Source organism: Bifidobacterium sp. UTBIF-68, assembly GCF_006408855.1.
Taxonomy (GTDB): Bacteria; Actinomycetota; Actinomycetes; order Actinomycetales; family Bifidobacteriaceae; genus Bifidobacterium; species Bifidobacterium reuteri.
In genome coordinates this window covers 115,344-173,014 of sequence record NZ_JFAN01000003.1, presented here as the reverse complement: position 1 = coordinate 173,014, position 57,671 = coordinate 115,344, and the positions used below count along the sequence as shown (strand labels likewise).

Genomic DNA, 57,671 nt, shown 5'->3' with positions numbered 1-57,671 from the left:
TGCATCTAATCTGCATTGAAGCATGTTATTACGTCCCATATACAACAGTTCCGCATACAACAATTGCCTGTCGTCCATTGGGGGCCACCATGTCAGTGGGCCTTGTAGGAAGCTTTGCACAGACCAATAGCTCGTTGCCGGCCGATACGTCGAAGGGGTGTTCGCAGAACGGCGGATGGGCTTCGCGCAATGGCGCGAAACCCAATGGCTGTCTGTGACAACCGTGGTTCTGCGAACTCCCCTTTGGTATGTCGCGACGTCAGGCCGACGGACCGTCTGACCGGACTGCTGCTACTTGGTCAGCGCCGCGTATTCGTCGAGCATGAAGGCGGTGAGGTCCTTGCCGGACTCGCCCAGCAGCGTGGGCAGCGAGTTGATCGGCATGGAATTGAGGAACAGGCGCATCATGTCGTTGTCCGGCAGCTTGGGCATATCGCCGCGTTCGCCGGCGGCACCCACCGCCTCGACCACCTTGGCGCCGACCGGGTCGGCGGACCATTCGCCGAACGTCGACCATTCGTTCAGCGGCATGGACTTGCCGTCACCGTCGAGCGTCACCGCGATGCTGGCGGCGATGTCGCGGCTGGAGACGCCGACCTCCACCGTGTATTCGCCAGCTTCGACATGCCAGTCGTTGTACTTCTCGGACCAGTAGGCGAAGGCGCGCTCATTGAGCTCGATGGTCACGGTCTTGGATTCGCCGGCTCCGAGGAACACCTTCTCGAAGCCCTTGAGCTCGTGAACCGGACGGGCAACGTCGGCCTTGCCGGGCGCCACGTAGACCTGAACGGTTTCGGCGGCGGGCGTGTCGGACGTGTTGGTCACGGTCGCGGTCACAGATGCGGTGTTGGCACCGGTCTTGGCCACGGCCACGTCGCCGATCTCGAACGTCGCGTAGCTCAAGCCGTAGCCGAACGGGTAATCGACGGCCTTGTTATAGGTGTCGTAATAGCGGTAGCCGACGAACACGCCTTCGCCGTAGTCGACGTGGCCTTCCTCGCCGGGCCAGTTGAGCATGCTCGGGTCGTCGTTGATGTCCATCGGGATGGACTGGGCGAGTTTGCCGGACGGACTCGCCTCGCCGAAGACCACATCGGCGAGCGCGCGGCCGCCGGCCTGTCCGAGCAGCCAGGATTCGAGGATCGACTTGGAGGCATCGGCCCACGGGTGCACGGTTACCACAGAACCGTTGGACAGCACTACGACGACGTTCGGGTTCTCCGCAGCCACTTGACGCAGCAGTTCGATCTGCTTGGCGGGAATGTCGAGCGTCGTGCGGTCGAAGCCCTCGGACTCGGCCTCCTCGGGAAGCCCGAGGAACATGAGGACCACGTCGGCGTCGCGCGCGGTTTCGACGGCTTCGAGCGTCAGCGCGGAGTCGGCCGGGGCAAGGTCGAGCGTGAAGCCGGGGGCGAAGTCAGCCTTGATGCCGCGCTCGTCCAGAGCGTCGAGGAACGATGTCATCTTGGTGGGGGTGATGTGCGAGGAGCCGCCGCCCTGATAACGCGGGGTGCGCGCGAATTCTCCGATGACGGCGAGCTTCTTGCCTCCGGCAGGGTCAATCGGCAGGATCGCGTCCTCGTTCTTGAGCATGACGATGGATTCCACGGCGGCCTGGCGAGCCACCTCGTCATGTGCGTCCACATCGAAACGGTAGCCGTCGATGCTCATCGCGGCGCGGGCCTTGTTGGTCAGGTCGATCATGCCCTGGGCCATGCGGTCGAGCTGAGCTGGGTCGATGCGGCCGTCGCGTGCGGCGTACACAATCTGGTCATCCGTGTAGCTCGGCGGCATTTCGAGGTTCAGGCCGGCGTTCAGGGACGCCACGCGGTCGTGGTCGGCGCCCCAGTCGGACATGACGATGCCCTTGAAGCCCCATTCGTCGCGCAGCACGTCGGTCAGCAGCCAGTGGTTCTGGGCGGAGTGCACACCGTTGATTCTGTTGTAGGAGCACATGATGGTCCACGGCTGGGCGGTCTTGACGATGTGCTCGAAGGCCGGCAGGTAGATCTCGCGTAGGGCCCGCTGGCTGATGCGGGCGTCCACGCGCAGGCGGTCGGTCTCCTGGTTGTTGGCGGCGAAGTGCTTCAGCGAGGTGCCCACGCCCTTGGATTGCACGCCCTCGACGATGCCGACCGCCTCATGGCCGGCCAGATACGGGTCCTCGGACCAGTACTCGAAGCAGCGGCCACCGAGCGGGTTGCGCTTGATGTTGACGCCGGGGCCGAGGATCACAGCGACCTTCTCCTGCACGCACTCCTCGCCCATCACCTCGCCGACTTTGCGGATGAGCGCTGGGTTCCACGAGCTGGAGAGGCCTGCGGCCGGCGGGAAGCAGGTGGCCGGCACGGAGTCGTTGAGGTCGGTTTCGCTGGTGTTGGAGGCCAGGGATTTCCTCAGGCCGTGGGGGCCGTCGGTGATCATGTAGCCGGGGATGCCCTTGTGCTCGACGCTCTGCAGGTGCCAGGCGTCTCCGCCGGAGGTCAGGGACGCCTTCTCCTCGAGGGTCAGATCCTTGACGGAGGGGTAGGTCGGGGTTGCGTTGGTTTCGCTCATGATGCCTCTTTCCTTGAGTCGTGTGCGATGTCAGTCGTTTTGCGCGGTTCGGTCCGGACGTCGGCAAGGGAACGAATCTCGGGGATTCGATATCCCGCTGCCCAGTGAGGTTCATCCGCGAATTCCATCAGGCAATACCGCCTAGACCAACCGGTTGGTAGGTAGAGTATCAGAATTGACGACGCAACACACCGAAATCATTTGGAATCCTTACCAACCGACCGTAAGGTAGGAGATAATCTTGCTTGATACGATGCAGCAATACACTGTGCGGAAGTCGTTGTGCAAGCCCCATCGCCCCGCCTGCACCAGCAACCGCACCAGTTACCAGCTCCCGGGCTCGGGAGCGGAGAAGAGAAACGCATGAACGATCCCACCCCCTCCCCCGCCGCGTCGGCGGACGACCGCCGCAGCGCCATCATCGAGGCGACCGTCGAATCCTTCGGCAGACTCGGCTACTACGGCACCTCGCTGCAACGCATCGCCACCGAGGTCGGACTCACCAAGGCCGGCGTACTGCATTACGTGGGCAGCAAGGAGGGATTGCTGGACCTCGCGCTCACCGAAACCTACGACCAGCAGACCGTGGACATCATGGCCACGATGGTCACCGAGGCGCGTCCGCTCATCGCCGAAATGTGGCGCAAGGTGGTGGCGGTGAATGCCACACGCCCGGCGCTGGTGCACATGTTCTCCACCCTGAGCGCCGAGGCGCTCGACCCCGCGCATCCGGCGCACGACTATTTCGCCCGCCGCGAGCACGACACCGTGGCCAACGCGCTCAACATCAACTGGCGCGTGCCGGATGGCGTGAACGTGGAGCATCTTCTGCAGGCCGGCTTCTCGATGATGGATGGCCTCCAGCTGCGCTGGCTGCGCTCCCCCGGCCAGGACCTTGCCGCCATGTGGGCGGATTGCGAAGACGTTCTCATGCCCCTGCCTTTGTGGGAGGGGTATCGGTAGGGCACAGGCCGGTTCTGCTTCCGCCGGCGCCCGCACCAGTAGCGGCCCTGGTTCTGGGCATATGCGGTACATATACGAATCCCTACAACGCATTCTGGGCATATGCGGTACATGAGGAAACGATTTTCCCCTCCTCATGTACCGCATATGCCCAGAACCGGCTTCATGGTATGGATATGCCCAGAATAACTGGTCGTCATATGCCCAGAAAAGCTACTCCTGCACGCCAAATCATCGCCATATGCCCAGAACACTCATCAGGGTAGATGGGATACGCAAAAGGCGGCCCCGCCTTGCCGGAACAAGCAAGAGCGGGGACGCCTCAGGGACATCACGGGAACGCGAAGCGGCGGCGTCACGCCACGGTGAACGTGGTGCGCTTGAGCTCATCGCGGCGGGACGAGTGGCCGATGAGCAGTTCGAATTCGCCGGGCTCGACGATGCGGTTGGCGTCCGGGTCCACGATGGTGCAGTCGGCTACCGGGATGTCGAAGGCCACGGTCTTGGTCTCGCCCGGCTCGAGGTCCACGCGCTGGAAGGCCTTGAGCTCGCGGTCGGTCCAGCTGTAGGAGGTGACGATGTCGCCGATGTATGCCTGTACCACCTCGGTGCCCGCACGGTCGCCCGTGTTGGTCAGGTCAATCTCGGCGTGCACGGTGTCGCCCTCCACGAACGTGCCGTCCTCGCCGGTAGCATCACCGACGATCCGGGGTTCGCCGTACTCGAACGTCGTATAGCCCAGACCCTCGCCGAATGCAAATGCCGGGTCCTGGGTGAGATCGGCGTAGCGATCGCCGTGCTGTCCGCGGACCTGATTGTAGTAGACCGGCAACTGACCGGCGTGACGCGGGAAGGTGACCGGAATGCGGCCGGACGGGTTGGTGATGCCGAGGATGATTTCGGCGATGGCCTGGCCGCCCTTCATGCCAGGGTTCGCGGCCCACAGGATGGAACCGGTTCCGGTGGACGGGTCGCTCACGCGCTTGGCGAACACGCCGTTCTCGCCCACGATGGAGGCGGGCAGCACCTGCGGCTTGGAGCTGATGAGCACGGTGACCATCGGCTTGCCGGTCTCGCGCGAAACCGCCGCGAGCGCGTCAAGCAGCGCGTTCTGGCCGCCGAGCAGTTCGAGCGTGGCGGTGGAGCAGGTCTCGCCGACCAGCTGGACGACGTCGCCGACCACGGCCACGATGAGGTCGGCCTCGCGGGCGTTGGCCACGGCCTCGTCGATCAGCGTCTGATCGACGGCGGCGCTCACGCCGATCTTCGGGCGGGGCTGGCCGTCCGGGTAGAGTTCGCCGGCCGGGTCGGTCACGAGGTCCACGACGTTCGCGCCGCGGGCGTAGGTGACTTCGCAGTCGTCGCCGGCGAGTGCACGCAGGCCGTCAAGCACGGTAGTGATCATCTCGCGCGGCTGGCCGTCTGGCATCCAGGAGACCTGACCGGAGTTGCCGGTCCAGTCGCCGAGCTGGTTCTGGGCATCGTCGGCGAGCGGGCCGGCGACGGCGATGCGCTTGGTGCCCCCACCTTGGGCACCGGCAGTGAACGGCAGACCACCGTCGTTGCGCAAGAGGGCCACGGCTTCGCGCGCGAGCTCCAGATTGATGCGCTGATGCTCCTCGGAGCCGATGACCGCCTTGATGCGGGCCTCGTCGGGCAGTCGCGGGTCCTCGAACAGTCCGAGGCGGAACTTAAGTGCAAGAATACGGCTTACGGCTGCGTCAATCAGCGATTCGTCCAGCAGACCTGTCTTCACGGCCTCGATTGCGCCCTCATAGAACTGCGGGGTGGTCATGACCAGGTCGTTGCCGGCCTTGACCGCGTCCGCGGCGGCGTGCACGTAGTCGGGCTTGACCTTCTGCTCCCAGACGGAGCGGCCGACGTTGTCCCAATCGGTGATGAGGGTGCCGTTGTACTTCCACGCACCACGCAGCTTGTCCGTGAGCAGCCACTTATTGAACGTGACCGGCACGCCGTCGATGGATTCGTAGCCGAGCATGAACGTGCCGCAGCCCTCCTTGGCCACGCGCTCGAACGGCGGCAGGAACCAGGATTCCAGCTTGCGGTGGGAGAGGTCCGCTTCTGAAGCGTCGCGACCGCCCTGAGTCTCGGAGTAACCGGCGAAGTGCTTGGCGCAGGCCAGAATCGCGTCCTTGGGCAGAGGCTCGCCGACCTTGGCGCCGCCCTGATAGCCGCGCACGATAGCGGAGGCGAGCTCACCGATTAGCATCGGATCCTCACCGAAGGTCTCGTCCACGCGGCCCCAGCGGGTGTCACGCGCGATGCACAGCACCGGGGAGAAGGTCCAGTGCACGCCGGTGCAGGAGACCTCCTCGGCGGTGGCGCGACCGGCGGCCTCGATCTTGGCCGGGTCCCAGCTCACGGCCATGCCCAGCTGGGAGGGGAAGATGGTGGCGCCTGGCCAGAACGAGTAACCGTGGATGCAGTCGTCGCCGATGACCAGCGGGATGCCCAGACGGGTCTGCTCGTTGACCATCCTGACGGCGCGCGGCAGATCGGCGGGGCTGGTGTGCAGGATGGAGCCGACGTGCTTGTTGACGATGAGGTCCTCCAGATCACCGCCTCGCGCGTCAAGCTGCATCATCTGGCCGACCTTCTCCTCGAGGGTCATACGGGAGAGCAGGTCGGCGATGCGCTCGGTGTCAGGCAGGTCCGGGTTCTTGTAGGGCAGGTTTTCGATGGTTGCGGTCATGGCGGTATCGCTTTCCTCGATGAAATCGAACAACTTTAATTACCGATTGGTAGTTTAATGCGGCATGAGCCTAGACACGCTGGAGAGTGGCGAAAACCAGCAACGCACAGCTCGAAATCCGATGGATTACCAGTTTGCTTGCGCAGCTACACGCCGTTCACAGGCATACCAGCGACCCGACGGCTGGCGTCAATGCCATCGTCATATTCGCGGCATCATCGTTGGCACTCAGATGCAATGGCGACGAATCCGATAAGGCTCAAATAAGCGCTGGCGATATGCTTCAGCGATACCCATTCCACAGCGGTGAGGGGAACAGAAGCGGCTCGAATTCCGCCCATTCTTCGTTGAGGTCGATGGCAGGCTCACGAAGCCAGCGCAGCTGTATGCCGTCCATGGCCTCCAACGCCTTGCGCACGATCGGGCGCACCTCATCGAACGAGGAGAACGCCGGCGGGATGCGCCAATCGAAGCTGGAATAGTAGCGCCATATCGAATTCTGGCGATCGGCGAACTCCTCATGCAGTGGATGGTCCGGGTTGAAGGTCTCCACCTGGAGCATGGTGAACAGCTGCACCAGCATGCGACGCCGCGAATTGTAGTCCACCAGATAGCGCAGGTAGGCAGGCAGGCGCAGATCATCGGCAGTGGACCCCGGAAGCCCGGAAACCTTGAAATCCTCGACATTGCCGTCCACGTTGTAGTTCTCGCGGTACACCATCGCCAGTAGGTTGTCCTTGCTGCCGATGTACCGCAGCACACCCTGCTTGGTGACACCCACCATATCCGCCACATCCTGCACGGAGATGCCGTTGTATCCGCGCTCGGAAATCAAACGGACCGCGGCGTCGAGGATCTCCCGCCGACGCTCCTCGGGGGACTTGCGGACGCGCTTGGGGTGGGATGCGGTTGGTGTGGACATAGTTGACCAGTGTAAACCAACCGCATTCCGATGACGTGCACGGCCACCGCTTGCGCTCGAACCGCCCCGCAAGCTCCATGATTCGGCTTCGGCGCAGCGATGGCAGCGGCCTCACTTGTGTCCTGCTTTAGAAATTCGTTGGCGAATTGACTACCCCTCAGCCCCGCCGGGACAGCCCCCCGACAAGGGGAGCCAACAATATAATCAACGAACTTCTTGCGGAAGATACTAGTTTCCGAGTGTGAAACGCACGCCCGGCACAGGCGACGGACCATCGTCATGACAACGATGACAACAACAGTTGACACCCACCCGCTACAACACTCCACACCGAATCCTAGTCCCATCGATGAGTTACGATGAATTCATCGATGATAATTGAGGGTTAACAGGGGTACCGCCATGAGCCGACTGCATGAAAGCGCCACGGTCGAATTCAAACGACAGCTCAACGATGCGGCGAAACGAGAAATCGTCGCTTTCGCGAACTCCGAAGGCGGTGACCTGTACATCGGCATCGACGATGACGGCATCCCCGTCGGCGTGGATGGTCCCGATGCCGTGATGGGCGGCGTCGGCGACATGATCCGCAATGCCATCAGACCGGATCTGACCGCGTACACCTCCATCGAATGCGAATCGATGGAGGATGGCGCCGGCGTTATGCGCAACATCGTCCACGTCACCGTACTGCGTGGAGTCAAACGCCCTTACTATCTCGCCGGCAAGGGCATGCGCCCAACCGGAGTGTTCATCCGCCACGGGGTTTCCGCCGTACCCGCCAGCGAAGAACGCATTCGACAGATGATTCGAGATGACGACGTCACGGCGTTCGATGCATCCGTAAGCATCGATCAGGACCTGACATTCAACGAGGCAAATGCGATATTCGCCCGTCAACAAGTACCTTGGGGCAAGCCCCAACAACGGTCATTGGGGCTCATCAATTCAGATGGGCTGTACACCAACGCCGCAGCCCTGATTTCGGACCAATGCCGACATACCATCAAGTGCGCCGTATATCAAGGCAATTCGAAAGCGAGGTTCCTTGCACGTCAGGAGTTTCAGGGATCGTTGCTCCAGCAGCTGGACGATGTATGTCGTTATCTGGAACTCAACAATCCGATACGTTCCGATATCGTGGGCCTGTACCGCAATGACACCTATGCCTATCCGCCAGCGGCCCTGCGAGAGGCTCTGCTCAATGCCGTGGTACATCGCGATTACGATTATTCGGGACCCACCTTGGTCAGCATCTATGCCGACCGCATCGATTTCGTATCGCTTGGCGGACTGGTGAAGGGCATCACGCTCACAGATCTCACCAACGGCATCTCCCAACCCCGTAACACAGTGCTGGCAAACACGTTCTACCGTCTGGATCTTATGGAAAGCTACGGCAGCGGCATTCCCAAAATCATGGAGGAGTATGCCGGCAACAGCGAATCGCCCATTATCCGCATCACGCCAAGCGCATTCACCCTGAGTCTTCCTCGATTGGACGGCACCGGAGACGGGGGCAATCCGATTCACGCCAATCCAACCGATGGGCCCGACATCAGTGATTGGTTCACCGCCAGCAACCCCTTCCCTTCCGGTCCCGCCATTCAGGAGAAGGGCAACGTCCAAATCGCCGTCCTCAACGGATACCCGACTGGAAAGGGAGTGGGTACTCTCGCCTTGGAACCGACCGCCCACGCCACATCTCACATCGACGGCGGCACCGGCACCGGGGCACCGGCCGACAACATACCGGCGCAAGTGACACACAACGGCTGCACGTCCATCCCATCGCTGCCCCCATCGGCACCCCAAAATGCAATGCCTTCAACGCCGCAAACGAATGCATTCAATCCATCCAGCACATTGGAGGAGCTCACCTTGGCGTTGATCCGAAGCACCCCCGAAGGCATCTCCCGGCTGGAAATCCAGCAACGACTTGGAGTCAACAAGAATCGAGCGGCATACGCACTGCGCAAGCTCGAACACGCTGGTCGCATCGCCCCCACAGGTAATGCCCGAAGCACCCGGTACGTCGCGGCGTGACGGATGCCAGAAACGGATGCCATGAATACGACACTAAACAAGCAGAGCTGAAGCGCTGTGAGCAACGGGAAACCGCCGTCACAGCGCTTCGTACTTCGGGCCGGCACGTCGTCCGGCACGTCGGCCCGACGCTTCAGACAACGCGTCAGTCCAGCACGAAGGTGTTGAACGAACGCGGGGCGAGCGTGGCCTTGATGCCGCGGGAAGCGTCGGACGGGTCGGCGAACTCGAACGGCATCTCTGTTTCGAGGGCGTTCTGCGCCACCACGACCACCGTGCCGTCCGGGTTGCGGAAGGCGATGGCCATCGAGTTGAAGTGGCCGGTGGTGCCCAGCAGCACGGCGCCCGGACGCACGTACTTGGAGAAGTGGCGCATCACGTAGTATTCGGGATTGCGACGCACCTCGTGCGTATCGGCGGTGATGGTGAACAACGAGTTCTGCCACCATCCCCAAGTAGAATCCTGATCGTCGAGGATCATGTTCCAGTAGGTGTAGGCGGTGGCGCCGTTGCGGATGTAGTGGTTGATGAGGTGGAAGACGTATTCGGCGTATTCCCATGTGTTCTGGCCGTCGCCGCACTCGGACTCGGACTGGATGAGCTCAATCTCCGGCCACGATTCGTGCGTGCGGGAGATGCAGTTCTGTCCGGCCCACTGGTAGGCGATGCCCTTGATGTAGTGGCGGGCGCGGTCATCGAAGAGGATGTTGTCCACGAAACGGTTGTAGTTGTTGAGCGCCATGCCGTAGCCGCCGCCAGTCCACTTCATGTCCTCCGGACCGTTGAGCGTGCCCAGCCAGATGTCGGTGTCGAGTCCAGCCTCATCGAAGGCCGGTCCGAGATAGTCGCGGATGAACTCCTTCAGGGCATCGGAATCCCACAGGGCGCTCGGGAACTTCTGATCGGCGAAGACCTCGTTCTGCACATGCAGCTGGTTCACGGTGATGCCATGCTCGGCGTAGGCCTGAACATACTTGACCAGATACTTCGCGTACGCCTTGAGGTTCTCCGGCGTGCGGATCAGACGGCCGTAGTTGTAGGCCTTCGGGCGCTTCATCCAGGTCGGCGGGGACCAGGGGCTCGAGAACAGGCGCATATCCGGCTGCCATTCCTGCGCGCGGTGGATGTATGGGATCAGGGTCTCCTCGTCGCGTTCGACGGAGAAGTGCTCCATGTCGTAGTCACCCTCGACCTCGTCGTAGCTGTACCAGTGGTCGGCGAAATCGTTGGCGCCCACGGGCGCGCGGTTGAACGTGAAGTTCATCTCGTCGGGGCTGAACAGCTCTTTGATGATCTGGTCACGCTCGGCTTCGGTTACGGTCTGCAACGGCAGCCAGCCGAGCTCGTTGAAGCAGCCGCCGAAGCCGCGCAGTTTCTGGTACTCATTGCCATCCAGCTGCAGGTCCGGCGCTGCGGTCGCGCCGGTGGCGACCAGTTCGGCCGTGCGGTCGATGAGCTTGGCGTCCTGGGTGGTGGCGATCCATGTGGTCATGGTGTGGACTCCTTCGTTGGTTTTCGCGGAGATGATGGTGCGGGCTCACGGCCCTGTGCGCGCCAAAACACCCGCGCACTAAAACCGCATTCCCACGACTCTTCGTTGAGTTATATCTGTGATGACTGTTCGTTATCGGATATTTATCTAATAACTACTAGATAGAGTATAACGCAGAAAGTTTGCTCACTTAACCAGCGTGTCTTGAGCGAAACGCACTCACGGCATAGATTTATCTACCACTCAGTAATCAGAGGAATACCCAATCGCCCATCAGCGCGTCCGGAGCATACGACATGCGACAGAACCGCATGGCGAGGCAATGCGGCTCCAACACCTGCATCCGGGGCCACGAGGTGCGATTCTTCGCATATTGACGCCTCTCAGTACCGGGCTGACGAGGACGAACACCCCACCATGTAGGGAACGGCCCACGGTGTAGAGAGCGGTTTTTGCGTTTTGGCGGAATTCCGCCATTTTACATCCCTACACCGTGGGTCATTTACTACACCATGGGGATTTCCCTACACGGTGGGACAATCCCTACACCGTGGGGCCATGCTACGGGAGCCACGCCGCATGGCCACGTACGACGCGCGCTCAGCCGACGATGACGATGAGATTCCAGCGCGGAATGGTCAGCTCGTCTCCCGTCGCGACGGGCAGACCGGGGCGGACGGCCAGCGAAGTGGAGGCGGCCTCGTCGATCAGTCCGTCATGGCCGATGACCTGCGGCGCGACGACCACCGAGCCGGCGACCGGGCTGGCGAAGGTGACCGACTCGGCGGAGTAGTTCAGCAGGTAGGTGACCGTCTCCCCCGCCGAGTTCACGCCCTGACGGACCACAACCTTGCCGGCGAGCGCCGATCCGGCGCCCTCGACCCCGGCATGCTCGACGGCCTCGCGCATCACGGCGCGCATCGTATCGACGTCGAGCAGCGTGCCGATCCATTCGGCACTGCCCTTGCCGAATACATGGCGGGTCACGGCCGCGTAGGATTCCCATGCGTAATGGCCGTACCGGGCCATCACTTCGGTAGGCGAGTCGTCCTCGACATCGGCTTTGAGCAGCTCGATCAACGCCTCGGCCTGCGCGTCCGGCGTGCCGGCGAGCGCGGCATTGTCCGCAAACACTACACCCACGCGACCCTTCGGGCGGGTGAACTGGTTGTAGGTCATGCCGAACACGTCGGCCAGGCCGTGCGGCGCGCGGTCATGCCAGACGGTCACCTCGTCGTCGGTGACGAACGAGCGAATCGTGGAGACCAGATGGCCGCCGCCTGCCACGAAGCCGCGCAGGCGTGCGATGGTCTCCTCCGGTGCGCAGTACAGCGCCGGCGTCACGATCATCGCGTACTGCGCAAGCCGTTCGCCGGGCGCGTCCACGGGCAGGAAGTCGCATTCCACGTTGAGCTCGAACAGCGCGTCGTACACGCGTCGCACGATGTCGTTGTAGTTCACGCCGACGCCGTCCGGGAAACCGGTCTCCACACGCGACCAATCAAGCGCTGACAGCGCCTCGTTGGACACCATGATGGCCACCTTGTTGCACTTCCTGAGGTGCACGAGACGCTCGCCGACCTCCGGCCGAGCCACCTCGCGGCCGAACACCCCGGCCTCCTCGTAGGTGGGGTTCGGCTCCATGTCGTGCGAGAGCAGGCCCTTCCAGTAGGTCTCGAACGAGTTGTGAATGGAGTGCCAGTGCCAGTATTCGACCATATCTGCACCGGAGGCCAAGTGCGAGTAGGCCTGCAGGCGCAGCTGGCCGGGGAACGGCACCCAGCCGTGCTGGCCCTGCGCCTCGGTCTCGAGCACCAGATAGTTGGCGCCGTTCTTGGCGGAGCGGGTCATGTCGCCGCCGAATGCGATCTCCTTGCCGGTCAGATCGTCCTCGGTGGGATGATAGATGTCCACGCCGGTGATGTCCACGGCGGCCGACGCCTTGAAGTGGTCGACGGCCGGCTGGATGCCGTACGAATACCCGCGCCATTCGAAATCGAAGTTCTGGGTGACGAACTGGTCCTCACGGGCGCATTCGCGCACGATACCCGTCTGCCAGGCCAGAAATTCGGCGACCTGCGCACGGCGGAACCGGTCGAACTCGCCACGCAGCGACTGGTTGATGGAGTTGGTGACGTCCGGGAAGTCCTCCCATGCGTCCACGCGGTTGGACCAGTAGTCGAGACCGAAGTGGACGTTGAGCAGGTCCAGATCGTCATGGAACTTCTCACGCAGGTATTTGACGAACAGCGCCTGCATGTCCGGGCTCACGGAATCGTAGTACTTGGTCTCGTTGTCCACCTGATAGCCGATGACGGCCGGGTGGCTGGTCACATGCTCGATGAGCCGGCGAATCACGCGCTCGCCGTAGAAACGGTAGGCGGGGTTGACGATGTCCATGATCTGGCGCGGACCGTACTTGCCCGGGCCGTTCGGCGTCACAGCGAGCACGTCCGGATGCAGGCGCACGAGCCAGGCGGGCACAGCGTAGGTGGGCGTACCCACGATCACGGCGATGCCATGACGGGCGGCGGCATCCAGCGCGCGGTCCACATGGGTGAAGTCGAACACGCCGGGCTGCGGCTCGCATGTGCTCCAAGTCGATTCGGCGATGCGAATCACGTTGATGCCGGCCGCCTCCATCATCCGCATGTCGGTTTCGATGCGGTCGGCGCCTGCGGGCATGTATTCGTCGTAGTAGGCCGCGCCGAACAGGATGCGGTCCACGCTGGTCTTGGTCATCAAAGGTTCCTTTGCGCTATGGGCTGGTTGGGGCTGGTTTGATATGCCTATCGTAGGTCGAAGGTCGGGGGGTGTCAGGCCGTCGATAAGTCATGCGACGGCCTGAAGCGAATGCTCCGGAAACGATGATGCCGGACTGTCCTGAATCGGACCGGCCCGGCACATCGTAACTGATAGGGGGAGGAGGAAGGTGCCGCACGGGCCGCAAGGAGGAGGAAGACGGCCCGCACGCCTGTGACGTCGAACTGTACGGCTATGGCTGGCGTACAGCTGCTGGCGGCCGGCCGGCGGCGCGTAATCGGCGTGCGTAGGAATCGCTTACTTGACGCCCTTGATCATCATGATGAATACGCAGCCGAGCAGCGCGAACACGATGGAGATCGGGAAGGCGGCGGCGTAGCCGAGGGTCACGGTGATTACGGACATGAGCACCGGGCCGAGCATCTGGCCGAGCGTGGTGGCGAGGTTGAGCACGCCGAGGTCCTTGCCTGCCTCCTCCTTGTTCGGCAGCACGTCCACGTTGAGGGCCTGGTCCACGGAGGAGTAGACGCCGTAGCCAAGGCCGGCGATGCCGGCGTACAGGAACATGCCCATGGTGGTCGGCATGATCCACGGCATGGCCATGCCGATAGCGAACAGCACGGAGGCAGCGATGACGGGCAGCTTGCGGCGGCCGATGACGTCGGAGATCGGGCCGGCGACCACGGAACCGCCCAGCGAGACGACCATGGTGATCACGGACATGGTGGCCATGGCGGCACCGGCGGCCGTGTCGTCGAGACCGATGTACTTCTGGAAGATGAGCAGCTGGTAGACAGTGATCATTTGGTAGCTCAGCAGCATGCACAGACGGCCGGCGAACGCTTTGTAGAAGTCGTGGGCGGTGGAGAACTTCGGCGGGATGAAGCTGCGGAGCACATCGGTGACCTTGCCTTCGTCCTTGGGCAGGAAGTCGGCGGAGGATTCCTTCGGCACGATGAGCACGGCGACGATGCCGCCGAGGAACATGAGCACGCCGGCGAGGATGAAGCCCGGGAACGGATTCAGGATGAAGGCGGAGCCGATGAGGGTGCCAATCGGGGCGCCGCAGGTCTGGCCGGCGCCGAAGAAGGCGGACATAGTACCGCGCACGTTCATCGGGATGCGGTCGGAGATCATGGCCACCAGCGGCGCGATCATGGCGTTGAGGCCGAACATGCACAGGCAGTAGATGATGGTGATGGCCACGGCGTTCGACACCATGCCGGTGAGGAACAGGGTGACGCCGCCGAGCACCGCGCCCAGCACAATGAACGGCGTACGGCGTCCCCACTTGGAGCGGGATCGGTCGGACAGGGTACCGAACAGCAGGTTGGAGACCAGCGAGGCCACGGCGGTGCAGGCGTTAATCACACCGGTCAGGCCCTCGACATCCGGACCGAAGATGTTCTGCAGATGCTTGGTGAGCAACACGGCCGACACGATGGCCAGACCGCTCATCCACAGCAGACCGAAGACCAGGAAGCCCGCGCCAAAGCGGAACAGCATGGCCTTGTCCATCTGCCTGCCGGTCTCGGGGGACAGCGACGGATCCTTGCCGGCCGCGGCGATGTTCGCATTGTATGCCGCAAAACGCTCTTCGGCGGAGGCGGTCATTGCATCACTCATCTTTGAACCTTACCTTGTTGATTTGTCTTCCCTGACATACCTAACGTCCGTTAGATAACATTGAGAATACTCCCGGCCGCACCTTTCCGTCAAATCATTATCTAACGGTTATTCGTTATTCAAATCGGCGGACAATCAACGTTTCTTCGCTTACATACGGCACATCGGCGTGTCGCAATCACGATATCTATGATTTGTTAGACCGGAGTTAGCCGCATTCCCCTGAATCAGCTTCGGTCAAGGCCCGAGACCGGCCTCGTATCGACTGCGACCCGAGGCCGGCCCACACTCTGCCTACCGGTAGTTATCCCACATCGGCGAGGGGAAAAGCAGCTCCTCGAACGCCAGCCATTCGTCGTACAGATCCACCGGCGGATTGCGCATCCAGCGCAGCTGCACGCCGTCCATGGCCTCGATGCACCGACGCACCAGCGATTTCATGGAATCCTCCCACGAACCCATCTGGGGCGGAATGCACCACTGATAGCGTGAGTAATGCTCCCAGACTTCCTGCGGGCGTCCGTCGAAATACTCATGCAACGGATGGTCAGGCCCCAACGCCTCAGCCTCCAGAGCGATGTATAGCGCCACCAGCTCGCGCCGCTGCGCGTTGTAGCGCACCAGATAACGCAGATAAGCGGGGAACAATAGACGATCCGGGTCGCTGCCGGGCAGGCCTGATGCCATGAAGTCGTCCGGCGTACCGAATACGTCGTAGTTATCGGTGATGAGCATCGACAGCAGGCCTTCCTTATTGCCGATGTAATGGAGCAGTCCGGGCTGGCTCATGCCCACGGCGTCGGCCACATCCTTCAGGGACGTGCCATAGTAGCCCTTCTCCCCCACCAGACGCACTGCGGCCTGCGCAATCTCCGCGCGCCGTTCCTCCGGGCTTTTACGCACTCGTTTCTGCTTCACCATGCTCATGAAAGCCAGTATATCGAATATGCACTCGATATACCGGCAAGTGAAGGACAATGACGATATCAGTCTTTGCATCAAGCCCAAAGCCAAGGCCAAACATGCCAGTCCAATCCATGCGCGCTACACACGCCACCGCTATGGCGCGAAGCACACGCAAGCCCTCCGGCATTCCGATCTTCCGGTCCACACGCCGGAAGGCAAAAAAGATGGTGCGGCGCCCTCTCACAAGGGCCGCCGCACCATCTGACGGTTTCAAGACGACTCGGGTTACTCCTGGAACACGTCGGGATGCTTCGGGTCGCCGGGAATGTCGGAGAGCAGACCCTCGAGGCCTAGGAACTCCTTCCAGAATTCCAGCGGCTGACCGTACGGGGATGCCTGACGGCCGTGGGCCTGGATGTTGGCCTTGGCCTCGAAGACCTCCTCTTCGGTGATGCCGTCGAAGTAGCTTTCCAGACGTTCACGATTCTCGGGCACATAGAACAGGGAGGCCACGATCTCGGTCAGCCGTTCCGCACGCTCGATGGGCAGCGAATCCCAGTGGCGCAGCTCCACGAAGTTCTTCAGACGGACATCGTTGAAATGCGTGGAGATGATGTGGTTGATCTCGTACGGATTGAGCTCGCGGTCCGGGTACACATCCCCCGCGTTCTCACGGAATGCCGGACGATGCAGTTCCTTGGGGCTCGCGCCGGAAGCCACAGCCTCAGGGGTGTGGGTCAGGTCGGCGAACATGAGCGGCGTGGAGAGCACATCCACGGCGTAATCCTCCCAACCGAACCTCGGGTCGAACAGACCGGGAATCACATTGGTGCGCTGGAAGTCGAGATAATCCCACATGCGCTGGCGCAGCAGCGGCCACGGATTCGTCTCGCCTTCGAAATACGGGGTGTTGCGGAAGAAGTATGCCAGAATCGGACCGACCACCGTGCCCAGACGCATCTTCTCGATGGCGTCGTGCTCGTCCACGTAATCGATGCTGACCTGTGTGGAGGCGGAGCAGCGCATCATGCACGGGCCGAACTGACCGACGCGGCCGAGATAGTCGGTCATCGCGTCATAGCGATCCTTGGGGTTCACCGGCACATCCGCGAAGCTGGACTTCGGCTGATATCCATAGTTGACCAGACGGAAATCCAAATCCTTAAGAATCGGATCGACCTCGCGGCGGAACTTCGAGTACAGGGCATTCAGGTCGCTGGGCTTCTTCAGAATGCCGATGGAGGTCTCAACCTGACCGCCCGGTTCAAGAGAAACAGCCACTCCGGGACGGGACAGGCCTACCAAGTGGCCGTTCTCCCAGTACTCCTTCTCCTCGTCGTAATACGGGGCAAGGCGTTTGAGCAGGGCCTCGATGCCATTCGTCTCGTAATAGGTCACGGCGGTATCGTCGCTGTTATGCACCGGAAGATGCTCTATCTCGACGCCAAAGCCGCCAGTGCCACGCTGGGAACGGCCGCTTTCGAAGAACTTCAGCAGGCTGTCGACATGCTTGGGGTTCGGCTTGGCGAGCAAATGCGCATAACTAATTCTGGGAGTAACCATGATTGGTATGGTATGCGAGCATGCTTGGAGCCGCGCCCGAATGCCCGCCATCGGCTATACGAAAAACCGATAGCGGGCGTTACGGCATTACCTGTTATGAAGCGAATCAGTCCGCCGCGGTGAACCCCTGCGGTTCACCGGCATCGGAGAACTTGGCGTTATGGGCCTTTTTGGCCGCCGCGATCATAAGCTTGATGCGGTTGAGCTGGTTGGCCTCGGAGGCGCCAGGATCGTAGTCGATGGAGACGATGTTGGCTTCCGGGTGCAGGCGGCGAATCTTGCCGAACATGCCGCGGCCGGTCACGTGGTTGGGCAGGCAGGCGAACGGCTGCGCGCAGATCACGTTCGGGCATCCCTGTTCGATGAGCTCGAGGATTTCGGCCGTGAGCAGCCAGCCTTCGCCGGCCTGCACGCCGATGGACGTGACCTCGGCCGCCTTCTTGACGAGCTCGGGCATCGGCTCGTCGCGGCGGAACTTGCCGTGCGAAAGGTCCAAAGCCGCGTTGATCGGCGCGAAGTACCGATCGAGACCCCAACGCATGACGGCGTAGGCGAACTGGTTGCCGCCCATGCCGAGGTTGTGCTCGTTCCAGTCGGTGATGTACGGCTTGGTGGTCATGAACTCCATGATGCCGGGCACCACGGCCTCGCAGTCCTGCGATTCGATGACGTCGACCACATGGTTGTTCGCGTCCGGCTGATACTTGACCAGAATCTCGCCCACCACGCCGACACGCACCTTGCGCGGGATGTCCTTCAGCGGCAGGGCGTCAAAGGACTTCACGATCTCCTTGGCGAGCGTGCCGTACGGCAGCCAACCCTTCTTGAGCCATGGGGTCTTGGCCGCGGTCTTGGAATACCCGTGATGTTCGAGGGTCTCGCGCACGATCACATCCCACTGCTCGTAGAGCTTGTCGGCCGACCCCTTCTCCACCTCGTACGGGCGCACACGGTACAGGCACTTCATGAGCAGGTCGCCGAGAATCAGCGCCTTGACGGCACGATGCAGCATCGGCACGGTGGCCTTGAAGCCGGGATTGTCCTCGAGGCCCTGCGTGGAGATGGCGATGATCGGAATCTGCGGGTAACCCGCGTCGATCAGGGCCTTGCGGATGAGGCCGAAATAGTTAGTGGCACGGCACATGCCGCCGGTCTGGGTGATGGCGAGCGCCACATGGTCCGGATCGTACTTGCCTTCGAGGATCGCGTCGATGAGCTGGCCGATGACCATGATAGCCGGGTAGCAGGCGTCGTTGTTGACGTACTTCAAGCCGGTCTCCACGTCGCTGCGGCTGGCGTGCTTGAGCACGTCGAACTTATAGCCGCCGGAACGGATGACCGCCTCCACCAGCGACAGGTGAATCGGGCTCATCTGCGGAGCGACGATGGTGTAGTCCTTCTTCATGTTCTTGAGGAACTTCTGACGGTGGGCATAACGGCTCATCGTGGCGTTGTTGTGCGCCGACTTCTTGGACTTGCCGTTCTTGGCTGCCGGCTGGTCAACGGTGCCGTTCGAGCCGGCAAGCACATTGCGATTGTTCGCCGCAGCCGCGATATCGCGCTGGGCGGCCTTCTTGGAGGCCTCTCGCATAGCTTTGGTGAGCTTCGGGTTGGCGGCCATGGTGGTATCGAGCAGCACCTGCCGACCGGCAGTGGGTGCCTTGGAACCGGTCTTGCGGAAGCCCATCGGCTTGGGTCCAATCGGCTGTCCATCGTTCTGTCCGTTCTGTCCAGCACTCGTCGACTGGGACTGTTCGGCTTTGACTTTGGCTTCCGCGGCCTCCACTGCGGCTTGCGCTTCGGCGAGCGCCGCCTTTGCCGCGGCCAAATCGGCTTCGGCCTTGGCCTTGGCCTCCTCACGAGCCTGCGCCGCGGCCTGATCTTCAGCGGATTCGCTATCGCCCGCCACCTGAGCCTGAGCCTGAGCCTTGGCCTTGGCCTCCTCGCGAGCCTTGTTGGCCTCGCGCTCCTCGACGGCGGCCTTGAGCGAACGCAGACGAATCTTCGCCGCGCCAAGGTTGGAGACCTCGTCGATCTTGAGCAGCGTGTACACGTCGGCCTTGTCGGCGAGGATCTCGGCGACCTGGTCGGTGGTGATGGCGTCGAGGCCGCAGCCGAAGGAGTTGAGCTGCACGAGCTCGAGTCCCGGATAGGAGGCCACGAAGTGCGCCGCCGCGTACAGGCGGGAGTGGTAGGCCCACTGGTTGGTCACGCGCAACGGCATCCTGGTGACTGTGCGGTCGCCGACGTGCCGGAACCCGGCGGCGTTCTTGGAGCGTGGGTCCTTCTCGCCCTCGGCCAGGAATTCGGTGAGGTTGAGCTTCTCCCCCGGCTGCAGTTCGCAGATGGAATCCTCAGACAGCACCACCATGCCGAGCGAGCAGATGGTCTCGGGGATGCCATGGTTGATTTCGGGGTCGATGTGGTACGGGCGGCCGGCGAGCACGATGCCACGGCAGCCGTGCTCCTTCATGTAGGCGAGCGCGGCGAGACCCTCCTGCTGCACGTCATGCTTGAAGACCTTGTCCTCGGCGTAGGCTGCCTTGACGGCGGTCTCGGCCTCCTCGCGGGTCACATTGGCCCAGGCGAACTCCTCGACGATGCGGTCGACCATGAGCTCGTGGTTGGCGAGGTTGAAGTACGGGTGCATGTAGCGCACGCCCGGGTCGCGCAGTTCGGGCATGTTCGCGCCGACCACGAGCGGGTAGTTGGCCACGACCGGGCAATTGTAGTGGTTGTCCGTGTTGGGTACAAGATTCTCCTCGTACGAGACGCACGGGTAGAAGATGGTCTTGATGCCCTTGTTGAGCAGCCACTTGATGTGGCCGTGCACGAGCTTGGCAGGGTAGCAGATGTTCTCGGAGGCGATGGATTCGATGCCCGTCTCGAACAGTTCATGGGAGCTGCGGCCGGAGATCATCACCTTGAAGCCGAGTGAGGTGAGCAGCGTGAACCAGAACGGGTAGTTCTCGTACATGTTGAGCGCGCGCGGGATGCCTATCTCGCCACGGGTGGCCTTCTTGTCGGTGAGCCTGCGGTAGGCGAAGCAACGCTTGTACTTGTAGTCGTAGAGGTTCGGACGGTCGGAGCGCTTCTTCTTGGCGTCGCCGCCTCGTTCGCATCGGTTGCCCGTCACGAAGCGCGAACCATCGGAGAACGTGGTGATGGTGAGTTTGCAATGGTTCTGGCACAGCTTGCATACGTCACGCTCGGTGGTCATGGACATGTTGTCGAGCGCGTCGCCGGTCAGGATGGAGCTGACTGTATGGTGCACGCCGTCGATGACCACCTCGTTGTCGTGGCCTTCGGCGACCGCGGCCGCATTGGTCGTGTCCACGCCGGCCATGTCGGTACTTTCCGCGGCTTCTGAGGCTTCGGCGGAGGTGCCGTCGGCCAGAACATGATCGTGATTGTCGTCCGCTACGTCCTGGTAGTGCATGCGGGCGGTCAGTGCCGCACCGTATGCGCCCATGAGGCCTGCGATGTTCGGACGGGTGACCTCGCGTTCGGTGAGCAGCTCGAATGCGCGCAGCACGGCGTCGTTGAGGAACGTACCGCCCTGGACCACGACGGTATCTCCAAGCTCGCCGGAGTCACGCAGCTTGATGACCTTGTACAGCGCGTTGCGCACCACGGAGTAGCACAGGCCGGCGGCGATGTCCTCGATGGAGGCGCCTTCCTTCTGCGCCTGTTTGACGGAGGAGTTCATGAACACGGTGCAACGGGAGCCCAGGTCCACCGGATGCGTGGAGGCGAGCGCCTTCTGCGTGAACTCCTGGATGGTCAGGCCCATGGACATGGCGAAGGTCTGCAGGAACGAACCGCAGCCGGACGAGCAGGCCTCGTTGACGGCGATCGAGTCGATGACGCCGTCGGTGATGGCCAGGTATTTCATGTCCTGGCCGCCGATGTCGATGACGGCGGTGACGCCGGGGCTCACCATTTCGGCACCGCGGTAGTGGGCCATGGTCTCGACCACGCCCTCGTCCAGATGAAGGCCTGTGGTGATCAGCCCCTCGCCGTAGCCGGTGGCGCAGGAGCGTGCGATCCAAGCTTCCTTAGGCAGTTCGGACTGGATCTGCTTGACGATGTTGATGGCGGCCGTCAGCGGGCTGCCCTCGTTGTTGGCGTAGCTCGACCATACGATTTCGCGATCGTCGTTGACGAGCGTGGCCTTGATGGTGGTCGATCCGGCGTCGATACCGAGGAAGTGGGGGCCGTGCGCGCCTTCGAGCGTGCCGATGTGGATGTGCTCGCGGTGATGGCGCTGGTTGAACGCCTCACGGTCGGCCTCGGTGGGGAACAGCGGCGGCATCGTGGGCGTATTGGACGGCAGGTTCTTCAGGTCTTCAAGACGTTCGAGGATATCCGCGCAGGAATGTGCCTCGAAATGATGGCCTTCATCGTCGGAGTCGGTATCGGCCTGGAGTGCCGCGCCATATGCCACATACAGGTGGGCGTTGGTGGGCACGATGAACTCGTCCACCTTGCCTTCGAGCGCACGCTGGAATGCCGCGCGAAGCTCGGACATGAAGAACAGCGGGCCGCCGAGGAAGATCACGGTGCCGTGAATCGGGCGTCCGGAAGCGAGGCCGGCGATGGTCTGCGTGGCCACGGCGGTGAAGATGGATGCGGCGAGGTCGGGCTTGGCGGCGCCGTCGTTGATGAGCGGCTGGAGGTCGGTTTTGGCGAACACACCGCAACGGGATGCGATCGGATACAGGTTCTCGTAGCTCTTGGCCATCTCGTTGAGGCCGGCAGCATCGGTGTCGAGCAGGGTGGACATCTGGTCGATGAATGCGCCGGTGCCGCCCGCGCACGAGCCGTTCATGCGCTGTTCGGGCGTGGGCTTCAGGTACGTGATCTTGGCGTCCTCGCCGCCGAGCTCGATGATGACGTCCGCCTGCGGGTATTCCTTGTCGATCGCCTCGGTTTCGGCGATGACCTCCTGAATGAACGGCACGTGCATGTTGTCGGCGAGCGCGAGGCCGCCGGAGCCGGTGATGGCGAGGCGGATCGGCTCGTCGCCACGGCCGAGCTCCTCGAGTTTCTTGTGGATGTCCACCAGAAGACCCGCCACGGTGGCGCGCACGTTGGCATGATGTCGCCGGTAATCGGAGAACAGGGTCTCGCTCAGAGAATCGGATTGGTCGAGCACCACGGCCTTGACGGTGGTGGAGCCGATATCCAATCCTACACGCAGCGGCTTGGCGCCCTTCGATGCGTTCGTCGCAGGCGCCGATGCTGCGCCTGCGGTCGCGTTCGATACGGTATCAACCATGTTTCCTCTTACGTTGGTCCTCCGGAATCACCCTCCCCACAGGGCACCATGGAACCGCCACGGGACGGCTGGCAGGTGCACTGCGGACGGCTTCGCCCGGCTACTTCTTCGGGTCAGCTTAGTCTGACCACCTGCCCAACTGGCCCACAGCCCGGGTGATTTCGCTCACGGAAAGCAGGTAACACTACAGTTCGCGCCGATGTGACGCATAACAGCGAGCCGTTGGGCGCTGACCGTCATCACCCCCTTATCCCCACCGCCAAACATATGAAAGTACGTTGCCTCGATCTACCTGTTTTCAGACAACTATGGCTGTCGATACGTCCACGAACAAACCGTAGCGTTGACCGGTTTTGTCAGACCCTGGAGAGACCAAGCCCGCCCGCTAACACCCGCCGGTCGCAATCGCCAATCGCGCAACACAGCAAAGAAGAGCTAACTTCATAAATCATTTATGAAATTATGATATCATCTTCATAAATCATTTATGAAGCCCGTGCACTGGTGGAAAGGTCCGGCATCATGGCAGCAACCGTACAATACTCCACACCCGACTATCCTGCACTCGTGCGCGAAGCGCTGGAATACCAGTTTCCACGCCCCGTGAAAAGGCATCCGGTTATCGACGAATTACCAGAGCCCGCGATGTTCAATCTCGTGCATATCCTCACCGGAATGCGCCGTAGCGGCAAAACATTTCACCTCTTCCAACTCATCAATGACCTAATGGACGCAGGAACAACACGTGAACGCATCCTCTATTTCAACTTCGCCGACGAACGACTCCAGCCCATGCCACCCGATGCACTCAATCAAGTGGTTACGGAATATTGGAGGCAATGCCCAACCGCACGCGAACAAGGCGCGTTCCTGTTCCTGGACGAAGTGCAGGAAACCGAGCACTGGCAGGGATGTTGCCAGCGACTCGCCGAGCACGAACGAGTAACCTTAGTCATCACCGGCTCGTCATCCAAACTGTCCAGCGAACAAATCGCCACACAATTCCGAGGACGATCGTACTCGCATGAAGTACTGCCCCTCTCATTCCGCGAATACTGCGATTTCCACGGACTCGACGCACCAAGCGACAGCGACAACGCCTTCTCTGCACAAACCGTCACGGCCATGGAGTCGGCATTCGACCGTTATCTCACAGAAGGCGGCTTCCCAGGCGTGCAGACACTGCCCAATGCCGGACGTATTGATATGTTGCAAAGCTATATGCGTGACGTTGTGGCCAGAGACGTGGCCGAGCAGCTGGGCCGTGGGGAAATCGCTCTGGCCAATCAAATCGCACTGTTCGTGTTACGCAACACCGCATGCGAACTCGCTGTCAACAAACTCACCGCACAGCTGGAACAAGTCGGATACAGACTCTACTGGAACAAGGCCCGGCGCATCCTCGATCTGATGGAGCAAGCGTTTCTCTGCTATGAACTCAACGAATACACTACATCACTCAAGCCCAATACAACCACTGTGCCGAAAATCTACGCCGAAGACCCCGGTCTGGCATACGCGGTCTCACGCGCGAACCAACAGGATGTAGGCAAGCGTCTGGAGACCACCGTCTATCTGGAGCTGCGCCGACGTCAGGCGGGAAGGCGCACTGATTCCATCACCTCGTTGACCATGCCTACGGCCAAACAGGAGAAAGTGGATTTCCTCATCGGCGATGCACTCGGCATCGAGCCGTATTCCGCCATCCAAGTCACAGCGGATATGACCACCCCCAAAACCAAGGTACGTGAAATTCGAGGACTCGAGGAAACCATGAAACGCATGCCCGGCGTGAACGGCATCATCATCACGCTACGTGAGAACGACGTTATTCATACCAGCAGCGGAGACATACAGGTCATTCCCGCATGGAAGTGGGCACTGCAGACCCAATCCCGTTAATCATCTGCCAAGCGGCTTAACGCTGATGATGCGCCATGGACGCGCCATCGTCAGGAGGCCTGGGCGCCCTCGCCGGCTTCGCGGTCCTTCAGATAGATCTCCGGGATGTCGCGCTCCTGATCGTGGAGCTTGGCCCAGATGACCGGCTTGCCGGCTTCAAAGGATTTGGGTACGTCGAGGATGCGCTGGTTCGCGGAGCCGCGGAACTGCAGCAGCGAGTTCTTCTGGTCCTTGAGATAACGGCCGTCCACCAGAATGTCGATGAGGTGGAGCAGCTCAAGCTTGTCCGGGGTCTCCCCCGGGCGCATCAGCTCCTCCCATGTGTAGCCGGTCCAGCACCAGATGTCCTTGGTGTGGCCGAATTCACGGCGGATGCGCTGCGCGAGCGGCACCAGCACAGGCGTGTTGAGCATGGGCTCGCCGCCGAGGAATGTGATGCCCTGCACCCAAGGCGCTTTGAGATCATCGATAATCTTGTCCTCGAGCTTGGGCGTGTATTCGTGGCCGGCGCGGAAATCCCAGATGGAGGCGTTGAAGCAGTCGACACAATGGAACGGGCAGCCCGAAACATACAGCGAGTTACGTACGCCCTCGCCGTCGGTGACGATGAAGGTCTTGTAGTCGGCGATCATGCGCTTGGACATGCGACGGCCGTCCCATTGGCCCGCCTTCGGATCGTTGGCGAGCCCATGGGACGGCACGGACGGGCCGCGCCCGGTCTCCCCGGGCGCGAAATCACGACGGATCACTTGGCCTCTTCGAACCACTCGCGGGTGGTGCCGTCGTTCAGCGTCACGCGACCGGTCTCGCCGCTCATGTGCTTGACGCGGTGGGCGATCTCCTCATGACGGCCGTGCACCATCGGGCGCTGGACCGGGCTGCCGAGGTAGCCGCAGGTGCGCTTGGTGACGTTGCACTTATCCGGGTCGGAGTTGCCGCACTCAGGGCACTTGAAGCCCTCTTCGGTGGGCTCGAAGTCACCTTGGAAGCCACACACGAAGCAGTGGTCGATCGGGGTGTTGGTGCCAAGGTAGCCGATACCGATGTTGTAGGCGTAATCCCACACGGCCTCGAGTGCCTTCGGGTTGTCCTGCAGGCACGGGTACTCGCAGTAGTTGATGAAACCGCCGGAGGCGTAGTACGGGAAGTCCTTCTCGTAGTTGAGCTTCTCCATCGGGGTGGGCTGGAGCCACACCGGGTAGTGGAACGAGTTGGTGTAGAAGTCGTGGTCGGTCACACCCTCGATGCGACCGAACTTCTCACGGTCCATGCGGTTGAACCGGTCGGTCAGGGACTCGGCCGGCGTGGAGTAGACGGAGTAATGATAGCCTTCGGCCTTGCTCCACTGCTTGCACAGCTCGTTCATGCGCTTGACGATGGACAGCGCAAACTCCTTGCCTTCCGGATCCCAACCGTGGTCGCGAATCCAGTTCTTGCCATAGAAGACCGCGGTGGTCTCGGCGAGGCCGATGTAGCCCAGCGACACAGTGGCGCGCTCGTTCTTGAAGAGCTGGTCCACGTTGTCGTTGGCGCCAAGGCGGCCGAAGGCGCCGAAGCGGAACAGCGTGGGGGCGTTGACCGGGGTGGCCTCCTTGCAGCGCATGATGCGGAACTGCAATGCCTGGTGGGCCACTTCCATACGCTCGTTGAACAGCTTCCAGAAGCGGGCCTTGTCACCGTGGGACTCGATGGCGATGCGCGGCACGTTGACGGTGACCACGCCGAGGTTCATGCGGCCGTCCTCTTCGTCCTTGCCGGTCTCCGGGTTGATCCAGCCCTGCAGGAAGGAACGGCAGCCCATCGGGGCCTTGAAGGAGCCGGTGATCTTGACGATGTTCTCGTAGAAGACCACGTCCGGGTACATGCGCTTGGTGGCGGATTCGAGCGCGAGCTGCTTGAGGTCGTAGTTCGGGTCGTCGGGGTCGGCGTTCACACCGTGCTTGATGGTGAACACGAGCTTCGGGAAGATGGCGGTGTGGTGCTCCTTGCCGAGACCGCGAATGCGGTTGAGCAGGATCGCGCGCTGGATCTCGCGGGAGAACCAGTCGGTGCCGAGGCCGAAGCCGACCGTGACGAACGGGGTCTGGCCGTTAGAGACACGGTTGGAGTTGATCTGGTACTCCATGGTCTGCATGGCGTCGTAGATGGCCTTGCGGGTGCGGATCTTGGCGAGGATCTCGCGCTCCTGCTCGAGCTCGTCGACATCCGTGTGGAACGGCGTGTCCATCGGCAGCGGGGCACGGTTGCCGAAGTGCAGCTTGGCCGGCTCGTTCTTCTTGGCGTTCTCGACCTGGCGACGGGCGAATTCCACCGGCATGCCGTCAGGGATGGTCTCGCGGGCCTCCTCGAGGAACTTCTCGTAGTCCTTGCGGGCGTACTGGGCCAGGTGCTCGTCGGCGCGGTTGGCGGTCTGGCCGCCGTACTGGCTGGAGGCCACGTCCTTCATGATCTGGGTGATCTGGGTAGCTGCGATGGCGATGGACTTCGGTGAGGCCATCGGGGCGTTGCCCAAGGTGAAGCCGTTGGCGAGCATGTCCCAGAAGTTGGGCAGGGAGCAGTTCGACTGGGCGGTGAACGGAGAGTAATCGGCGTCGTGGAAGTGGATGTCGCCCTTCATGTGGGCGTTGGAGACGGCCGGGGGCAGCATGTTGAACGCGGCCGCCTTGGAGACGGCGCCCGCCAGCAGGTCGCGCTGGGTGGCGTAGACGTTGGAATCCTTGTTCGCGTTCTCGTGGATCAGCGTCGGGTCATGGTTGATGAAACGGGCCACGGCCTCGTTCACATCGGTGGCCTTGGCGCGCTGGATGTCCTTGTCCAGACGGTAGTTGGTGTATGCGCGAGCCACATCGTACAGATGGGCGCTGATCAGCGCGTGCTCCACGAGGTTCTGGATGTCCTCGATCTTGGCGGGCCCTGCGTAACGTTCCTTGATCTCGCCCTCCACCTGATTGGCGAAGCCGCGGATCATGGCCTCCTCTTCCGGGCCGACTTCCTTGTCCAAATCCTTGAAGGCGGACTTGACTGCGGAGATGATGTTGATCGGGTCGAAATCGACCACGCGACCGTCACGCTTCTCCACGAGCACCACACCGTCCCTGACGGCACCTTGAGCCCCGTGCCTGGCGACGGCCTCATCCATCATCTGCACGCCCATCGCGAACCCCTTTCGACTCTGTTTTTGGCCGAGCTTACGCAGGGCCAATCAAAATTACATGGATGTCGTTTTCTTGAACCTATAACACAATACGGCAACCCCACCCCTATATCTAGTACTCCAAGAAGGCGAGTCGAACTAACTGTAGTGTTTTTGGCGATATTCTGCCGAAACTACAACTGTGTGATTACCGTAACGATTCACGGTCCGCGTGTCATCCACAGACTTATCCACTGGCATCCACCGCAAGCCGCATCGAGGCCGCACGAGCGCGGCGCCTACCGCCCACCCCTCGCAATCGCATCCGCTCTCTCGTCCATGCGCTGATTGAATTCCCGCTCATCCACAACCCAATCGAGGCAATCGGGCACAATCGCCACATCCCGCTCTTTCGACGGCATGATGGTGCTGTATTTCCCATATCTCAACACTTTTGCCTCGATCAGCGTCTGCAACAATCTTCGGATATAGCGATACTCACACCCTTTAAGGCTGCCGTAGCCGTCCAGATCAATAAGACCTGCAGCCACCACATCTTTCCTTCTTTCTCCGCGAAGAGCTTTGATGGTGTTGCCTTTCCCGTAACCATGTCCGATGACACGCATCTCCTCATTGACGAATTCGATGATCGTACGCATGTCGTCAATCTCCTGATCGGTAGCAGGCACGGCCCGCAGCCCTGACCACGATACCGCGCAACCGGACTCCTTCCGGTCTTCACCGTGGCCATGAGATTCGGCATATCGTTCAGCAGCACGGAGAGGCCTCGGAAACCACCCCCGATAATCCGGCAGCAATTCCCGGATATTGGCCCCCGGACGAATCCGGGTATCTTTACCGACGCGCACCACATCCTTCGCCTCAAGTTCGAAGATCATGTTTGAGACCTCATCCCTGGTGCATAAGCCAGCCAAGAACCCGTAACCGTCAATATCCGGCAGCGGATTGCTGACCGATGCCGGCGATTCTCCCACAAGAGCCTCCGATATCGTTCGCCACCCATAATATGAGCCGGTTCTCTCTCTGACGTTCACCACATACTGAGCAATCAGCGGCGTCAATTCATCAGAGTTCATTACATGTTCAGCAGTCTCTTCCATATTATTAGCGTCCATTTCATCCCCTTATTCAAACTCATGCATTGCCTGACAGGAAATCAACGAGCACGATTACGCAGCGGAATGAATCGCAATCGTCCCTTATTTCATCGGCATACGACGATGAAATAATTCCTTTTTCTTTCGTGTACTTGCTCAACCGAAGAATGATCAAATGCTTCCGAGATGCTGATATATGAAGGATTGTCAGCCCCTTCATAGCGGCTGAGCAATTCGTCCGAGAGAACATCCCATTCACGGTACTGGCTTGCATCCTCCTGAATTCTGTCCAAGGCGATTCGCTCCCATCGCGCCTTTCCGAAACGGTCGACATCACGGTCACCGGCCTTCACGGCGTCAGGGGGGAATCGCACTACGCTGGATGGAACGGTGCCTGCATATTCGGAGTATGTGTTATTCGTAAAGCCGATATAATCCCGCTCACCGAGTATCCCCAAATCATGAACACGACGGGCAACCACCCGACGCGAAGCCATGGAATTGTAGTAAAGATACGACAGCTTCCCAGCATCCAAAGACCAGACGCCTGTCCCGAAGCATCGTTCGAGAAGATCATCCGGAATCAGACATTGAGCCGCAAAAGCGTCGCAGGCTTTCTCTTCAAAAGATTCCCATTGCCTGTATTCGACAATATTCTTCGCCAATAGTCGGTCGTTCTTCTGAAGATAATGCCCAATTTCATGGAATAGCGTGAAGCACATTCGACGGGTTTCTTTGTTATACGCGATTCGAATGCAATCGGGTCCTCCAACATGTTTTTCATACAACCCATGAGCCTCTTCTCGTTTTTCACCGACGGAAAGACCGTTGAAAAACCGTGAATCATGGCTCTCGACAATATGCACGGTCAGCACATCACCAGCAAGAAGCTCGATAGCCTTGATTGGGTCACGACTCATCAGCACCAATTCGAAATTCGGTATACGGCGCTTGATGGCAGAATGCATCTGGGAAACCTGCTCACGAAGAATGTCCGTCGTGGATGCAACCGGAATATTCATATTCACTCCCCCTTTTCCGATACGCAGGATTGAAGTACCAGGCGCCAGTATTCCCGCCCCTGTCTGTTCGCACGAGCCGCCAAGGCAAACTCATTGCGTTTGGCCTTCCTCGCCAGACGCATACGGCAGTCGTCCTCACCCGCCGCAATCGTTCTTTCGGCACGATGACGCCACCGGGGCTGTTCAACTTCGATAAGAAGGTCTCGAGGCAGTTCAGTCTCATAGTTGAGCACACGCTCGTCTACACCGGCTTGCGCCAGTTGTCTCTTCTGCCCATCGGACAGTTCCTTATCATGCTTGGCATATGGAACCGCATCATATGGTTCCATACCAAGGACATCAATGAGAGCGTCCAGTAGTTTCCCCGTGGAATCGTCTCGCTCAAGACGATCGGGACTTTTAGCAGCCGGAAGTTCTGGAAGCTGCGCGCACAGCTTATGCCACTGGGCGAATACCTTCACTCTGTTACGAAAAGCGGCAATCGCACGGTGATAATCGACTGAGCTGTATCTTCCTGCAGCAACTCCTTCGATATCCGATGCCTCGTACCGCAATGATTTCCTGATACACACCTCGCCAAGCTCACCCAACGGGACATCGAGCAGTCTTACGGGGACTTCGATTGTCAGCTTCGGCCATATAAGCATCGGCATACCCAGAGGCGTATCTGCGAGCACCATGGAATCATCGGTCTGCAGACGCGTATCGTTGCTCATAGCCGTCACCATGAGAGTCCGGCAGTCTGAACCGACCGCAAGAACCACTGCATATTCGACGAGATGAGAACGATCCCTCAGCATCCAGACCTGATTGCGTTCGGGCCCATTCTCCAGCATGGCTTTTTGCCGGCCCCGGCTGCCATCGACTCGGTCAGGAATCGGAAATTCCCTATTGCTTTGTGCGATACGCCGGTACCATTCATTGCCTGTATTCAACATATTCATCACACGCCTTCAACACTCACTCATAGATATCTTCCGGATTCACAAATCCGAATTCATCCAACAACGATTGCTCACTCAACTGGTCCAAAGAACCGTCCTCCAAATCCTGCATCTGAAGCACTTGATTGAACGTCGGATCATCGAATTCGTCGTAGTCGCGAGAGAACACTTCGCTGGTAGGCGAAAGGAGGAACACCTCTTCGCGATCGGAACCGTCCTGCACCAACCCAGGACAGACGTCCACGACCAACTGCGTGACCTCATGTATCGCCAAAGCCCCATTCGCTTCATTGAAAATCACATAGAGCCACTTATCGAATTGACCGTCTCGCTTGCCGATTTCAGGATCGCGGACTGCTTGCCTGACATTGTTCCCTTTATCGTTCTTGATGTAGCCACGTTGCTGCCGCTCCAGATGCTTTTCCCTCAGCGCGTCCTCCGACGGCCAATCCACTGGCGTGCGACGTGCAAGTCTTTCAATTCTCGCGATCCGACAGCGCACCAACGCCCTAGGACAGAACGGCAACCTATACCACCTGCCGTTCACATCAAGGTGAAGGACATTGGCGCATTCGACAGCCTTCTCTCTGACATACCCATCCGAAGACCTTGCCAGACGTTTTTCGATGCGATCCACCAGACGGCCGAAATCACGGGCATTGTCCTCGTCAACCATCCACTGATACATCATCCGCCGAGCAAGGGCACGGAAATTGTTATCGCTGGCTGCCGCGCAATACAACGTAACGAACTTCGGATTAAGGGCCACCGGAGCGCCATCACCATCACAAAGATAGCAAAACTCGAAGGCCGCGTCCTCGGGCTCATCCCAGAGATTCTGCCACCGGGGATGCGTCTGCAATAGAGAATGAGCCACTCTTACAAGCACGCCGAAAGTCAATGCTCCAGGCCCACGCCGCCTCCTGATTTCAGCGGAAATAGGATACTCAGACCCCGGATCCCTATATGTATCCTCCAGATACTTCATCTTCATAGAGCTTCCTTGCTTTTCACGATCATTCCCTGATTGTAGAGCTTCGTCATGCGGAACAATGCATACGGCGCACAATGCGTTGCCCCGCCTTTGACCTCATAATGAGACAACGCACGCCCCCAAGGACGACATCACAACATCACCAATGCGTCACGCATTTGTCATTTCGCACGCTTTCGGTGATCCGATACAACGAGTCGGATTGAATCTGCATTTGCTTCTCGTCCGCCGTGCCACTGTTCAGCATCTCCTGTGATGCCGCCAATATATCCACAAGTCGTTTGCGCGAATACGGGCTGCAGACACTGCCGTCAGCAGTACTTTTCACTACTGCTTTCGCCTGGGCGATACGGGACTCCAGAGAATCATCCGTAGGCAAGTCGGCATAATCCGGCGAAGCATTCGTCAACGCATCTGCTTTCGCCTTCATGTTTTTCAGGTTTTTGAGCTGAGCCTCGTATTTCGCCTTCAGGTGCTGAGCGGAGCGAACCGTTGACGAGGTATCCGAATCCGCATCACATGAGAGGTTCGGCTCTTCCATATTCTCAATCGCAAGTTCCCATTTCACTTCCAGATCCGGATCTTTGGACAATAGACGGTCAGCATCGATGGTTGTGGCGTCAGCATAGTCCTGCAATGCTTTGAAGGCTTCGGTCGCATTGCTCACCGCGGTGCCACAATCATCTTCATGCTTCGATGAAGAATTCCCCGCATCGGAACGGCCCGAACCATTCGAGGAGGACGAACCCGACGATTGATCCCGGCCCTCACCTTCCGCCCCTGAAGATACCGTATTCAACGAGCAGGCAGACAGACCGCCAAGATAAAGCACTGCAATCAATATGGCGGCAGCACGCTTCGCACCTTTACGCACACCCGCCGGCATGGTATTCACAGTTCTCATCATTCCCTCCAATTCCAGGTTTCGCTGTCACCCCCTGTAACGGGACAGTAGATATCCAAAGGCCATAAATGCTTGCAATAACTTGCTTTTGTCGGCGTGTCGCAATTATCGACATCCATAAACATACTGTCCGTGAATGATATTCACAGTTCGCGGCGTGTCCTTTTTGAAACCTCTTAGACTAACTTGTGAACATAGTACACAGTAACAACGATTGTGAAGGTGCAACAATGACAGCAAACGAACACACCTCATCCACACAGACACCGTTCGAGACCGACAACCTGCTGACCTCCGCGGACATCGCCCGCATGGCTCAGGTACGCCCCTCGGCGGTATCAAATTGGCGGAGCCGCGACAACAAGCATTTTCCACAGCCCGTGGAATCCAGGGACGGACGCCCTCTCTTCGCCTATGACGATGTAGCGACATGGTTGAAGGCTAATGACATCGCTTTCAAAGACACTCGTCTAGAGCAGGCCGCATGGTCGTTCTTCGACCAATGGCGAGGCAAGTCCGATCCTGTGACCATGGCCTCCATACTGCTGTGGGCCGCTTGCCTGGCATCCAGGGCACAGGATTCCGACACCGCAAAAGGTGACTGGAGTGCTCTGCTCGATGCCTCCGGCACTGCGTCTGCAGACGAAATCCTCACCCGGTGCAGGAATCTCGCACATTCACTGGTCGAGCATAACGCCAAAATCCAAGAAGACAACGGCGGAAACAGCACTCTCTCACTCGCCTTGGCTGACCCCAAGGAACTGAAGCTGCTGGAATCGGCGAAATTAGCCGAGCTGCTGACGTTCGTCGACACCCTCGTGACCAGGGGCAAGGAGACGACGAATAGGCTGTGCTCATTGATTCTAGAGACGAGCATCGTACGTCAGGGCCGCATGAGTGGCGCGCTCGGACGTCCGAACTCCCCCGCGTCTGCCTTATTGGCAAAGATGGCCGTCTCGCACTTGGAAGCCCATATATCCGGCGGCAAGGAGAATGTATCCGTTTACGATTCCGCATGCGGAATCCTCGAGGATTGCCTGCGCTTCCATGAATTCGTCACCGAGGGCAACCGCGGCAACCCGGCAGTCATCTTCCATTGCGCGGATAATGACGCCGACGGCGCCGCGATTGCCGCCCGCCGATTCATACTTGCCGACGCCTGCAACGCCACTGCCGAAATCGTTGTCGGCGATTCGCTCGCCACAGACCCATACCCGTCCGTCCGCTCTGATGTCGTGATGATGGAGCCGCCTTTCAGCTTGCGCTTCAATCCGGACAACGCGGACACTCGATGGCGCTACGGGCTGCCTTCAAGATTCGATTCGTCGATATTGTGGGTCGAAGACGCGCTGGCCCATCTGGCCCAGAACGGCCGCGCGTTCGTAGTGACTTCCGCCAAAACGTTATGCGGCTCCGGCGAATCCGCCATCAGACGCGCCCTCATTGCAGCCGGCTGCGTGGAGGCAATCGTTGCCTTGCCTGCACACCTGTACATCGATACGGCCATCCACACCTATCTCTGGGTGTTGTCCGCACCGGATAAGATCCGCGACACCGTGACCATGATCAGCATCGGCGATCAGAGCAGCATATACGAGAGCGAAGGAGAGATTCCTTCATGGATGCACGCCCCTCTGCAATGGTTCGCCCGCGACGCCCAGTTCCATGCGGCGACCCCGTTCGCAGCCAATGCGCTTCGGGATCTCCATATCGTCACGCGCACAGTGCGTTCCATTGACATCCTGGGTATGGAGCAGGTCTCGCTGCTGCCCTCCGATTGGCTGCTCCGCGCGCAACGTGACCCCGAGGAGATCATCCGCATGTATCAGAAGAATCTCGACGATATCGAATCGTCTGCGGAAACAATTATCGAAGCGGTACGCGCCGTCAAGGAGTTCACCTCCCAGCCGTTGGACTCCCGCAGTGCCAATCTGCTTCGACTTGGCGATATCGCCACGATACGCACCGGGTCGATGCTTGTTCAACGAGAAGAGGAAACTTCCGAGGACATCATCACCCTGCGTCATGTGCGCGAAGGCATCCTGCCATCCACTGATCCGCAAGCTACGGCGTCACAAGACGAAAAAAGCAATGACCGCATCACCGAACCGGGCGATATCCTCCTGACCACAATCGGCGAGATTCGCTCCATGGTGGACACGACCGGGTGCCATCGCGTGGATCGCAGAATCAACATCGTTCGCATGGACAAGCCGCAGTGGGATCCCGAATATGTGGCGCTGATGCTTGAGGGCAGTTGGAACACCGCGCTCCTGCAAGGTTCCGGGGTTCGCCATGTGCGACCCGCCCGCCTTGAAGTGCCGGCTCTGCCTTTGGATCAGCAGCATCGGATTGCGGCACTTGTGAGCGCGCGACAGACATTCAATATACAGGCCGAGGCACTAGGCCGACTGCTCGACACGGTTGCGGACGCCGCACGATACGGTGCAACGATTGGTAATGTGGAACTCTCAATGGGGAAGGAAGAACACTAATGAATCATCAGTCGATTGTGTCGTTTATCTGGGCTGTGGCGGACCTGCTGCGCGGCGACTACAAACAGCATGAGTACGGCGACATCATCCTGCCGTTCACGGTGCTGCGACGTCTTGATTGCGTGCTGGCCGGCACAAAGGAGCAGGTGCTGGAGACGTATCAGCAGGTCAAGGCCATGAACATGGCGGACGCCATCTCGGATTATCAGCTGAGGTCGGTCGCCGGACTGCCGTTCTACAACACGAGCAAGTACACGATGGACAAGCTGCGCGCCGATCCGGGCAACATCGCCGAGAATCTGACCTACTACGTGCAAGGCTTCTCTGCGGACGCACGAGATGTGTTCGAGAAGTTCGATTTTTCCTCCCGCATCGACTCGTTGCAGTCGAACAATCTGCTGTTCCAGATCGTCGACAAGTTCTGCACGGTCGATCTCGGTCCGGAAACAGTGAGCGACGTCGAAATGGGCAACATCTATGAGAACCTGTTGCGTCGCTTCTCCGAGATGTCGAACGAGACGGCTGGCGAGCATTTCAGTCCGCGCGACGGCGTGGAGCTGGCTGTCGACCTGCTGATTTCAGGAGCGTCAGCCGACCTGTCTCAGGATGGCAAAGTGGTGAACGTGTACGACCCATGTGCCGGTACGGGCGGCGCGTTGTCGATTTTCAAGGATCGCGTGAATGAGTACTACCCGAAGGCCACTGTGTACTGCTTCGGGCAGGAGCTGAACGCGGCCACGTTCGCCACCTGCAAGGCGGATATGCTGCTGCGAGGCGGCGACGCCGGGCATATCGCGTTCGGAAACACGCTGACCGAACCAGCGTTCGGTGACAAGAATTTCGGCTATCAGGTTTCGAATCCGCCGTATGGCGTGGATTGGAAAAAGTCGAAGAGCGTGGTGGAGGCCGAGTACAAGAACGAGGGATTCAGGGGCCGGTTCGGCGCGGGGTTGCCGCGTGTGAGCGACGGCCAGCTGCTGTTCATCGAGCATATGGTTTCGAAGATGCGCCCCGTGAAAGACGGTGGCGCACGTATTGCGGTATTCATGAACGGCTCCCCCTTGTTCACCGGTGCCGCCGGTTCCGGCGAAAGCGATATCCGCAAATGGCTGCTGCATGATCTTGACCTGGTGGAGGCGATCGTGGCGATGCCGAACGATTTCTTCTACAACACGGGCATCGCCACATACATCTGGGTGCTGAACAACAACAAGCCCGCGGAACGGCGACGCAAAGTGCAGCTCATCAACGCGAACGGCGTGTTCACCAAGATGCGCAAGTCGCTTGGCTCGAAGCGCAACGAGCTGAGCGGCGAGCAGATTCGCGCCATCGTGCAGGAGTACAACGCGTTCGAGGAGACGAAGACCTCGAAGATCTTCGACGTGGATGACTTCGGATACACGACCGTGACCGTGGAGCGTCCGCTGCGCGACGAGAACGGCAAGGCCGTGACCGACCGCAAGGGCAATCCGAAGCCCGACGCCGCACTGCGCGACACCGAGAACATTCCGCTGAAGCAGGATATCGACGAGTATTTCGAGCGCGAGGTGAAACCGTACGCGCCCGACGCGTGGATGGATCGGAAGAAGGACAAGGTGGGCTACGAGATTCCATTCACCCGCTACTTCTACGAGTACACCCCACTGCGCCCGTCTGCGGTGATTCTCGATGACATCCGTTCGCTGGAGGCATCCATCGCCGACAGCCTCGCGAAGGTGGGGTTGTGATGGAACGATACAGTAAATACAAGGACTCCGGCGTCGATTGGATCGGTGAGATTCCGGAGGGGTGGTCAGTCACCAAAGTGGGTCAAATGTTCACATCCCGCAGGGAAACAGTGAGCGACCAAGACTATGCGCCACTATCAGTGACAAAAGGCGGCATCGTACCGCAACTGGAGAATGTCGCCAAGACCGATAACCGAGATAATCGTCTGCTTGTGCGCAAGGGTGATTTCGTTATCAATAGTCGTTCCGATCGACGCGGCTCCTGCGGATTCTCCCAGCTGGACGGTTCAGTTACACAGATTTCGTTGGTTCTCAATCCACAAAGAATCAGCGAGATTGATGTCCGCTATTATTCGTGGTTATTCTCGTGTGAACGATTCTCAGATGAGTTCTATAGGAACGGCCACGGCATAGTAGCTGATCTTTGGAGCACCAAATGGTCAGATATGAAAGGAATCTATCTGCCGAAGCCTCCAGCTGATAGCAGAAAGCGAATTGTTGCGTATTTGGATGAGAAGACGGGGGCGATTGATGCGGCGGTGGCGGATATCGAACGGTCGATTGAGCTGTTGAACGAGTACCGTCAGTCCGTCATCTCCGAAGCCGTCACCAAAGGCCTCGACCCGAACGCACCCATGAAGGACTCCGGCATCGACTGGATCGGCCAAATTCCAGAATACTGGCATATCGAAAAGGCAAAGTTCTTAGTCAGCATAACTAACGGTTCTGACCCCAAAACCAATGGGAACATTCCGGTATATGGAAGTGGCGAAGGCAGCTTCAAAACATGCGGAGAATACAAAGAGGGCCCAGCCGTGCTAATCGGTCGTAAAGGAGCAACTCTTCATATTCCGCATTATGTTACCGGCAAATACTGGAATGTTGACACCGCGTTCGACGTAAAAGCGTCGAACGATACCATTAGCCTGCGCTATTACTACTACTTGGCTACATGTTTTGATTACAAACAGTACATGTCGCAAACCACATTGCCCAGCATGACGCAAACAGCATACTGGAATATGGCTCTTCCTTTGCCAGACACAACAGATCAAAATCATATTGTTGATTGGCTGGACGAACATTTATCACAAATCAACTCCCTCATCGCCCAGAAGCAATCCCTAATTGTCCGGTTGAAGGAATATAGGTCATCGCTCATCAGTGAGTGCGTGACCGGCAAAGTCAAAGTACCCGGAGTGAAAGAAGACTAATCATGGCAGTCAAACCGACCCGCAGCATGAGCGAGCACACGTTCCAGAACCACGTCATCGACGGATTCGAGCAGCAAGGCTACACCTATGTGCCGCAGTCGCAGATGGATCAGAACTTCAATCGCGAAACGGCAATCGACGAGCAGACCTTGAAGGAATTCCTGATCGACACCCAACCAAAGGAAGTCGCCAAGGTCGAACGGCAGCACGGCGGGAACTGGAGCCAGATTGTCCTCAAGCGCATCCAGCAGGTCATCGCGGACAAGGGCCTGCTGTGGGCGCTGCGCAATCCAATCGAGATGGCTCCGGGAGCCAAGTTCAAGCTCCTCTATTTCAAGCCGAAGAACGATCTGAACCAGACTTCGACGGAACATTATCACGCGAATCGCTTCCAGGTCACCGAAGAGTTCCATTACGGCACGATGAAGGATGATCTGAACAATCGCATCGACGTGGTGCTGCTCGTCAACGGTTTCCCGCTGGTCACCATCGAATTGAAGAACCATCAGACCGGACAGACGGTGAACAATGCAATCCGACAGTACATGACCGACCGCAATCCGAAGGAGCAGATCTTCCAGCCCGATTTGCGGTCGCTCGTGCACTTTGCGGTCGATGCGGACGATGTGTTCATGACCACATGGCTCAAGGGCAAGGAAACCAAGTTCGTACCCTCCAACCAAGGCAACGGTAAGGCCGGCGGAGGCAATCCTCCGGCGGAACCTGGCAAGTTCGGTACATCCTACCTGTGGGAGGAGGTACTCACGCCGGATTCCCTGCTGGACATCATCGAACGGTTTGTGCAGATCACCTACCACGAGAAAGACAAGAACGGCAAGAAAAACACGCGCAAGACGCGTTCCACGATGAAGGCGGTGATTTTCCCGCGCTACCATCAGCTGCGCGCGGTTCGCCGACTGCTCAAGGCCACACAGGAGCAAGGACCGGGGCATAACTATCTCATCCAACATTCTGCCGGTTCCGGCAAGTCGTATTCGATCGGCTGGCTCGCCTATCATCTCGCATCCCTGACGCAGAGCGACGGCAGTTCGTTCTTCAATTCGGTGATCGTGCTGGTGGACCGTGTGGTGCTTGACGAACAATTGCAAGGCACCATCATGAACATGCCGCATCCGAGGGGCATGGTCGCCATAGCCAAGGATTCTGCAGGGCTTCGCGATGCCGTCAATGCCGGTTCCCGCATCATCATCTCCACCATCCAGAAGTTCCCGTACATCTACAATCAGACCGATACCTCCGGCCGTACGTTCGCCGTCATCATCGACGAGGCGCATTCATCCCAAAGCGGCGAAGCTCATCGCAAAACCAAGCAGGCCCTCGGCGACCACACCGGCCTCAACACCGATGATGCCGACGATCTGGATTCCGACGCATACGACTGGGATGACAGCGGCCTGGACGAAGACGCGGACGATGCGGCGATGCGCGTGCGCGACGAGCTGAACGCACAGGGCGCGCAATCGAACCTGTCGTTCTACGCGTTCACCGCTACGCCAAAGCCGAGCACGCTCGAAACGTTCGGCACGGTGAACCCTTCTACCGGCAGACCGGAAGCGTTTGACCTGTATTCGATGAAGCAGGCCATCGAAGAGGGCTTCATCCTCAATGTGCTCACCAACTACACCACGTTCCAAACGTATTTCCATCTGGTCAAGAAGTCAGAAGAAGACCCCAAGCGCAAGGCCGGACGCACGAAGAAAGAGATCATGGACTTCGTAAAGCTCGACCCGAGCAACGTGTCAAAAATCTCCGAAATCATCGTCGATCATTTCCACGATCATGTCATGCCACTGCTGCACGGTGACGGCAAAGGCATGGTCGTGACGTCCAGCCGCAAGGCCGCCGTCGAATACTTCCGATACATGAAGCGGCTCTCCGCACGTGACGAATATGCGGGCGTGAAGCCGGTCGTCGCATTCTCCGGCAAGCTCGATTTGGATGGCGAAGAGGTGACTGAAGGAACGCTCAACGGATTCAATTCCAGCGAGATCGCCAAGCGGTTCGACACATCCGAGTTCAACCTCATGATCGCGGCGAACAAGTTCCAGACCGGATTCGATCAGCCGAAACTGTGCGCCATGTATGTGGACAAGAAACTGACCGGCGTGGCTGCCGTGCAGACCCTCTCACGCCTGAACCGAACCTGTCCAGGCAAACCGGCTCCCATCGTGCTTGATTTCGCCAACAAGCCTGAGACGATTCAAGCAGCGTTCGAGCCGTACTACATGCAAACCGACCTCGACCGAGTCACCGATCCGAATGTCATCTACGACATGAAGACCGCGCTTAGCGAATTCCAGATCTACGATGATGCGGAAATAGCGGCATTATGCAAGGTGTGGCTGGGCAAGCCGGACGAATCCACCATGCCGGAAGTGCTGCGTCTGCTCGGCCCGGCCAAGGAACGGTACGCCGATCTAGACGAGGAGCGCCAGAACGAGTTCCGCAAGCGCGTCGGCAAGTTCCTGCGTACTTATTCGTATATCACGCAGCTGATCCGGCTGGAAGACGAAGAGCTCTTCAACCTCGACACGTATCTGGCGTTCCTCAACCGGGAACTCGCGCCCAAATACGCACCGGAGGAGCCCATCGACGATCTGATCGCGGTGACACAGCTGCGCATCGAGAACAAGGGACGTGCCGACATCACACTGACCGGAGGCGAACCGGTCAAGAACAACGCCGGCAGCGTCGGTGTGGGGCCCACCATCGATGATGAGGACTATCTGTCCAAAATCATCGACTACCTCAACGACCTGTTCGACGCCGATTTCGGCGACCCAGCGCGCAAGTATTTCGAAGGACTGATGACGGTACTACAGAAAGACGCCAAACTTCGCACGCAGGCCAAGAACAATTCCCGAGCCGATTTCCGCACACCGTTCGACTCCGCGTTCCTCAAAGCGTTGTTCGAGTCGCAAGCCGAGAACACGGATCTCTTCAGCAAACTCAGCGGCAGTCAGGAGGCTCTGCGCCACGTGCAGGAATTCCTTTTCGATGAGTTCTACACTCGCGAACAGCGAGAAGAGCGAGAAGAATAGGAAGCACACGAATCGATGCGGGTAAATTTTTACCCTCATCGATTCGCGCATTTATAGTGGAAGGCATGACTACTGCAATGGGAACTCCATATACGGGCGCGGCACCTACCGCCGCCTCGTTGGCCGGCACCGGTTTCACCTCTGGCCAGCCCCAAGGTGCTGATGGCACCATCAATCTGCCTGACGGTCCAAGGCCGGTAGACCAGCTTCCCGCACGTGCCGCGGAAACCACCGCGCAGAACCCTTGGCCGGTGAGCGTGCTGAGCCAGAAGTTCTACGGTGCGGTGGATCGCTGGCCTTCGGCTTGGGTCACCGGGCAGATCACGCAGATCAATACGCGCAGAGCCGGTTCGGCGTATCTCACTTTGCGCGACGATGTCGAAGACATCGCGATGGAGGTCAACGGATTCGGACGCTTCGCCCAGGCCGCCAGCGAATTCGTGCAGGGCGACCGCGTGGTCATCCACGGCAAGCCGAACCTATGGATGAAGCGCACCTCGCTCTCACTTCGAGGCGACACCATTCTGCGCGTCGGCGCGGGCGGCAGCCTCAAGGCGATGTTCGATGAGCTGCGCCAGCGGCTCAAAGGCGAAGGCCTGTTCGACGCCGACCACAAGCTCCCACTGCCTGAATTTCCGAAGACCATCGGACTGATCTGCGCACCTCAGGCTCGTGCCGAAGGCGATGTCATCACCAACGTGAATCTGAGATGGCCGGCGGTGACATTCAAGGTGGTGCATGTCCATGTGCAGGGCGAGCAGTGCCCGACGGACGTGGTGCAGGCCATCCAGCAGCTCGACGCCGATCCTGCGGTGGACGTCATCATTGTGGCGCGCGGCGGCGGCTCCTTCGAGGACCTGATGGGCTTCTCGGATGAACGCGTGGTACGTACCGCTTATGCCTGCACAACACCGTTAATCTCAGCCATCGGCCATGAAGGCGATTGGATGCTGCTCGATCTGGTGGCCGACCTGCGAGCATCCACACCTACCGACGCGGCCAAACGTGTGGTGCCGGATGTATTCGAGCAGTCGCAGCTCATCGAAGGCGCGATCGACCGTATGCGTCTGCGCATGCGCTCCCGCGTGGAGAACGAGATTCGTCTGGTGGAGGGATACGCCAATCGGCCAAGCCTCACCCAGCCGCATACCATGCTAGAGCCGCATCAGCGGTTTATCGACGACTCATTGCAGCGCCTTGACATCGGTCTTCGCCGCATCGTGGATGACGCACAACTCACCATCGAGAAGACGCATGCATCCCTGACCGCGTTGAGTCCGCAATCCACGTTGAATCGCGGCTATGCGGTGGTGCAATCCGCAGACGGGCATGTGGTCGACAATGCCGGAGCCATCAACGTCGGAGACAATATCACCGTGACGTTGAAGAGGGGCGTCATCACCGCCATCACCACCTCGACAAACGAATAACGACAGCAACCATTACAGTTTGCATATAGACAACCATCCCTTGGCCTCGTTACGCGGCCGGCTTGCCTCTATAGGGCAAGCTTCAAGGGAAAAGAGGAGGAATCATGACCGACAAGAACACCGCACCGGCTTCTTCGCTGACCGATGAGGAGCGCAAGCTCATCGCCCAGATGCCATATGAGGAGGCACGCGACAAGCTCATTCAAGCCGTGCAGGCGTTGGAGACCGGCGGACTGAGCCTCGATCAGTCGATGCGCCAGTGGGAGATCGGCGAAGCCCTGGCCCAGCGCGCGCAGGGATTGCTTAACGACGTGCGCGCCAAACTCGATCAGGCGCAGGCCCAGCAGGCCGCCAACGAGGCCACGGCGGGAACTCAGTCCAATCTGGACTGAGTTCCCCTTCGGCCTACGGCCTCACCTCGCCTACGGGAAGCCCACCGGGCTCCCCGCTTAACGGCTCAGCCCAGTCCAATCTGGACTGAGTCCCCCTTCGCGGCACAGCCGGACTACTTCTTCAGTGGCACGTAGATGACGTTGTCGATGAGCTCCTGATAGTGCTTGACGATCTGCGCACGACGGGTCTTGAGGCTCGGGGTGAGCATGCCGTTGGCCTCGGTGAACTCGTCGGGCAGGATCTCGAACTTGCGGATGGATTCCGCGCGGGAGACACCCTCGTTGGCGGCATTGACCGCACGCTCCACTTCGGCGTGCACGATGGCATTGCCCGCCAGCGAGGCCAAATCCGGCTCCGGCTTGGCGCCCTGAGCCTCCAGCCACGCGTTGGCGTCCGCCAGATCCAGTGTCACCAAAGCGGCCACGAAAGGCTTCTTGTCACCGATCACCAAGCACTGGTTGACCACCGGCGAGGTCATCACCGAAGCCTCCAGCAGACCCGGAGACACGTTCTTGCCGCCGGCGGTGATGATCAGATCCTTCTTGCGTCCGGTGATGGAGATGAAACCATCCTCATTGATGTCACCCAGATCGCCGGTATGCAGCCAGCCGTCGGTGATCTGCTGAGCGGTGACCTCGGGATTGTTGTGATACCCCTTGCACACCAGGGGTCCCTTGACCACCAGCTCGCCATCCTCGGCGATGCCAGCCGTAATGCCGCACATCGGCATGCCGATGGTGCCAATGCGGTTGTCCTCCGGCAGGCTCACGCACACCGGCCCGCAGGTTTCGGTCATGCCATATCCCTCTAGCACCGGCATGCCGATACCGTTGAAGAAGTGGGACAGCTCGGAATCCATCGGAGCTCCGCCGGTGATGGCGAAATCGGCGTTCGGCCCGAAAATCGTGCGGATCTTCTTGTACACCACCTGCTCATAGAACGCGTGCGCGATGCGCCCCGCCAACGGCAACTTCTCCCCGCGCTGCTCCGCCTTGGACCAGGCGCGCGCGTTCTCCGCCGCCCGGGCGAACATCTTGCCGGCGAATCCGGTGCCCGCGCGCTGGGAGGCGGCGTTGTACACCTTCTCATACACGCGAGGCACGGCGAGCAGCAGCGTGGGGCCGAAGGTCTCGAAATCCCTGACCATGGTCTTCATATTGGAGCTCAGAGCCAGAGTGATGGTTCCGCCGAAGCTGAAGAACTCCATGAATCGCGCGAACACGTGGCTCAACGGCAGGAACAGCAGCAACCGGCGATCCGGCCATGCGCCTGCACGCGGCATGTACTGCAGGGCGGAAAGCACCAGGAACGCGAAGTTGCGGTGCGTCAGCTCCACACCTTTCGGTGTGCCGGTGGACCCGGACGTGTACACGATAGTGGCGCGGTCATCACCGTGGGAGGCGTTCTTGTACTCCCAGAATTCGGCATCGGTCACCGATTCGCCATAGGTCTTGATCGCGTCAAGGCCACCGGCGTCAATCACGAACACGTTGCGCAGCGTCGGCACCTCATCACGCACCGACTCGATCTTGTCACGCTGACCGTCATCCTCGGCGATCGCCACCGTGACCTTGGAGTCGTTGAAGATCCAGCTGACCTGGCTTGCGGAGTTCGTCTCATACACCGGCACGGTGAGCGCGCCGATGGACATGATCGCTAGATCCAGCGCCGTCCACTCCCAACGAGTGTGGGACACGATGGACACGGAATCGCCCTTGTTGACGCCCAGTCCAATCAGACCCTTCGCCAGATCGATGACCATGCGGCGGAACACTTCGGCGCTGAAGGGACGCCATGAACCATCCTCGGCCTTGTATTCGATCATGGCGCCTTCCGGATCGCGCTTGGCACGGCGGTCGAGCAGGTCGAACAGATTGATGTCGCTGTCGATCGGCTCCTTGACCGGATTGGTGAACTGCTTGACGATCGTGGTCTCATTGTGTGCCACATCAGCGATGTTTTCAGTCATACCTCTATGTAACTCCATCGTTGATACAAAACAGGCTGTCACCGCTCACTTCTGGACGCTACACGCTCTACTGTTTCGACCGTGTGCGGCACATGGGACCACACCGTCAGAACTGGATGTAATCGACCTCGGTATGCTCGCCAGTCTCCAGATACTTCGCCACGTCTTCAGGACCTGCGAACACCATCTCGACGGCCTGCGCCACCATGAGGTTCACGCGATCCATCGGCGTCAATCCGTCGAAATAGCCATAGACCGGCATACCCAGCGCATGCGCGTACCCAATCTCGAACATCGTGCCCGCATCCTCGTCCATGAGGTTCGCGATGACCGCTTTGGAGGAATTGATGCCTTTGATATCATCCGCGAAGCATCCCTCCGGACCGACTTCCTCGATCTGGCTGACGAATCGCGGCTTGAACAGCTTCTTGCCATGCTCCTCCAGCACCTTTTCCAGACGCTCCATGCTCGAAGTCTGCTCAGGATCGAAGAACGGGCCGGCCACGTAATAGTCATATTCCTTTTCGCTCATGGCTTCCAGTCATACCGCAGCACGAACGAATTCCATACCCTTAGCTCAGTCTATGGACAATCATTCATATAGTGAACATGGCATGACAAATCGCAGTCTTCACGAGATAATGCAGGCTTCAATCAGCCCCGGTTGACGATTTGCATGGCGCGACCGTCCTCCATCAGATGGAAACCGTGCTTCTGGTAGAACGGCGCGTTCTTGCTCTCCTCTGGCATCACCTCGAGGAACAGGTACTCGCGGTACTTCGCCTTGACCAGCTCGACCATATGGCCACCGATGCCCTGGCCGTGATAGGCGGGATCGACCAGCACCCAATGCATGTATGCCACCATTTCGGTATCGTCCAGTACACGTACCAGTCCAGCCAGATGACCGCCATCCCAGGCGCTGATCACGGTATCCGAATGCTGAAGCGCCTTGAACAGTCGCTCAGGATAGTTCGCCGATTCCCAACCGACCGAGCGGAACAGCTCCTGCACCTGATCCTGAGTGAAACGCTTCTCTTCCGTGTATTCGATAGCCATAGCCGATTATGGTAGCAATCGCATACGCACCGGTACGTCCGCGTACCATATGACGGATGAATGCCGAACGACGGCGCCAAGTGCCCGAGACGCGATTCGAACGCGCGACACCCGCTTTAGGAGAGCGGTGCTCTATCCACTGAGCTACCCGGGCAACGACGTTTCATTGTACACGGGACATAGCCAGTGGGCAATTCGTACAATTCGTGCCGGTTTGGTGCGAACTCGTCAGCCACCCGGCAAAATCAGCCCGCGCCCCAGCGCGGCACGATACAGTAGCAACTCGCGCATGCACTCAGGCATGCAACCGTCGCCGAGGGATTCCCGATTGAATCCACCGGCCTGCCGCACATCCGAAAGAACCGGGTCCATTCGCGTAAATGTCACGCAAGAGCGACCGCCGGATGTGCAGGAATGACGCCCAGGACGTAAGGATGGATGACATGTCACGCACACGGAGCATTCCCACGAACAAGTCCGCGTCCTCCCGCTCCCGGTCAGCAGGCGCTCGGCCTTCCTCGAACAAGTCCCAATCGCAAGCAGGGTCTCGTTCACAGTCCCGCCCACGGACCAAGCCGTACACCAAGGAGCAGCTGCATCATCACAATAGCCATCGATTCCTCGGCTTCCTTGCAGCATTGTTCGCCATCGTCGCGATGCTCTGTACAGCGGCGCGCGCGCTGCCAGCCGACCTGCAGGCGTTGCCATATGTGCCGGTCGCCATAGCGGCAACCCCTTGGTTCGCGCTGCTTGGCCTTATCGCGATGCTCATGGCGATCATGTCCCGTAAGGTGCTCGCCGCGCTGATCGCAGTCGCCGCTGTGGTAATCAACGGCTATTGGCAATATCCGTTCTTCCACTCGCCAGACCCACTCCCCCAGGCCGCATATAACGCCGTGGCAGCGAGCGAGGCGAACACAGCCGACGCCTTCGCCCGCGTGATGACGTTCAACGTGTACAAAGGGCAGGCGGACGCCCAGACCATCGTGGACACGGTCCGCGACCAACGGGTCGAGGTGCTCGCCCTTCAGGAGACCACCGACGACTTCGTACAGCGTCTCAAGGAAGCCGGCATCGAACGCTATCTGCCGTATTCGAACGTCTCCTCATCGGATGGCGTCTACGGCAACGGTCTGTGGTCCGCCACCCCGCTCTCCCAGCCGGTGGACGACGAGGTGAATTCCAGCGCCTCGTTCATGCCCGCGGGCACGGTGGACATGGGCGGCAACCAGATCCGATTCGTCTCCGTACACACCACCGCACCCGTGCCCGGCTATTGGCGGCAGTGGAAGCGCTCGATTGACGAGCTCGGGCTCATGCGCGGCCACACCGATACGCGATATGTGTTCATGGGCGATTTCAACGCCACCTATGACCACGCCCCATTCCGGGAATTCCTCGGCTCGAGGTTCCTGGACGCCACGCGAATCTCAGGCCATGGCTTCACGTTCTCGTGGCCGACGAACCGGCCGGGACTGCCGATGTTCGCCGGCATCGACCATGTGGTGCTCGATCAGGGGATGCGGGCCGGGCAATGCAAGACCGTCAGGATCACCGGCTCCGATCACGCTGCCCTGCTCGTCACCATCGACGTGATGCAGTAGCGCTAGAATCCGAGGCGGGTGCGGCCGAACTGGTCGAGCCAGCGCAGGATGGCACCCTCGCGCAGCGCCCACGGGCAGATCTCCACTTCCTGGATGTTGAGCGCCTTCATAATCTCGTCGGCCACCACAGCACCGCCCACGATCTGCATCGTGCGTTCCGGCGTGATGCCCGGCAGCGCCACGCGCTGCTCCGGAGCGATCGCCGCAAGACGCGGAATCCAATCCTCCAACTGCTCACGGGTCATGATCGCCGTATCCTCGCGCCCGGGCTGGCGGATCACCGCGCCGCACAGGCGGGCCAGCGAGCGGAAGGTCTTGGACGTGCCCACTGCGTGGTTCGGATGCTTGGACTGCGGGAACGCATTCACCATCGGCTCGAGAATCTTGCGCACATTCCTGCGCACGTCCTCAAGCTCGGCGGGGGTGGCCATGCCAGTGGGCAGGAAGTCGACGGTCACACGCCCCGCTCCTGCCGGCACGGACAGCGCCACTGTCGGCTCCTCGTCCGAGCCCATGGCCACTTCCAGAGAACCGCCGCCGATATCCAGCACCAGCAGTCGCCCGGCGTCCCAGCCGTACCAGCGGCGGGCGGCGAGGAATGTGAGTCGCGCCTCATCAGTGCCGGACAGCACGGTCACGCCCTGCCCGATCATCTCCTCGATCTTGTGAATCACCTTGTTGCCGTTGGGAGCCTCACGCAACGCCGACGTGGCCATGACCAGCAGCTGGGTGATCTGATATTCCTCGGCGAGCGTCATGCATTGGGAGACCGCGTCAAGAATCGCCTCGATACCGGCCTTCTTTATGGAGCCGTCCTCCTTGAGGTATTTCATCAGTCGGACGGTGGACTTGGTGCTGGCCTCGGGCTCGGGGCGGGCGCCGGGCGCCGCGTCCACGATAAGCATATGGATGGTATTGGAACCGATATCAAGCACACCGAGTCGCGTGGTATGCGCACGAAGATTAACCATATTCTTCTCTCACTCGCATTGCGGCGCACCGGCGTGGCAGACCGTTGCCCACAACAGACATATCCAGCCGCGCCCCGTGCATCATCAACACCACCGACAATGCAGGGAGACGGCATTCGTCAAACGTAGCTACTCTACAACACTCCCCTGCATCACAGCCGTTGCATCACAGCGTTTCCACGAACCGACCGAGCCGCTTCAGCCCCTCACTCAACGCGTCACGCGAGGCGGCGTAGCTCAGCCGCACATGCGAATCGGCGGTGGCGGCACCGAAGTCCCGACCCGGGGTCAGCGCCACATGGGCCTCCTCCAGGGCCCGCTCGCAGAACGTCCACGCATCAAGGCCCGTGCGCTCGATGTTGAAGTAGGCGTAGAACGCGCCATTCGGCTCCACTTCGACCGGCAGGCCTATGCGCTTGAGCCCGTCGATCACAATATGGCGGCGTGCAAGCAGCTCCTGACGCCGCGCCTCGCATTCGGCGAGGCTCTCCGGCGTGAAGCAGGCCAGCGCGGCATGCTGGGTGGGTGTATGGGCGCACAGGTAGTAGTTGGTGGCCAGATCGTCCACGGCCTCCAACACCGCTGCATCGTCAGGCAGGATGGCCCAACCGAGCCGCCAGCCGGTCATTCCGAAGAACTTGGAGAAGCTGTTGCACACGATGGCATCCGGGTCGCAGGACAGCACGGACCTGACCTCGCTGCCGTCCGGCTCATGGTCGGCCAGATCGAGGTATGTCTCGTCCACGATGCGCCATGCCCCTCGGGATGCGGCCAGACGGCATACTCCGGCCAGCACATCGAAATCAATGGTGGTGCCGGTTGGATTCGACGGCGAAGTGATCATCACGGCCTTGGTGCGATCGGTCCAATACCGTTCGCACAAATCGGCGTTGAGATGGAATCTGGTCGCCGCCGAGGTCGGCACATCGATCACATTGCCCTCAAACGAACGTACGAGTTCACGGTTGCATGGATAGGACGGATCGGCGACGATCACGTCGTCACCGGGGTCGATGGTCAATGCCGTGGCCAGAAGCAATGCAGCCGACCCTCCTGCGGTGATGCAGATGCGTTTGGGGTCGATGTCCAGATCATGACGTTCACGGTAGAAGTCCGCAATGGCTTGGCGCAGTTCCGGCAGGCCCATGGCGGCCGTATAGGGCAGCGCGCGGCCGTCATACTGCTCACGCATGGCATCCCGCACTGCCGGCGGGGCGCCGAAGTCCGGCTCGCCCAGAGAAAGCTTGATGACGCTGATTCCGGATGCGATCATCGAGTCCGCTTTCTCACCGAACACCATCGCACGGAATGGATTGATCTCCCGCGCCCTGTGGGACATGACCGGTGTCGCTCGCTTTGCATTGCTGTTGTCCATAATCCGGTTTTATCCACCCGCTGGGACAACAAACTCGCTTACGAGGGACCAACCAACAAGACCGAGCACAGCACCCTGACTTCTATAATTGCCATAGTCTAACCATTTTCAAGGAGGAACGATGAGCAGACTCAACGGCAAGCGGACCGAATTCGAAGCCAGCGGCGACAAGGTCAATGTCGCCATTCTCGGTGCTGGCAATATCGCCCACACCATGGCCGACACGTTGACGAAGATGGCCGCGAATGAGCAGTACACGAATCTGATACATCCTTATGCGGTAGCCGCGCGCGATGCCGCCCGCGCCCAGGCATTCGCCGACCAGTGGCATCTGGACAAGGCCTACGGCTCCTATGAGGAACTGATGGAGGACCCGAATGTGGATCTGGTCTATATCGCCACTCCGCACAGCCTGCATGCCGAACAGGCAATCGCCTGCATGCGTGCCGGCAAAAACGTGTTGGTGGAGAAATCGTTCACCGCGAACACCACACAGGCCCGTGACACACTGGCCGTGGCGCAGGAGACCGGCATGCTGTGCACGGAGGCGATCTGGACACGGTATATGCCGAGCCGCGCTCTGATCAACGAGATCATCGGCTCCGGTGAAATCGGAGAGGTTCGTTCGGCCAGCGCCAACCTGTGCTACCCGGTATGGAAGGTGCCGCGTATGACCGATCCGGCATGCGCGGGCGGAGCTCTGCTGGACGTAGGCGTGTATCCGCTGAACTTCCTTGATATGGCCCTCGGCGCTGATCATGGCCGCACCATCAAACACATCGACACTTCGATGATCCCGTATGAGACAGGCGTGGACGCGCAGAACTCCACGACGCTGTATTACGATGACGGCGCAATGGGCGTGTCCACGAGCTCGATGATGGTCTCATCGGATCGCGGAGGCTACGTATGGGGTACTGACGGCTACCTTATGGTGACCAATATCAACAACCCGGAGACCATCGACATCTATGACAATGACCACAAGCCCGTGCGCAGCGTCGCAGTGCCGCCGCAACTGACCGGATACGAGTACGAGGTGGCTGACGCGGCGAACGCCTTGCTCGACGGCAAGACCGAATGCGAGGCCATGCCCCATGCGGATACGATTCGCATCATGGAGCTGATGGACCAGATCCGCGACGTGTGGGGGCTGAAGTTCCCGTTCGAGGCGTAGGACGCAACCGCGTATCCTCCGTCCATTGCACTGCCATCGCATCGCCGAAGCGGTGCAGGGCCATCCACCGCCAAAACCACGGGTGCCGCCGATGCTTGGCATGGAGGATACACTGGCCGATATGGAGAAACTCACGATTCGCAGAGCCGTCGCCGCCGACATGCCACGCATCGATGACCTGCTGTTCCAGGTGGCGCAGGTGCATCATCAGGGGCGGCCCGATCTGTTCAAGGGCGGTGCCAAGAAATACACGGACGACGAGCTTTCACGCATCCTCGCCGATGACCGCACCCCCGTGTTCGTGGCCGTGGATGCGGACGGCCTGCTGCTGGGGTACGCGTTCTGCGTATTCCAGCAGCATCCGGACAATCATGTGCTCACCGACATCACGACGCTGTATATCGACGACTTGTGCGTGGACGAGCAGGCGCGCGGTCGTCATGTGGGGTCCGCGCTGTATCGTTTCGTGCTGGATTTCGCGCGCGAGTCCGGCTGCTACAACGTGACGCTCAACGTCTGGTCCTGCAATCCCGGCGCCCAGGCCTTCTACGAACGCATGGGGCTCACGTCTTACAAGATCGGCATGGAGCAGATCCTGTAAGACGCAAGGTGTGCCGATTCGCATACGCAAGGCGTGCCGATTCGCTGCGAGAAGAGCCATGCGCGCCACCAGTGGGAGCTCAGCCCAGCAGATCCAGCAGGTCATCGCGGGTGAGCGATGCGATGGACGGCGAGGCCGCGGCTCCGAATGCACTGGACGCGGTCTCGTCGGAGGCGAGTGATGCGTCGGTGAATTGCCGTGCGAGCTCGCTTTTGCTGTGCTGCAGCTCGAGGATGCGCTCCTCGATGGTGTCCTTGGCCACCACCTGATAGACGTTGACGTCCTCGGTCTGGCCGATGCGATGCGCACGGTCGGTGGCCTGATCCTGGGCGGCGGCGTTCCACCATGGGTCGGCATGGATGACCACGCTCGCACCGGTCAGGTTCAGGCCTGTGTTGCCGGCTTTGAGCGAGATCAGGAACGCAGGGGTGTCGTCCGCATTGAAGCGGTCGACCAGCACCAGACGCTGTTTCTTGGGCGTGGATCCGGTGATGGTGTAATACCGCAGTCCCGCCGCGTCGAATCGTGCGGCGATGAGGTCGAGGAAGCTGGTGAACTGCGAGAACACCAGCGCCTTCTTGCCTTCGTTCACACAGGTCTCCACGAGTTCGGTGATGGCCGCGAGTTTGGCCGACTGGTCTTTGGCGTCGGCGTAGACCAAGCGAGGATCGCAGCAGATCTGCCGCAATCTGGTCAGCTCGGCGAGGATACGGATCTTGGACGTGTTGAAATCCGCTTCCTCGCTGTGTTCGAGCTGCATCCTCAGCCGCTGCTCGTGGGCGGCGTACAGCTTGCGTTGTTCGCCTTCCAGCTGCACGGTCAGCGTGGTCTCCAGCTTGTCCGGCAAATCGGTGAGGACCTGACGTTTGAGACGACGTTTGATGAACACGCCCACCAAGGCCTGCAGCTTGTGTGCCACGCGCGCGGACTCGGGATTGACTTCGGCGGCGGCGCGTCCCTCGGCGGTGCTGCCGTCCGCCGCGCGGGCGTTGGAGATTGGCAGTTCGTAGCGTTCGCGGAATCGTTTATAGGATCCCAATAACCCCGGCATCAGGAAGTCGAAGATGCTCCAAAGCTCGGAAAGCCGGTTCTCGATCGGCGTGCCGGTCAACGCGAAACGATGGGCGGCGGCAACCGATTTGACGGCCTTGGCGATCTTCGTGGCATGGTTCTTGATGTACTGGGCCTCGTCCAACGCCATGATCTCGCATTGGCGAGGGCCGTCCTCATTATCGGCGGTGTAGTCGTCCACATCGCGGCGCAACAGGTCGTAGGACGTGATCAGCACCGTGGGTTCGTCGGCGTGGAAGGCACGGGCGATGGCGTTGCGGCGTTCGGTCTTCGTGCCGGCCACCACCACCGCGTTGAAGCTTGGCGCGAATTTGGCGAATTCCGCAGCCCAGTTGTAGACGAGTGATGCCGGGCAGACGATCAGAGACGGATGCAATCGCCCGTCATGCCGCGCGTCTTCGCGCTGATAGCGGGACACTATCAACGCGATGAGCTGCACGGATTTGCCCAGACCCATCTCATCGGCCAGGATGCCGCCGAATCCCTTGTCGCACAAGGTGCTCAGCCATCGGAATCCTTCGGCCTGATATGGTCGCAGCACGTGTTTGAGACTGTCTGGCACCTCGTATGCATTCGGGTCGATCACCGCCAGGTCGTCGATGTATTGGGTGAAGGAGGCGTCCTTGACCACGTCCGAGCCGTCATCGGGCAGTTCGCCATCCAGCAGGAACGCCTGATTGCCCGGCAATTCGATGACGCCTCCGTCAAGCTGCCGTTCGCTGAGCTCCAGATCGGAGGCCAGTCTGTCGAGGGTGTCGAGATTCGCACCGTCGAGGCGGACAAGCGACCCGTCCTTCAACTGATGGAATCGCTGACGACGGCGATACGAGGCGAGCAACGCTCCGACCTCATCCGGAGGCACCTCATCGGCGATAGGCGAGATCTCCACCAGATTGCCTTTGACCGACAACCCCACCTTGACGCTCGGCGGTTTGGGCGCCAACAACCTGTCGAATGCGGGCGTGGTGTAGACGTCGCCCACCTCATGCAGGGCGGCGATGCCCTCATCGAACAGACGCACGATGCGCGTGGTGTCGTTCCTGTCGATGGTGGCGGCACCCGACTGTTTCGCCCGCGCCTGCCCCGCCTCACGCGCAGCAGCGGCACGAGCGGTCCGGGTGCGGAATCCCTGTCTACGAGCAGCGGCGCCCGTATGCGCGGATGCGCCAGCGCCGGGCATCTCGAAGAATTCCTTCACCACATCCAGGGCCAGATGCTCGGCGTCATAATCCCGGCCTACCGCCGTGCGGACCGGAGCACCGTCATGCACACCGGTCACCGGGCCGGCAGGCAACAGTGGCACGCTCGCTTCACCGTATCGGGCCTTGACCTCGCATTCGACACCTTGCTCGGTGCGGTCCAGATACACCTCGATGGCCCCTTCGGCCGGGGCGAGCTCGACGAGCTCCCGCGGAATGTCCTGTGATTCCAGCAGGCCCGAGGAGACCAGTTCAGGCAGCAATGTGCGGGCGAACAGCGCCATATCGTCACCGGTGACGACCTGGCCTCCACCGTCAGGTGCGAACAGTTCGCCGATGAGGCCACGTATCGGGGCGAGCTGCTTCGGGCAGCGCACGAAACGGCATCCGGCAGCGCTTCTGCGTTGCGCCTGCAGCATCATGGCCGAGGTATGGCTCACCGGATTCGGTGCCGCAAGCAGCAGCCATGAGTCCGCCCCGGCGTCCACCACGGCCTCCACCGCCGGCGCGCCTGTGAGCAGATATCCGGCATCGGGGCCGTATGTCCGGAAGTCGCGTCGGGTCAGGTGCAGCCGCAGTCCGGGATCGCCTCCGTCAACGCCGACGGCTGAAGCCTGACCGGAGAACCATGTGTCCAGGATCAATTGCACGCCGATGCCCTCGCGCAATGCGAGCAGCGAAGCCACTTCCCGGTCAGAAAGCGTCATATGCCTGTCGATGGCGATATGCCCGTAATACCGGTCCTGCTGTTCTGCGGCACGCCGGATGTCCAACGCCGATTGCAGGAAATCCAGCAATGGCCCGGAATCGGCATCGAGCATGCCCGGGGTATGCGTGAAGGCGAGCTTCTTGCCGTAATCCACGTGTTCGCCATGCTGCATGGCGAACACGAACTGCGGAATCGACTTCAGCACGTAGCTGGCGCCGTTCACCGACGCACCGATCTTGAATTCCACACTCCATACGCCATCGATGAAGCTCAGTATCGGTGCGAGTCTGACCTGGCCGGCGGAGACGGTCTGACGCGGCCCCTGATAACCGCGTGTGGCAGGCTGCTTGCGCTGTCCGGCGCGGGAGGAGGATGCGGATGAATCCGCTGCGGCACCGATGCGTTGCATCACGGCATTGCGGCGACGTTGCCGGTCCTGGTCCCGCCGCTCATCCATGCGTGTCATGAAATCGAGCATCGCCCGGGAGGACCGCACCGCGCCGCCGTGATAACCTTCGAACCGTTGCGGATTGTCACAAAAAGCGAGCGCGAGCGCGGCCATATGCTTGCAGATGCCATAACCGCGTCCATACGCCGGGCACGTGCATGAGCCGCCGGACATATCCCCCGTGTCGAGGGAGAACTGCAATTCGGTGCGATATCGGCTGGAAGGACTGGTGGTGCCGCGCAGGGTGGCGTCCAACGTGGCGTAGCCGATGCGTGTATCCGCACTGTAATACGGTTCGATCAGCATGATGTCGGCGTTGTTGGCGATGGTTCGGGCCCGTGAGACCACTGCCCGGGAGGCGGTGGTCTCCACGTCCCTGCGCAACGCGTCGATGGGAACAGGCTGCGCCGTGGATGCCGCCGACGAACCACTGTTGCCGGCATCACCGCCGTATCCGTCATCGAACCATGCGGCACGGCCTGCCTGGGGGATGTAGGGAGAGTGCGCGTACGGCACAGGCATGTCATCGGCGGTCAGCGAATCACCCGAGCCGAATACGGCATCCCCGGAGATATTGCCACTGATATCGTTTCCAATATCACTCGAACCGAAGTCGTCTGATTCCGTGCCAGCGGCGCCACCATGCGGATTGCGGCGACGCTGGATCCAACGCCGGGCGAAGTCATCGAATTCGTCGCCGAGCGCATCATCATATGAGAAATCGGCATCGGCGTCATGCGCATTGTCGGAGATACGCCCGAACACGCCATAACCTCCAACCATGAGCGTGCGTCTCCTTCCGAATCCATTCCGTACTGCCGCATCGGTCGGAAGCACCGACCGAATGCACATGCAAACAATCCCATCCTAGACGAATACGCGGTAGCCTTAGGGCTATGAACGCGCAACATGCAGGCGAGACCTCCAAACGCAAGACCTATGCGGGCAATGCCGCCTTGGAGATCTTCGAGGTGCTGTGGCGTCACAGCTATTTCGGACATGGGCTTTCCGTGAGGCAGATCCTCGACCATCTCGCCGCCATGCACCATGTGAACGATCCCGATGAGCTGCCCACGCCCAAAACCGTGCGCAACCAGTTGCACAAGCTCGCATCCACGGAGTTTCTGGGTCGCCGGGTCGGCTACCTCACCGAGGCTGATGTCGCCGCAGTGGAATGCAAGGACCCGCAACCGGGATGGTATCTGGACGCGTTCCTCTCCCCCGCCGAAATGCGGCTTCTGGCCGACAGCTTGACGCTCTCGCGCATCAGTCTGGACACATTGGATGAACTGGTGGGCAAAATCCGCGAACTGGCCGGCGCGGCCGGGGAATCCATCGACTATCTCAATCACGTCGCCGCATACACGCATATCAACAGCGAGTTCCTCTCCACCATCGACCAGCTCAACCAGGCCATCGAAGACGGCCACGCCGTCACATTCCAATACTGCGATTACGGGCCTGACGGCACCATGGTCCCGCATACCAGCCATACCCATGCCGACGGGCAGTCCGGCACCCATACCGGTCTATACACAGTGGATCCCTATCAGATGGTGTACAAGAACGGCCGCTATTACCTGATCTGCCATCGTCACGGTGAGGACAAACTGCGCATCTTCGTGGTCAATCGCATCGCGGGCGTCACCACCAAAGGGGCGAACGAAGCTCCTCTGAGAATGGAGCGTCCGGCGTCCGAGGGGTTCGATGCCGTGGATTTCATGCGACACCGCCCCTATCCGGTGGCCGACGAACCGGTGCGCATCCGCATCGCCATACGGGATCGCCCGATGCTCAACAACGTCTTCGAATGGTTCGACGATCCGCAGATCAAGCATTCGCCTGATGGCGAGCAGTTCGAAGTCATCGTGAACGCCCCCGAAAAGGCCGTGTTCTGGTGGGCGCTGCAGTATTCCTGGGATGGCCGCGTGGCCATCATCGAGCCGGATTCGCTGCGCAACCGGCTTTATGATGCCGGTCGTAGGATGGCGGCCGCATATCATCCGGATGTGCACTAAGGTGGGAACCATCGCATGGCAATCCAGTTGCATGCACACATTCACGAAGGAGCACATACATGAGCGAAGAGCGCACCGCATGGGGTTGGGGTCTGGCCAGCGTGGACGCCGCCGGCAACACCCTTGATGTCTGGTATCCGGAGCTGACCCTCGGTCAGGCGCCGTCCGAAACCGACCGCCCGAACCACGATTTCGGCACATTGGCCCATGATGCGGCCGACGCACGCGGCATCCGCCGCATCCCCGTGTTCACGGTCAGCGAGCTTGATGAGCCGATCAGCTCCGCTGCCGACGCCTATCT

At 60.1% G+C, this 57,671-nt stretch carries 37 protein-coding genes and 1 tRNA gene (1 of these 38 only partly in view); 15 read left to right on the top strand and 23 right to left on the bottom strand.

The genetic code is table 11. The annotated features are described in order from the left end of the window. Nucleotides 1–291: 291 nt before the first annotated feature. Nucleotides 292–2,556, bottom strand: a complete 2,265-nt coding sequence (locus tag BW14_RS01080; RefSeq protein ID WP_044088694.1) for an exo-alpha-(1->6)-L-arabinopyranosidase — start codon at nucleotides 2,554–2,556, stop codon at nucleotides 292–294. A gap of 363 nt (nucleotides 2,557–2,919) precedes the next feature. Here BW14_RS01080 and BW14_RS01075 point away from each other — a divergent pair, with 363 nt between their 5' ends. Further along, entirely contained in the window at nucleotides 2,920–3,519 is a 600-nt protein-coding gene (locus BW14_RS01075) for a TetR/AcrR family transcriptional regulator (protein WP_044088695.1), read from the top strand. A gap of 355 nt (nucleotides 3,520–3,874) precedes the next feature. Here the strand turns inward: BW14_RS01075 and BW14_RS01070 are convergent, their stop codons facing one another. Beyond that, nucleotides 3,875–6,232 (bottom strand): glycoside hydrolase family 3 N-terminal domain-containing protein, encoded by a 2,358-nt coding sequence (locus BW14_RS01070; protein ID WP_140489123.1) that lies wholly within the window; start codon nucleotides 6,230–6,232, stop codon nucleotides 3,875–3,877. 283 nt (nucleotides 6,233–6,515) lie between these two features. After that, nucleotides 6,516–7,154 carry a TetR/AcrR family transcriptional regulator gene (locus tag BW14_RS01065; protein WP_140489122.1) on the bottom strand — a complete coding sequence of 213 codons (639 nt, stop codon included), beginning with the start codon at nucleotides 7,152–7,154 and terminating at the stop codon, nucleotides 6,516–6,518. A 402-nt stretch (nucleotides 7,155–7,556) separates the two neighbouring features. Here BW14_RS01065 and BW14_RS01060 point away from each other — a divergent pair, with 402 nt between their 5' ends. Further along, nucleotides 7,557–9,200 (top strand): ATP-binding protein, encoded by a 1,644-nt coding sequence (locus tag BW14_RS01060; RefSeq protein WP_140489121.1) that lies wholly within the window; start codon nucleotides 7,557–7,559, stop codon nucleotides 9,198–9,200. A 145-nt stretch (nucleotides 9,201–9,345) separates the two neighbouring features. Here the strand turns inward: BW14_RS01060 and BW14_RS01055 are convergent, their stop codons facing one another. The 4 genes from BW14_RS01055 to BW14_RS01040 all read right to left on the bottom strand — a co-directional run bounded on the left by BW14_RS01055 (nucleotide 9,346) and on the right by BW14_RS01040 (nucleotide 16,008). Beyond that, nucleotides 9,346–10,692, bottom strand: a complete 1,347-nt coding sequence (locus BW14_RS01055) for a glycoside hydrolase family 30 beta sandwich domain-containing protein (protein ID WP_140463688.1) — start codon at nucleotides 10,690–10,692, stop codon at nucleotides 9,346–9,348. A 600-nt stretch (nucleotides 10,693–11,292) separates the two neighbouring features. After that, nucleotides 11,293–13,434, bottom strand: coding sequence for a beta-galactosidase (locus BW14_RS01050; RefSeq protein ID WP_140489120.1), 2,142 nt, complete (start codon nucleotides 13,432–13,434; stop codon nucleotides 11,293–11,295). A gap of 318 nt (nucleotides 13,435–13,752) precedes the next feature. After that, complete coding sequence (locus BW14_RS01045; RefSeq protein WP_044089742.1) at nucleotides 13,753–15,081, bottom strand: MFS transporter; 1,329 nt, start codon at nucleotides 15,079–15,081, stop codon at nucleotides 13,753–13,755. A gap of 294 nt (nucleotides 15,082–15,375) precedes the next feature. After that, nucleotides 15,376–16,008 (bottom strand): TetR/AcrR family transcriptional regulator, encoded by a 633-nt coding sequence (locus BW14_RS01040; protein WP_081886683.1) that lies wholly within the window; start codon nucleotides 16,006–16,008, stop codon nucleotides 15,376–15,378. Between the two features lie 19 nt (nucleotides 16,009–16,027). Between BW14_RS01040 and BW14_RS01035 the strand changes: the two genes are divergently transcribed. Then, on the top strand, nucleotides 16,028–16,252 hold the full coding sequence (locus tag BW14_RS01035; protein WP_044089740.1) for a hypothetical protein: 225 nt from the start codon (nucleotides 16,028–16,030) through the stop codon (nucleotides 16,250–16,252). Nucleotides 16,253–16,272: 20 nt separating this feature from the next. On the opposite strand, the gene BW14_RS01030 is transcribed toward BW14_RS01035, so the two are convergent. Together BW14_RS01030 and BW14_RS01025 are read right to left on the bottom strand one after the other, a co-directional pair. Continuing rightward, complete coding sequence (locus tag BW14_RS01030; RefSeq protein WP_044089739.1) at nucleotides 16,273–17,550, bottom strand: glutamate-cysteine ligase family protein; 1,278 nt, start codon at nucleotides 17,548–17,550, stop codon at nucleotides 16,273–16,275. Between the two features lie 106 nt (nucleotides 17,551–17,656). Continuing rightward, nucleotides 17,657–22,831 carry an acyl-CoA dehydratase activase-related protein gene (locus BW14_RS01025; RefSeq protein ID WP_258184932.1) on the bottom strand — a complete coding sequence of 1,725 codons (5,175 nt, stop codon included), beginning with the start codon at nucleotides 22,829–22,831 and terminating at the stop codon, nucleotides 17,657–17,659. Between the two features lie 522 nt (nucleotides 22,832–23,353). On the opposite strand from BW14_RS01025, the gene BW14_RS01020 reads away from it, so the two are divergent. Then, on the top strand, nucleotides 23,354–24,733 hold the full coding sequence (locus tag BW14_RS01020; protein WP_140462716.1) for an ATP-binding protein: 1,380 nt from the start codon (nucleotides 23,354–23,356) through the stop codon (nucleotides 24,731–24,733). A 50-nt stretch (nucleotides 24,734–24,783) separates the two neighbouring features. On the opposite strand, the gene nrdG is transcribed toward BW14_RS01020, so the two are convergent. The 7 genes from nrdG to BW14_RS00985 form a co-directional block, all read right to left on the bottom strand. After that, nucleotides 24,784–25,482: an anaerobic ribonucleoside-triphosphate reductase activating protein gene (gene nrdG, locus BW14_RS01015; RefSeq protein ID WP_258184933.1), complete on the bottom strand. Its 699-nt coding sequence runs from the start codon at nucleotides 25,480–25,482 to the stop codon at nucleotides 24,784–24,786. Further along, on the bottom strand, nucleotides 25,479–27,875 hold the full coding sequence (gene nrdD, locus BW14_RS01010) for an anaerobic ribonucleoside-triphosphate reductase (protein WP_375137539.1): 2,397 nt from the start codon (nucleotides 27,873–27,875) through the stop codon (nucleotides 25,479–25,481). The genes nrdG and nrdD overlap by 4 nt, the downstream gene beginning before the upstream one ends. A gap of 290 nt (nucleotides 27,876–28,165) precedes the next feature. Continuing rightward, entirely contained in the window at nucleotides 28,166–29,002 is an 837-nt protein-coding gene (locus tag BW14_RS01005) for an RQC domain-containing protein (RefSeq protein WP_140462713.1), read from the bottom strand. A gap of 89 nt (nucleotides 29,003–29,091) precedes the next feature. After that, nucleotides 29,092–30,006 carry an ImmA/IrrE family metallo-endopeptidase gene (locus tag BW14_RS01000; protein ID WP_140462712.1) on the bottom strand — a complete coding sequence of 305 codons (915 nt, stop codon included), beginning with the start codon at nucleotides 30,004–30,006 and terminating at the stop codon, nucleotides 29,092–29,094. Between the two features lie 2 nt (nucleotides 30,007–30,008). Then, nucleotides 30,009–30,950 carry a hypothetical protein gene (locus BW14_RS00995; RefSeq protein WP_140462711.1) on the bottom strand — a complete coding sequence of 314 codons (942 nt, stop codon included), beginning with the start codon at nucleotides 30,948–30,950 and terminating at the stop codon, nucleotides 30,009–30,011. Nucleotides 30,951–30,966: 16 nt separating this feature from the next. After that, complete coding sequence (locus BW14_RS00990; RefSeq protein ID WP_140464603.1) at nucleotides 30,967–31,944, bottom strand: hypothetical protein; 978 nt, start codon at nucleotides 31,942–31,944, stop codon at nucleotides 30,967–30,969. 139 nt (nucleotides 31,945–32,083) lie between these two features. Then, entirely contained in the window at nucleotides 32,084–32,839 is a 756-nt protein-coding gene (locus BW14_RS00985) for a hypothetical protein (protein ID WP_140489119.1), read from the bottom strand. Between the two features lie 239 nt (nucleotides 32,840–33,078). Between BW14_RS00985 and BW14_RS00980 the strand changes: the two genes are divergently transcribed. The 6 genes from BW14_RS00980 to BW14_RS00955 all read left to right on the top strand — a co-directional run bounded on the left by BW14_RS00980 (nucleotide 33,079) and on the right by BW14_RS00955 (nucleotide 43,168). Continuing rightward, nucleotides 33,079–35,343: a type I restriction-modification system subunit M/S gene (locus tag BW14_RS00980; RefSeq protein WP_140464605.1), complete on the top strand. Its 2,265-nt coding sequence runs from the start codon at nucleotides 33,079–33,081 to the stop codon at nucleotides 35,341–35,343. Continuing rightward, nucleotides 35,343–37,070, top strand: coding sequence for a class I SAM-dependent DNA methyltransferase (locus BW14_RS00975; protein ID WP_140464607.1), 1,728 nt, complete (start codon nucleotides 35,343–35,345; stop codon nucleotides 37,068–37,070). The genes BW14_RS00980 and BW14_RS00975 overlap by 1 nt, the downstream gene beginning before the upstream one ends. After that, complete coding sequence (locus tag BW14_RS00970; RefSeq protein WP_258184954.1) at nucleotides 37,070–38,284, top strand: restriction endonuclease subunit S; 1,215 nt, start codon at nucleotides 37,070–37,072, stop codon at nucleotides 38,282–38,284. Before BW14_RS00975 ends, BW14_RS00970 begins: the two co-directional genes overlap by 1 nt. Nucleotides 38,285–38,286: 2 nt before the next feature. After that, a complete protein-coding gene (locus BW14_RS00965) occupies nucleotides 38,287–41,346 on the top strand; it encodes a type I restriction endonuclease subunit R (protein WP_140464611.1) in 3,060 nt (1,019 codons plus the stop codon). A 65-nt stretch (nucleotides 41,347–41,411) separates the two neighbouring features. Then, a complete protein-coding gene (gene xseA, locus BW14_RS00960; RefSeq protein ID WP_140489118.1) occupies nucleotides 41,412–42,776 on the top strand; it encodes an exodeoxyribonuclease VII large subunit in 1,365 nt (454 codons plus the stop codon). A gap of 104 nt (nucleotides 42,777–42,880) precedes the next feature. Further along, nucleotides 42,881–43,168, top strand: a complete 288-nt coding sequence (locus tag BW14_RS00955) for an exodeoxyribonuclease VII small subunit (protein ID WP_044089725.1) — start codon at nucleotides 42,881–42,883, stop codon at nucleotides 43,166–43,168. Nucleotides 43,169–43,281: 113 nt separating this feature from the next. Here BW14_RS00955 and BW14_RS00950 read toward each other — a convergent pair whose 3' ends face one another. The 4 genes from BW14_RS00950 to BW14_RS00935 all read right to left on the bottom strand — a co-directional run bounded on the left by BW14_RS00950 (nucleotide 43,282) and on the right by BW14_RS00935 (nucleotide 46,351). Then, a complete protein-coding gene (locus BW14_RS00950; RefSeq protein ID WP_140489117.1) occupies nucleotides 43,282–45,138 on the bottom strand; it encodes a long-chain fatty acid--CoA ligase in 1,857 nt (618 codons plus the stop codon). A 106-nt stretch (nucleotides 45,139–45,244) separates the two neighbouring features. Next, nucleotides 45,245–45,670 carry a nucleoside 2-deoxyribosyltransferase gene (locus BW14_RS00945; RefSeq protein ID WP_140489116.1) on the bottom strand — a complete coding sequence of 142 codons (426 nt, stop codon included), beginning with the start codon at nucleotides 45,668–45,670 and terminating at the stop codon, nucleotides 45,245–45,247. Between the two features lie 122 nt (nucleotides 45,671–45,792). Beyond that, nucleotides 45,793–46,197, bottom strand: coding sequence for a GNAT family N-acetyltransferase (locus BW14_RS00940; protein ID WP_044089721.1), 405 nt, complete (start codon nucleotides 46,195–46,197; stop codon nucleotides 45,793–45,795). Between the two features lie 81 nt (nucleotides 46,198–46,278). Then, nucleotides 46,279–46,351 (bottom strand) — tRNA-Arg (locus BW14_RS00935). 289 nt (nucleotides 46,352–46,640) lie between these two features. Here BW14_RS00935 and BW14_RS00930 point away from each other — a divergent pair. Beyond that, nucleotides 46,641–47,801, top strand: coding sequence for an endonuclease/exonuclease/phosphatase family protein (locus BW14_RS00930; RefSeq protein ID WP_140489115.1), 1,161 nt, complete (start codon nucleotides 46,641–46,643; stop codon nucleotides 47,799–47,801). 2 nt (nucleotides 47,802–47,803) lie between these two features. Here BW14_RS00930 and BW14_RS00925 read toward each other — a convergent pair whose 3' ends face one another. Both BW14_RS00925 and BW14_RS00920 read right to left on the bottom strand, forming a co-directional pair. Next, nucleotides 47,804–48,772, bottom strand: a complete 969-nt coding sequence (locus tag BW14_RS00925; RefSeq protein ID WP_044089719.1) for a Ppx/GppA phosphatase family protein — start codon at nucleotides 48,770–48,772, stop codon at nucleotides 47,804–47,806. Nucleotides 48,773–48,938: 166 nt separating this feature from the next. Continuing rightward, nucleotides 48,939–50,111, bottom strand: a complete 1,173-nt coding sequence (locus tag BW14_RS00920; protein WP_375138426.1) for an aminotransferase class I/II-fold pyridoxal phosphate-dependent enzyme — start codon at nucleotides 50,109–50,111, stop codon at nucleotides 48,939–48,941. 157 nt (nucleotides 50,112–50,268) lie between these two features. On the opposite strand from BW14_RS00920, the gene BW14_RS00915 reads away from it, so the two are divergent. Together BW14_RS00915 and BW14_RS00910 are read left to right on the top strand one after the other, a co-directional pair. Then, the gene (locus BW14_RS00915; protein ID WP_140489113.1) at nucleotides 50,269–51,324 is read left to right on the top strand and encodes a Gfo/Idh/MocA family protein; all 1,056 of its coding nucleotides are present in this window, start codon (nucleotides 50,269–50,271) and stop codon (nucleotides 51,322–51,324) included. Nucleotides 51,325–51,445: 121 nt separating this feature from the next. Next, complete coding sequence (locus tag BW14_RS00910; RefSeq protein ID WP_140489112.1) at nucleotides 51,446–51,925, top strand: GNAT family N-acetyltransferase; 480 nt, start codon at nucleotides 51,446–51,448, stop codon at nucleotides 51,923–51,925. A 79-nt stretch (nucleotides 51,926–52,004) separates the two neighbouring features. Here the strand turns inward: BW14_RS00910 and BW14_RS00905 are convergent, their stop codons facing one another. Beyond that, on the bottom strand, nucleotides 52,005–56,135 hold the full coding sequence (locus BW14_RS00905; RefSeq protein ID WP_140489111.1) for a DEAD/DEAH box helicase: 4,131 nt from the start codon (nucleotides 56,133–56,135) through the stop codon (nucleotides 52,005–52,007). A gap of 113 nt (nucleotides 56,136–56,248) precedes the next feature. Here BW14_RS00905 and BW14_RS00900 point away from each other — a divergent pair, with 113 nt between their 5' ends. Next, the gene (locus BW14_RS00900) at nucleotides 56,249–57,370 is read left to right on the top strand and encodes a YafY family protein (RefSeq protein ID WP_140489110.1); all 1,122 of its coding nucleotides are present in this window, start codon (nucleotides 56,249–56,251) and stop codon (nucleotides 57,368–57,370) included. 59 nt (nucleotides 57,371–57,429) lie between these two features. Then, on the top strand, nucleotides 57,430–57,671 hold the 5' end (the start) of the coding sequence (dapD, locus tag BW14_RS00895; RefSeq protein ID WP_140489109.1) for a 2,3,4,5-tetrahydropyridine-2,6-dicarboxylate N-succinyltransferase. Its footprint extends 778 nt past the window's final position; the window shows 242 of its 1,020 coding nt (coding positions 1–242); the start codon lies at nucleotides 57,430–57,432; its stop codon lies beyond the right edge, outside the window.

Bases quoted from the DNA above. Each gene is read 5' to 3' on its own strand.
- BW14_RS01020 (WP_140462716.1), top strand. From the start codon at position 23,354: ATGGCAGCAACCGTACAATACTCCACACCCGACTATCCTGCACTCGTG.
- BW14_RS01075 (WP_044088695.1), top strand. From the start codon at position 2,920: ATGAACGATCCCACCCCCTCCCCCGCCGCGTCGGCGGACGACCGCCGC.
- BW14_RS01060 (WP_140489121.1), top strand. From the start codon at position 7,557: ATGAGCCGACTGCATGAAAGCGCCACGGTCGAATTCAAACGACAGCTC.
- BW14_RS01000 (WP_140462712.1), bottom strand. From the start codon at position 30,006: ATGAATATTCCGGTTGCATCCACGACGGACATTCTTCGTGAGCAGGTT.
- BW14_RS00925 (WP_044089719.1), bottom strand. From the start codon at position 48,772: ATGGTTAATCTTCGTGCGCATACCACGCGACTCGGTGTGCTTGATATC.
- BW14_RS01030 (WP_044089739.1), bottom strand. From the start codon at position 17,550: ATGGTTACTCCCAGAATTAGTTATGCGCATTTGCTCGCCAAGCCGAAC.
- BW14_RS00930 (WP_140489115.1), top strand. From the start codon at position 46,641: ATGTCACGCACACGGAGCATTCCCACGAACAAGTCCGCGTCCTCCCGC.
- BW14_RS01080 (WP_044088694.1), bottom strand. From the start codon at position 2,556: ATGAGCGAAACCAACGCAACCCCGACCTACCCCTCCGTCAAGGATCTG.
- BW14_RS01065 (WP_140489122.1), bottom strand. From the start codon at position 7,154: ATGTCCACACCAACCGCATCCCACCCCAAGCGCGTCCGCAAGTCCCCC.
- xseA (WP_140489118.1), top strand. From the start codon at position 41,412: ATGACTACTGCAATGGGAACTCCATATACGGGCGCGGCACCTACCGCC.
- BW14_RS00915 (WP_140489113.1), top strand. From the start codon at position 50,269: ATGAGCAGACTCAACGGCAAGCGGACCGAATTCGAAGCCAGCGGCGAC.
- BW14_RS00955 (WP_044089725.1), top strand. From the start codon at position 42,881: ATGACCGACAAGAACACCGCACCGGCTTCTTCGCTGACCGATGAGGAG.
- BW14_RS00975 (WP_140464607.1), top strand. From the start codon at position 35,343: ATGAATCATCAGTCGATTGTGTCGTTTATCTGGGCTGTGGCGGACCTG.
- BW14_RS00990 (WP_140464603.1), bottom strand. From the start codon at position 31,944: ATGAAGATGAAGTATCTGGAGGATACATATAGGGATCCGGGGTCTGAG.
- BW14_RS00920 (WP_375138426.1), bottom strand. From the start codon at position 50,111: ATGTCCCACAGGGCGCGGGAGATCAATCCATTCCGTGCGATGGTGTTC.
- BW14_RS00940 (WP_044089721.1), bottom strand. From the start codon at position 46,197: ATGGCTATCGAATACACGGAAGAGAAGCGTTTCACTCAGGATCAGGTG.
- BW14_RS01040 (WP_081886683.1), bottom strand. From the start codon at position 16,008: ATGAGCATGGTGAAGCAGAAACGAGTGCGTAAAAGCCCGGAGGAACGG.
- BW14_RS00980 (WP_140464605.1), top strand. From the start codon at position 33,079: ATGACAGCAAACGAACACACCTCATCCACACAGACACCGTTCGAGACC.
- BW14_RS00945 (WP_140489116.1), bottom strand. From the start codon at position 45,670: ATGAGCGAAAAGGAATATGACTATTACGTGGCCGGCCCGTTCTTCGAT.
- BW14_RS01070 (WP_140489123.1), bottom strand. From the start codon at position 6,232: ATGACCGCAACCATCGAAAACCTGCCCTACAAGAACCCGGACCTGCCT.
- BW14_RS00910 (WP_140489112.1), top strand. From the start codon at position 51,446: ATGGAGAAACTCACGATTCGCAGAGCCGTCGCCGCCGACATGCCACGC.
- BW14_RS00950 (WP_140489117.1), bottom strand. From the start codon at position 45,138: ATGACTGAAAACATCGCTGATGTGGCACACAATGAGACCACGATCGTC.
- BW14_RS01045 (WP_044089742.1), bottom strand. From the start codon at position 15,081: ATGAGTGATGCAATGACCGCCTCCGCCGAAGAGCGTTTTGCGGCATAC.
- BW14_RS01050 (WP_140489120.1), bottom strand. From the start codon at position 13,434: ATGACCAAGACCAGCGTGGACCGCATCCTGTTCGGCGCGGCCTACTAC.
- BW14_RS00900 (WP_140489110.1), top strand. From the start codon at position 56,249: ATGAACGCGCAACATGCAGGCGAGACCTCCAAACGCAAGACCTATGCG.
- BW14_RS01025 (WP_258184932.1), bottom strand. From the start codon at position 22,831: ATGGTTGATACCGTATCGAACGCGACCGCAGGCGCAGCATCGGCGCCT.
- BW14_RS00995 (WP_140462711.1), bottom strand. From the start codon at position 30,950: ATGAATATGTTGAATACAGGCAATGAATGGTACCGGCGTATCGCACAA.
- BW14_RS00965 (WP_140464611.1), top strand. From the start codon at position 38,287: ATGGCAGTCAAACCGACCCGCAGCATGAGCGAGCACACGTTCCAGAAC.
- BW14_RS00970 (WP_258184954.1), top strand. From the start codon at position 37,070: ATGGAACGATACAGTAAATACAAGGACTCCGGCGTCGATTGGATCGGT.
- BW14_RS01055 (WP_140463688.1), bottom strand. From the start codon at position 10,692: ATGACCACATGGATCGCCACCACCCAGGACGCCAAGCTCATCGACCGC.
- nrdD (WP_375137539.1), bottom strand. From the start codon at position 27,875: ATGATGGATGAGGCCGTCGCCAGGCACGGGGCTCAAGGTGCCGTCAGG.
- BW14_RS01005 (WP_140462713.1), bottom strand. From the start codon at position 29,002: ATGGACGCTAATAATATGGAAGAGACTGCTGAACATGTAATGAACTCT.
- BW14_RS00905 (WP_140489111.1), bottom strand. From the start codon at position 56,135: ATGGTTGGAGGTTATGGCGTGTTCGGGCGTATCTCCGACAATGCGCAT.
- BW14_RS01035 (WP_044089740.1), top strand. From the start codon at position 16,028: ATGCACTCGATATACCGGCAAGTGAAGGACAATGACGATATCAGTCTT.